Origin of the sequence: Streptomyces sp. NRRL F-5650 (genome assembly GCF_000721365.1) — a bacterium.
In the GTDB taxonomy this organism is placed as follows: Bacteria; Actinomycetota; Actinomycetes; order Streptomycetales; family Streptomycetaceae; genus Streptomyces; species Streptomyces ardesiacus.
The window spans coordinates 55,407-104,925 of the sequence record NZ_JOGV01000019.1; the positions used below are offsets into that span (position 1 = coordinate 55,407).

The 49,519-nt window shown below is 71.6% G+C and carries 42 protein-coding genes, 1 pseudogene and 1 riboswitch (1 of these 44 running past the window's edge); of the genes and pseudogenes, 28 read left to right on the plus strand and 15 right to left on the minus strand.

Annotation, left to right across the window (positions count from 1 at the left end; all coding sequences use genetic code 11):
- On the plus strand, nucleotides 1–962 hold the 3' portion of the coding sequence (gene mqnC, locus IG88_RS0119040) for a cyclic dehypoxanthinyl futalosine synthase (protein ID WP_031042332.1). Its footprint begins 238 nt before the window's first position; the window shows 962 of its 1,200 coding nt (coding positions 239–1,200); its start codon lies beyond the left edge, outside the window; its stop codon occupies nucleotides 960–962.
- Between the two features lie 7 nt (nucleotides 963–969).
- Nucleotides 970–1,569 (plus strand): hypothetical protein, encoded by a 600-nt coding sequence (locus tag IG88_RS0119045; RefSeq protein WP_031042333.1) that lies wholly within the window; start codon nucleotides 970–972, stop codon nucleotides 1,567–1,569.
- Between the two features lie 40 nt (nucleotides 1,570–1,609).
- Here the strand turns inward: IG88_RS0119045 and IG88_RS0119050 are convergent, their stop codons facing one another.
- Nucleotides 1,610–2,623: a chitinase gene (locus tag IG88_RS0119050; protein WP_031042334.1), complete on the minus strand. Its 1,014-nt coding sequence runs from the start codon at nucleotides 2,621–2,623 to the stop codon at nucleotides 1,610–1,612.
- Nucleotides 2,624–2,806: 183 nt separating this feature from the next.
- On the opposite strand from IG88_RS0119050, the gene IG88_RS0119055 reads away from it, so the two are divergent.
- The 4 genes from IG88_RS0119055 to IG88_RS0119070 are packed head-to-tail and all read left to right on the plus strand — an operon-like array spanning nucleotide 2,807 to nucleotide 7,338.
- Nucleotides 2,807–3,247, plus strand: a complete 441-nt coding sequence (locus IG88_RS0119055; RefSeq protein ID WP_031042335.1) for a hypothetical protein — start codon at nucleotides 2,807–2,809, stop codon at nucleotides 3,245–3,247.
- The gene (locus IG88_RS0119060; protein ID WP_031042336.1) at nucleotides 3,244–5,505 is read left to right on the plus strand and encodes a bifunctional polysaccharide deacetylase/glycosyltransferase family 2 protein; all 2,262 of its coding nucleotides are present in this window, start codon (nucleotides 3,244–3,246) and stop codon (nucleotides 5,503–5,505) included. Before IG88_RS0119055 ends, IG88_RS0119060 begins: the two co-directional genes overlap by 4 nt.
- Nucleotides 5,505–6,599: an acyltransferase family protein gene (locus IG88_RS0119065; RefSeq protein WP_031042337.1), complete on the plus strand. Its 1,095-nt coding sequence runs from the start codon at nucleotides 5,505–5,507 to the stop codon at nucleotides 6,597–6,599. The genes IG88_RS0119060 and IG88_RS0119065 overlap by 1 nt, the downstream gene beginning before the upstream one ends.
- Before the next feature lie 43 nt (nucleotides 6,600–6,642).
- Nucleotides 6,643–7,338 (plus strand): demethylmenaquinone methyltransferase, encoded by a 696-nt coding sequence (locus IG88_RS0119070; RefSeq protein WP_031042338.1) that lies wholly within the window; start codon nucleotides 6,643–6,645, stop codon nucleotides 7,336–7,338.
- A 25-nt stretch (nucleotides 7,339–7,363) separates the two neighbouring features.
- Here the strand turns inward: IG88_RS0119070 and IG88_RS0119075 are convergent, their stop codons facing one another.
- Nucleotides 7,364–7,876 (minus strand): GNAT family N-acetyltransferase, encoded by a 513-nt coding sequence (locus tag IG88_RS0119075; RefSeq protein WP_031042339.1) that lies wholly within the window; start codon nucleotides 7,874–7,876, stop codon nucleotides 7,364–7,366.
- Between the two features lie 96 nt (nucleotides 7,877–7,972).
- Between IG88_RS0119075 and IG88_RS0119080 the strand changes: the two genes are divergently transcribed.
- On the plus strand, nucleotides 7,973–9,265 hold the full coding sequence (locus IG88_RS0119080; protein ID WP_031042340.1) for a geranylgeranyl reductase family protein: 1,293 nt from the start codon (nucleotides 7,973–7,975) through the stop codon (nucleotides 9,263–9,265).
- A gap of 77 nt (nucleotides 9,266–9,342) precedes the next feature.
- Here the strand turns inward: IG88_RS0119080 and def are convergent, their stop codons facing one another.
- Complete coding sequence (gene def / locus IG88_RS0119085; RefSeq protein WP_031042341.1) at nucleotides 9,343–9,975, minus strand: peptide deformylase; 633 nt, start codon at nucleotides 9,973–9,975, stop codon at nucleotides 9,343–9,345.
- A gap of 130 nt (nucleotides 9,976–10,105) precedes the next feature.
- Nucleotides 10,106–10,948, minus strand: coding sequence for a C40 family peptidase (locus tag IG88_RS0119090; protein ID WP_031042343.1), 843 nt, complete (start codon nucleotides 10,946–10,948; stop codon nucleotides 10,106–10,108).
- A gap of 788 nt (nucleotides 10,949–11,736) precedes the next feature.
- On the opposite strand from IG88_RS0119090, the gene IG88_RS0119095 reads away from it, so the two are divergent.
- The 14 genes from IG88_RS0119095 (at nucleotide 11,737) to nuoN (ending at nucleotide 27,899) form a co-directional block, all read left to right on the plus strand.
- Nucleotides 11,737–12,096 (plus strand): NADH-quinone oxidoreductase subunit A, encoded by a 360-nt coding sequence (locus tag IG88_RS0119095; protein ID WP_003974383.1) that lies wholly within the window; start codon nucleotides 11,737–11,739, stop codon nucleotides 12,094–12,096.
- A 12-nt stretch (nucleotides 12,097–12,108) separates the two neighbouring features.
- On the plus strand, nucleotides 12,109–12,663 hold the full coding sequence (locus IG88_RS0119100) for a NuoB/complex I 20 kDa subunit family protein (protein WP_007387566.1): 555 nt from the start codon (nucleotides 12,109–12,111) through the stop codon (nucleotides 12,661–12,663).
- On the plus strand, nucleotides 12,660–13,415 hold the full coding sequence (locus tag IG88_RS0119105; protein WP_031042346.1) for an NADH-quinone oxidoreductase subunit C: 756 nt from the start codon (nucleotides 12,660–12,662) through the stop codon (nucleotides 13,413–13,415). Before IG88_RS0119100 ends, IG88_RS0119105 begins: the two co-directional genes overlap by 4 nt.
- The gene (locus IG88_RS0119110) at nucleotides 13,412–14,734 is read left to right on the plus strand and encodes an NADH-quinone oxidoreductase subunit D (RefSeq protein WP_031042349.1); all 1,323 of its coding nucleotides are present in this window, start codon (nucleotides 13,412–13,414) and stop codon (nucleotides 14,732–14,734) included. The genes IG88_RS0119105 and IG88_RS0119110 overlap by 4 nt, the downstream gene beginning before the upstream one ends.
- On the plus strand, nucleotides 14,731–15,597 hold the full coding sequence (nuoE, locus tag IG88_RS0119115) for an NADH-quinone oxidoreductase subunit NuoE (protein ID WP_031042352.1): 867 nt from the start codon (nucleotides 14,731–14,733) through the stop codon (nucleotides 15,595–15,597). Before IG88_RS0119110 ends, nuoE begins: the two co-directional genes overlap by 4 nt.
- Complete coding sequence (gene nuoF / locus IG88_RS0119120; protein WP_199807470.1) at nucleotides 15,594–16,943, plus strand: NADH-quinone oxidoreductase subunit NuoF; 1,350 nt, start codon at nucleotides 15,594–15,596, stop codon at nucleotides 16,941–16,943. The genes nuoE and nuoF overlap by 4 nt, the downstream gene beginning before the upstream one ends.
- Entirely contained in the window at nucleotides 16,940–19,444 is a 2,505-nt protein-coding gene (locus IG88_RS0119125; protein WP_031042358.1) for an NADH-quinone oxidoreductase subunit G, read from the plus strand. Before nuoF ends, IG88_RS0119125 begins: the two co-directional genes overlap by 4 nt.
- Nucleotides 19,441–20,820 carry an NADH-quinone oxidoreductase subunit NuoH gene (gene nuoH, locus IG88_RS0119130; protein ID WP_031042360.1) on the plus strand — a complete coding sequence of 460 codons (1,380 nt, stop codon included), beginning with the start codon at nucleotides 19,441–19,443 and terminating at the stop codon, nucleotides 20,818–20,820. The genes IG88_RS0119125 and nuoH overlap by 4 nt, the downstream gene beginning before the upstream one ends.
- A 91-nt stretch (nucleotides 20,821–20,911) precedes the next feature.
- The gene (gene nuoI, locus IG88_RS0119135; protein WP_051851957.1) at nucleotides 20,912–21,517 is read left to right on the plus strand and encodes an NADH-quinone oxidoreductase subunit NuoI; all 606 of its coding nucleotides are present in this window, start codon (nucleotides 20,912–20,914) and stop codon (nucleotides 21,515–21,517) included.
- On the plus strand, nucleotides 21,514–22,395 hold the full coding sequence (locus IG88_RS0119140) for an NADH-quinone oxidoreductase subunit J (protein WP_031042368.1): 882 nt from the start codon (nucleotides 21,514–21,516) through the stop codon (nucleotides 22,393–22,395). Before nuoI ends, IG88_RS0119140 begins: the two co-directional genes overlap by 4 nt.
- On the plus strand, nucleotides 22,392–22,691 hold the full coding sequence (nuoK, locus tag IG88_RS0119145) for an NADH-quinone oxidoreductase subunit NuoK (protein WP_030401737.1): 300 nt from the start codon (nucleotides 22,392–22,394) through the stop codon (nucleotides 22,689–22,691). Before IG88_RS0119140 ends, nuoK begins: the two co-directional genes overlap by 4 nt.
- 11 nt (nucleotides 22,692–22,702) lie before the next feature.
- Entirely contained in the window at nucleotides 22,703–24,667 is a 1,965-nt protein-coding gene (gene nuoL, locus IG88_RS0119150; RefSeq protein WP_031042371.1) for an NADH-quinone oxidoreductase subunit L, read from the plus strand.
- Nucleotides 24,668–24,672: 5 nt separating this feature from the next.
- The gene (locus IG88_RS0119155) at nucleotides 24,673–26,244 is read left to right on the plus strand and encodes an NADH-quinone oxidoreductase subunit M (RefSeq protein ID WP_031042374.1); all 1,572 of its coding nucleotides are present in this window, start codon (nucleotides 24,673–24,675) and stop codon (nucleotides 26,242–26,244) included.
- Entirely contained in the window at nucleotides 26,241–27,899 is a 1,659-nt protein-coding gene (nuoN, locus tag IG88_RS0119160; protein ID WP_031042376.1) for an NADH-quinone oxidoreductase subunit NuoN, read from the plus strand. The genes IG88_RS0119155 and nuoN overlap by 4 nt, the downstream gene beginning before the upstream one ends.
- A gap of 89 nt (nucleotides 27,900–27,988) precedes the next feature.
- On the opposite strand, the gene IG88_RS0119165 is transcribed toward nuoN, so the two are convergent.
- Complete coding sequence (locus IG88_RS0119165; protein ID WP_031042379.1) at nucleotides 27,989–28,588, minus strand: Uma2 family endonuclease; 600 nt, start codon at nucleotides 28,586–28,588, stop codon at nucleotides 27,989–27,991.
- 232 nt (nucleotides 28,589–28,820) lie between these two features.
- Here IG88_RS0119165 and recQ point away from each other — a divergent pair, with 232 nt between their 5' ends.
- Nucleotides 28,821–30,863 carry a DNA helicase RecQ gene (gene recQ, locus IG88_RS0119170; protein ID WP_031042381.1) on the plus strand — a complete coding sequence of 681 codons (2,043 nt, stop codon included), beginning with the start codon at nucleotides 28,821–28,823 and terminating at the stop codon, nucleotides 30,861–30,863.
- Nucleotides 30,864–30,902: 39 nt separating this feature from the next.
- On the opposite strand, the gene IG88_RS0119175 is transcribed toward recQ, so the two are convergent.
- The 8 genes from IG88_RS0119175 to fahA all read right to left on the minus strand — a co-directional run bounded on the left by IG88_RS0119175 (nucleotide 30,903) and on the right by fahA (nucleotide 40,750).
- Complete coding sequence (locus tag IG88_RS0119175) at nucleotides 30,903–33,653, minus strand: fumarate reductase/succinate dehydrogenase flavoprotein subunit (RefSeq protein WP_107452220.1); 2,751 nt, start codon at nucleotides 33,651–33,653, stop codon at nucleotides 30,903–30,905.
- A gap of 11 nt (nucleotides 33,654–33,664) precedes the next feature.
- The gene (locus tag IG88_RS0119180; protein WP_199807471.1) at nucleotides 33,665–34,573 is read right to left on the minus strand and encodes an ABC transporter ATP-binding protein; all 909 of its coding nucleotides are present in this window, start codon (nucleotides 34,571–34,573) and stop codon (nucleotides 33,665–33,667) included.
- On the minus strand, nucleotides 34,551–35,447 hold the full coding sequence (locus IG88_RS0119185) for an ABC transporter permease (RefSeq protein ID WP_031042386.1): 897 nt from the start codon (nucleotides 35,445–35,447) through the stop codon (nucleotides 34,551–34,553). The genes IG88_RS0119180 and IG88_RS0119185 overlap by 23 nt, the downstream gene beginning before the upstream one ends.
- Entirely contained in the window at nucleotides 35,444–36,811 is a 1,368-nt protein-coding gene (locus IG88_RS0119190; RefSeq protein ID WP_031042388.1) for an ABC transporter substrate-binding protein, read from the minus strand. The genes IG88_RS0119185 and IG88_RS0119190 overlap by 4 nt, the downstream gene beginning before the upstream one ends.
- A 14-nt stretch (nucleotides 36,812–36,825) precedes the next feature.
- Nucleotides 36,826–37,053 (minus strand): 4Fe-4S dicluster domain-containing protein, encoded by a 228-nt coding sequence (locus tag IG88_RS0119195; protein WP_030145386.1) that lies wholly within the window; start codon nucleotides 37,051–37,053, stop codon nucleotides 36,826–36,828.
- A gap of 64 nt (nucleotides 37,054–37,117) precedes the next feature.
- Entirely contained in the window at nucleotides 37,118–37,906 is a 789-nt protein-coding gene (locus IG88_RS0119200) for a GntR family transcriptional regulator (RefSeq protein WP_031042392.1), read from the minus strand.
- 265 nt (nucleotides 37,907–38,171) lie between these two features.
- A complete protein-coding gene (locus IG88_RS0119205; RefSeq protein ID WP_031042393.1) occupies nucleotides 38,172–39,110 on the minus strand; it encodes a M56 family metallopeptidase in 939 nt (312 codons plus the stop codon).
- Between the two features lie 410 nt (nucleotides 39,111–39,520).
- The gene (fahA, locus tag IG88_RS0119210) at nucleotides 39,521–40,750 is read right to left on the minus strand and encodes a fumarylacetoacetase (RefSeq protein WP_031042396.1); all 1,230 of its coding nucleotides are present in this window, start codon (nucleotides 40,748–40,750) and stop codon (nucleotides 39,521–39,523) included.
- A gap of 343 nt (nucleotides 40,751–41,093) precedes the next feature.
- Here fahA and IG88_RS0119215 point away from each other — a divergent pair, with 343 nt between their 5' ends.
- Nucleotides 41,094–41,903, plus strand: coding sequence for an HAD family hydrolase (locus tag IG88_RS0119215; protein WP_031042397.1), 810 nt, complete (start codon nucleotides 41,094–41,096; stop codon nucleotides 41,901–41,903).
- Between the two features lie 47 nt (nucleotides 41,904–41,950).
- On the opposite strand, the gene IG88_RS0119220 is transcribed toward IG88_RS0119215, so the two are convergent.
- Complete coding sequence (locus IG88_RS0119220; protein ID WP_031042406.1) at nucleotides 41,951–42,439, minus strand: transglycosylase SLT domain-containing protein; 489 nt, start codon at nucleotides 42,437–42,439, stop codon at nucleotides 41,951–41,953.
- 4 nt (nucleotides 42,440–42,443) lie between these two features.
- Nucleotides 42,444–42,600: riboswitch (cyclic di-AMP (ydaO/yuaA leader) on the minus strand.
- A gap of 775 nt (nucleotides 42,601–43,375) precedes the next feature.
- Between IG88_RS0119220 and IG88_RS0119225 the strand changes: the two genes are divergently transcribed.
- The 4 genes from IG88_RS0119225 (at nucleotide 43,376) to IG88_RS0119240 (ending at nucleotide 47,963) form a co-directional block, all read left to right on the plus strand.
- Nucleotides 43,376–44,386 (plus strand): polyprenyl synthetase family protein, encoded by a 1,011-nt coding sequence (locus IG88_RS0119225; RefSeq protein ID WP_031042407.1) that lies wholly within the window; start codon nucleotides 43,376–43,378, stop codon nucleotides 44,384–44,386.
- 298 nt (nucleotides 44,387–44,684) lie between these two features.
- Nucleotides 44,685–45,950, plus strand: a complete 1,266-nt coding sequence (locus IG88_RS0119230; protein ID WP_031042408.1) for a LolA family protein — start codon at nucleotides 44,685–44,687, stop codon at nucleotides 45,948–45,950.
- Between the two features lie 80 nt (nucleotides 45,951–46,030).
- On the plus strand, nucleotides 46,031–47,062 hold the full coding sequence (locus IG88_RS0119235; RefSeq protein WP_031042421.1) for an ABC transporter ATP-binding protein: 1,032 nt from the start codon (nucleotides 46,031–46,033) through the stop codon (nucleotides 47,060–47,062).
- Nucleotides 47,049–47,963: an ABC transporter permease gene (locus IG88_RS0119240; RefSeq protein ID WP_031042424.1), complete on the plus strand. Its 915-nt coding sequence runs from the start codon at nucleotides 47,049–47,051 to the stop codon at nucleotides 47,961–47,963. The genes IG88_RS0119235 and IG88_RS0119240 overlap by 14 nt, the downstream gene beginning before the upstream one ends.
- On the opposite strand, the gene IG88_RS0119245 is transcribed toward IG88_RS0119240, so the two are convergent.
- A complete protein-coding gene (locus IG88_RS0119245; RefSeq protein WP_031042427.1) occupies nucleotides 47,953–48,555 on the minus strand; it encodes a flavodoxin family protein in 603 nt (200 codons plus the stop codon). The genes IG88_RS0119240 and IG88_RS0119245 overlap by 11 nt on opposite strands.
- A gap of 250 nt (nucleotides 48,556–48,805) precedes the next feature.
- Here IG88_RS0119245 and IG88_RS0119250 point away from each other — a divergent pair.
- Nucleotides 48,806–49,519 (plus strand): annotated as a pseudogene (locus IG88_RS0119250) (tetratricopeptide repeat protein); the annotation flags it as partial.

The window sequence follows — 49,519 nt, forward strand, 5'->3', positions numbered from 1 at the left end:
ACGCAGCGCCCAAGGACACCAAGAAGGGCTGGACCCGCGACCTCGACGACATCCTGCGCCGCTGCGCGGAGACGATCGAGCTGGGCGGCACCCAGATCATGTTCCAGGGCGGCCACCATCCGGACTACGGCGTCGAGTACTACGAGAAGCACTTCGCCGCCATCAAGAAGGAGTTCCCCGAGCTGGTCATCCACAGCCTGGGGGCGAGCGAGGTCGAGCACATGGCGCGGATCTCGAAGGTGTCGGTCGAGGAGGCCATCACCCGCATCCACGCCGCGGGGCTCGACTCCTTCGCCGGTGCCGGTGCGGAGCTGCTGCCCGAGCGCCCGCGCAAGGCCATCGCGCCGCTGAAGGAGTCCGGCGAGCGCTGGCTGGAGATCATGGAGATCGCGCACAACCTGGGCGTCGAGTCCACCTCCACCATGCTCATGGGCACCGGCGAGACCAACGCCGAGCGCATCGAGCACCTGCGCATGATCCGGGACGTGCAGGACCGCACCGGCGGCTTCCGCGCCTTCATCCCGTACACCTACCAGCCCGAGAACAACCACCTGAAGGGCCGCACCCAGGCCACGCTCTTCGAGTACCTGCGGATGATCGCCATCGCCCGCGTGTTCCTGGACAACGTCGCCCACATCCAGGGCTCCTGGCTGACCACCGGCAAGGAGGTCGGCCAGCTCTCCCTGCACTACGGCGCCGACGACCTCGGCTCGATCATGCTGGAGGAGAACGTCGTCTCCTCCGCCGGAGCCAAGCACCGCTCCAACCGGATGGAGATCATCGACCTGATCCGGAAGGCGGGACGCGTGCCCGCCCAGCGGGCCACCACCTACGAGCACCTCGTCGTGCACGACGACCCGGCCAACGACCCGGTCGACGAGCGTGTCGTCTCGCACATCTCCTCCACGGCGATCGAGGGCGGCACGGCGCATCCCGAGCTGAAGCTGCTCGCCTCCAACTGACGCCGCCGTGCTGACGATCCACGTTGCCGACGCCTCGCCCGAGGCGGCCGTCGTGGTCGACGGCGCGCAGCTCGCCGCCGTCGGCCCGTACGAGGCGCTGGCCGCCGGCCACCCGCGGGCGCGGGTGCGCCGGTGGCCCGGCATCCTGACGCCCGGACTGCTCAACCCGTACGGCCCGGAACTGCTGGAGCAGGCGTACCACCCCGACCCGCGCGAAGCGGACCGGCTGGGCACCGAGCCGATCTTCGGGGAGCGCGGGCTCGCCCTCCTCGGCGCGAACCCGTCCGCGCGGGGCGCCAGCGCACGCCGAGGGGTGCAGCGCATGCTGGCACACGGCACGGTCGCCGTCGCCGGAGAGCTGCGGGGCCGCGCGGCCCTGGACGCGGTGCGCGGAGCGGGCCTCGCCCTGGCGGGGCGTCCGTCCGGTCTGCCCGGGCCCGCGTCCTTCTCGCCGGTGCCGCTGGTGCTGCTTCCCGCGCTCGCTGCCGGGAAGCCCGCCCGGTTCGCGGTGTTCGACGTACCCGACCGGGCCGCGCTCGTGCGGGACGGCGCGTCCACCTGCGTCGCCACCGTCGTGGGCGGCCGTCTGGTGTACCGGGGGCGCTGACCGCGCGGCTCCGGCGGCTCGTCCTACGGGCCGGGCCGGCCTACGCGCCGAACGCCGTCCCGAACGCCCCGTCCTCCTGCGCCACGCCGCTGCACGCGGTGAGCGCGTCGGTGGCCGACGCGTCCGCGGCGCACTGCCTGTCCCGGAAGGCCGCCCACGCCGACACCCAGGCGATGCCCTTCTCCTCGGCGAACGCCCGGACCTCGGCCGCGTCGCCGAGCGTGAACGTCTCCCCGGCGACGTCGTTGACGCCGAGCATCGAGGTGAGGGCCATGCCCCGCCAGGCGTCCGCGCCGGAGGTGCCGAAGACGTCCATGAGCTGGGCGTGCGCGGCCTTCGCCGAGGCGAGGGCGTAGCCGCCCATGTCGTCGGTGTACGACTCGCCGTAGTTCATGGTCATGAGGTTGACCGTGGCGACCCGCACACCGTGGTCGTTGGCGGACGCCAGCAGCGCCAGGGCGTCGGAGTCCAGGCCGGCGGGCATGACCGGGAGGGTGAAGGAGACCTCCAGGTCCGCCCGTTGCTCCTGGAGCAGCGCGATCGCCTCCGAGCGCAGGGCACGCGAGTCGGCGTCGGCCAGCTCGTCGCCCTCGACGTCGAAGTCGGCCCGGGTCGAACCGGCCGCGTCCAGGGCGGCTCCGTACGCCTTCGCCAGTGCCGGGGCGCTGTCGCAGGCCGCCGCCAGCTCGGTGCCGGACGCGCCGCCGAAGGAGACGCGGACGGCGGCGCCGGACGAGGTGAGCTTCTGCACGCGGGAGGCGACGGAGGCGTCGTCGACGTCCTGGACGCCGTTCCAGCGAGGAGTGCAGCCGTCGTCCGCGCCGGACGCGATGACGAACGCCAGGTTGTACGTCGCCGGGGAGCCCGCCGTGTCGGTGGCGGACGCGGTGGTGGCGCTGACGTAGGGGGCGTAGGCGGTGGTGGTGGCCGGTGCGGACGACTCGGACGGCGCGGCGGGGGCCGCGTCGGTGCCGGTGTCGTGTCCCGCGCAGCCCGCGGTCGCCAGGGCCAGCAACAGGGCGCACCCGGCTGCCGCGTTCCGGTGAACCCTCATGAGCGCACCCTCCCGTTCTCGTCGTCGGACCAGCGAAGGTGCCACGCCTTTCTGGGACTTCGCTGAGGAAAGGGCGCCGTCCGGTTCCGTCTGCCGGGAAGCGCACAGGAACGGCCGCTTCTCACCGGGATCTCTCAAGGAACTGCCAGTTCGCGACAGGAAAGGCTGCCTAACGTCCGGGGAATGCGATCCGAGCCTGTCACCGCCTCCCGAGCCGCCACGCGCGCTCGCCGCCGCAAACGCGGCAAAGTGTCTGCCGAGGGGCCCGTGTTCGTCGACAGCACCGGCCGCCGGGCCCGGTTCCTGCGCCGGCTCGGGCTCCTGCTGGGCGCCGTGTGCGTCGGCTACACGGCCGTCCTCGGCCTGGCCTTCATGGGCGTCGGCATCTCGGTCAACCCGTCCTCGCTGCTGCCCTTCGGCGCCGGCGCAGGCGGGGGCGGACCGGAGGGCGGTCCGGGACCGGGCGGCGGTACGCGTCCCCAGGGCGGCGTCGCTCCCACGGGCGCCCCGCCGAGTCCCGCGCCCTCCACTTCGCCTTCCCCCTCCACTTCCCCCGGCACGGTCCCCGGCTCCGCCGCTCCCGCCACCGTTTCCCCCGACCGACCGGACGTCCGCACGTCATGACCGCGCCCACCACACCCCCCACCACCCGGACCGCGCGGGGCCGCCGCCGCGCCCCTTCCCGCATGGAGCGCGCGGCCGGCCGGGCCGCCGCACTGCAACGCCCGCGCGTCCTCCTCGCCCTGCTGCTCCTGCTCGCGCTGACCTGCGTGATGCTCCTCGACGGCTACCTGCGCGCGGAGGTCGGCGGCGACGAGCGCGTCCGCACCGGTGCCTCGTCCAGTGACGTCCCCGACGACGTGCTCGACGGCGGGCCCATCCTCACCTTCCCCGGCGGGCGGGCCACCACCGTCTCCGTCCCCGACAAGACGATCGTGCTGACCTTCGACGACGGCCCGGACCCCACCTGGACCCCGCAGGTGCTGGAGATCCTCGACGAGTACGACGTGCCCGGCACGTTCTTCCTGGTCGGCTCGATGGTCTCGCGCCACCCGGACATCGTGCGGAAGATGGTCGAGCAGGGCGACGAGGTGGGCGTCCACACCTTCACCCACGTCGACCTCTCCTACCAGAGCCGGGCCCGCGTCACCCGCGAGATCGAGCAGACCCAGCTCGCGCTGGCGGGCGCGGCCGGCATCACCACCACGCTGTTCCGGGCGCCGTACTCCTCCGAGACGGACGCCATCGACAACTACAGCTGGCCCGTCTACGAGAGCCTCGGCGCGGACGGCTACACCAGCGTGTTCATCGACACCGACAGCGACGACTGGAAGCGGCCCGGCGTCTCGAAGATCGTCGAGTGGGCCACGCCGGAGGACGGCGAGGGCGCCTCCGTCCTCTTCCACGACGCCGGGGGCGAGCGGTCGCAGACGATCGAGGCGCTGCCCAAGTACATCGAGAAGATGAAGGCGAAGGGGTACACCTTCACCACCGTCAGCGGCGCCATGGCCGAGCAGCAGTCCCAACAGCCGCAGGAGGCACAGCAGTCCGAGCAGTCTCAGCAGTCCCAGCAGCCCGGCGGTGGTCTCCAGGCCGCCCACCACAAGGCGACCGGCGCCACCCTCTACGAGGGCAAGGCGCTGATCGCGGCCGTCGCCGTCGCCGAGTGGACGGTACCCGCGCTGTCGGCCGGGCTGGTGGTCGTGGGCGTGGCCGTCATGGGCCGGTTCGCGATGATGCTGGTCCTCGCCCGCCGCCACCACCGGCAGCGCAACAGACGCCGCTTCGGCTGGGGCCCGCCCGTCACCGGGCCGGTCAGCGTGATCGTCCCGGCGTACAACGAGAAGGAGTGCATCGAGGCGACCCTGAGATCGCTGGCCCGCAGTACGCATCCCGTCGAGATCGTCGTCGTGGACGACGGCTCGACGGACGGCACGGCGGAGATCGCCGAGTCCCTGGGGCTGCCCGGTGTCCGTGTGGTGCGGCAGGCCAACGCGGGCAAGCCCGCCGCCCTCAACAACGGCGTCCGGCACGCCCGGTACGACATCGTCGTGATGATGGACGGCGACACCGTCTTCGAGCCCGACACCGTACGGCACCTGGTGCAGCCCTTCGCCGACCCCTCCGTCGGCGCGGTCGCGGGCAACGCCAAGGTCGGCAACCGGCGCACCCTCGTCGGCGCCTGGCAGCACATCGAGTACGTGATGGGCTTCAACCTCGACCGGCGCATGTACGACCTGCTGCGCTGCATGCCGACCATCCCCGGCGCGATCGGCGCCTTCCGGCGCGAGGCGGTGCTCCAGGCGGGCGGCATGAGCGACGACACGCTCGCCGAGGACACCGACATCACCATCGCCCTGCACCGCGCGGGATGGCGGGTGGTCTACGAGGAGCACGCCCGAGCCTGGACGGAGGCGCCCGCATCGCTCGGCCAGCTCTGGTCCCAGCGCCACCGCTGGTCCTACGGCACGATGCAGGCACTGTGGAAGCACCGCCGGTCCCTGACGGACAAGGGCCCCTCGGGGCGCTTCGGGCGGGTCGGCATGCCCCTGGTGGTGCTCTTCCAGGTCGTCACGCCGGTCTTCGCCCCGCTCATCGACGTGTTCACCGTCTACTCGATGCTCTTCGTCGACTTCCGCGCGGCGCTCCTGGCGTGGCTGGCGGTGCTGGGCGTGCAGCTCGTGTGCGCGGCGTACGCCTTCCGGCTCGACCGGGAGAAGTACCGGTACCTGCTGATGATGCCGCTCCAGCAGATGGCGTACCGGCAGATGATGTACCTCGTCCTCATCCACTCCTGCGTGACCGCGCTGACCGGCGGGCGGCTGCGCTGGCAGAAGCTGAAACGGACCGGCGAGGTGGGGACTCCGGCGGGGAGCGGCTGATGGGCGCCCACAGCAAGGTTGCCGTGCGCGCCGTCAGTACCGTGCGCGCCGAGGGCAGCGCCCCGGGGCGGGACCGGTACTTCGACACCCTGCGCGCCCTCGCCCTCGTCCGGGTCGTCGCGTACCACGCCTTCGGCTGGCCCTGGGCCGGGCTGGTCTTCCCCTCCATGGGGATCATGTTCGCCCTTGCGGGCACCCTGATGGCCCGCTCGCTGCGGCGGCCCGCGGGGGCGGTGGTCCGCGGCCGGCTGCGCCGCCTGCTGCCGCCGTTCTGGTGCTGGGGCCTGTTCGTGGTGGGCGCGATGCTGGTGCGCGGCTGGATGCCGGGGTGGCAGATCGTCTACTGGGTGGTGCCGCTCGGCGACCCGCCGGGCAGCGCCTGGGGCGAGCAGGCCTGGGAGATCCTCTGGTACCTGCGGACCTACCTCTGGTTCGTCCTGCTCTCCCCGCTGCTGCTGCGGGTCTTCCGGCGCGCGCCCGTGCCGGTGCTGCTGCTGTCCCTCGCGCCGATCGCCGTCCTGCAGTTCCTCCGGCAGCCGCCGGACAACCGCTTCGGCACGGGGCTGCTCGACCTGGCGACGTACCTCTTCTGCTGGGTCCTCGGCTTCGCCCACCGCGACGGCGTGCTGGGGCGTCTCAAGCCGGCCGCGGTCGTCGCCCTGTCGCTCGCGGCGCTCGCCTGCGGCGCCTGGTACGCATTCGCGCACCGGTCCGAGTACGGCACCTACGACCTCGACGACATCCCCTTCGCGCAGGCCCTCTGGTCGGCCGGGTTCGTGACGCCGCTGATGTACTCCAAGGCGCGGCTCGGCATCGACTTCTCGGGGCTGGTCCGGCTGCGGCGGCTGGACCGGCTGGTGACGGTGTTCAACGCCCGCGCGGTGACGGTCTACCTCTGGCACGAGCTGGCCCTGGTCCTGGCCGTGCCGGTGATCGACCGGTTGTGGGACGTGCCCGCCTTCGAGGCGCACCTGCCGCTGGAGAGCCAGTGGTTCCTGCTGGGCGTGGGGTGGGTCCTGATCGCGGTGTTCGTACTGCTGTTCGGCTGGGTGGAGGACGTCGCCGCGCGGAAGCGGCTCCGGCTGCTGCCGTGAGCCCGTCCGCTCCGGCGGCGGGGGGTGCTGCAACAATGGGCCCGTGACCCGCGCTTCCCTGAACAAGCAGCCGCACGAAGTCGCCTCGATGTTCGACCACGTCGCGGAACGGTACGACCTGACGAACGCCGTGCTCTCGCTCGGCCAGGACCGGGCGTGGCGCAAGGCGGTCGCCCAGGCCGTCGACGCCCGCCCGGCGCAGAAGGTCCTCGACCTGGCGGCCGGCACGGCGACCTCGTCGCTGCCCTTCGCCCGCACCGGCGCGTACGTCGTCCCCTGCGACTTCTCCCAGGGCATGCTCCAGGTCGGCAAGGAACGGCACTCCTGGCTGCCGTTCACCGCGGGCGACGCGACCCGGCTGCCGTTCAGGGACGACGTCTTCGACGCCGTCACCATCTCCTTCGGGCTGCGCAACGTCCAGGACACGGACGCGGCGCTGCGCGAGATGTACCGGGTGACGCGGCCCGGCGGCCGGGTCGTCATCTGCGAGTTCTCGCACCCGACCTGGGCGCCGTTCCGCACCGTCTACACCGAGTACCTGATGCGCGCCCTGCCGCCGGTCGCCCGGGCGGTGTCGTCCAACCCCGACGCGTACGTCTACCTCGCCGAGTCCATCCGCGCCTGGCCCGACCAGGCGGCGCTCGCCCGGCGGCTGGGCGGGGCCGGCTGGTCCAGGGTGGCGTGGCGCAACCTGACGGGCGGCGTGGTGACACTGCACCGGGGGTTCAAGGGCGACTGACGGCGCGCGGTGTGCTGGTGGCCCGCTACGCGTGCAGGGAGAGGCGGTAGCAGCGCCCCCGCCGCTCGGAGGACGGGATCGTGAAGACCTCGCCCAGCCGCATGCCCAGGCGCTGGGTGACGGCGATGGACCGGGTGTTGCGCGCGTCGACCATCGCGACCACCTCCGGCACCCCGGCCGCCCGCAGCCGCCGGACGGTCTCCCGGGCCGCGGCCGTGACGTAGCCGTTCCCCCAGTACCGGCGCCCGAGCCGCCAGCCGATCTCGATCTCCCCCTCGGGCCCCCAGTCCCCCGGCCACGGCTGGGCACCGGTGAACCCTATGACCTGCCCGGCGTCGTCCACCATGGTCCACAGGCAGAAGCCGTGCTCGGCGTCGTGCCGGCGCTGGCGGGCGGTCAGTTCCTCGTAGACGGACAGCTCCGCGGCGCGCCCGCCGTGGAACTCCATGACGTCCGGGTCGTCGAAGATCCGGTGCCAGGCGACGGCGTCCTCGTCGGTGGGGACGCGCAACCGTACGGCGGGGAGAGGTCGCTTCACTGGGCAGCCCTTCAGCCGGGTGGTGGTGACGCTGAATAGACTGCCCATGACCAGTGCCGGTCGGCACGCAGATTCCGAACTTGGGGAGATCCCGCCGTGACCGTCGAGACTGAGCCGCTCTCCGAGAACACCGCCGACGTCATCGTCGTGGGCGCGGGGCCGGCCGGCTCCACCACCGCGTACCACCTGGCCAGGTCGGGACTCGACGTCCTGCTCCTCGAGAAGACCGCGTTCCCCAGGGAGAAGGTCTGCGGCGACGGCCTCACCCCGCGCGCGGTCAAACAGCTCGTCGCCATGGGCATCGACATCTCCGAGGAGGCGGGCTGGCTGCGCAACAAGGGCCTGCGCATCATCGGCGGCGGCTCCCGGCTCCAGCTCGACTGGCCGGACCTGGCCTCCTTCCCCGACTACGGGCTCGTCCGCAAGCGCGACGACTTCGACGAGCAGCTCGCCCGGCAGGCCCAGAAGGCCGGTGCCCGGCTGCACGAGCGCTGCAACGTCGGCGCCCCGATCGTCGACGACCGCACCGGCCGCATCACCGGCGTCCACGCCAAGCTGGGCGAGGACAAGCGGGAGGTCACCTTCCACGCGCCGCTGGTCGTGGCCGCCGATGGCAACTCCACGCGGCTGTCCCTGGCGATGGGCCTGCACCGCCGCGAGGACCGGCCCATGGGCGTCGCGGTGCGCACGTACTTCACCTCGCCCCGCCACGACGACGACTACCTGGAGTCCTGGCTGGAACTGTGGGACCGGCGCGGCCCGCAGGACCGCCTGCTGCCCGGCTACGGCTGGATCTTCGGCATGGGCGACGGCACCTCGAACGTCGGCCTCGGCGTCCTCAACACCTCCGCCGCCTTCAAGGAACTGGACTGGCGCGAGATCCTCAAGGCCTGGTGCGCGTCCATGCCCGAGGACTGGGGCTACACCCCGGACAACATGACCGGCCCGATCCGCGGCGCCGCCCTGCCCATGGCCTTCAACCGCCAGCCCCACTACACCAAGGGCCTGCTTCTCGTCGGCGACGCCGGCGGCCTGGTGAACCCCTTCAACGGCGAGGGCATCGCCTACGCCATGGAGTCCGGCCAGATCGCCGCCGACGTCGTCGTCCAGGCCCACGCGCGGGCCACGCCGGCCCAGCGCGAGGTCGCCCTGCAGCGCTACCCGCGCGTCCTCAAGGACACCTACGGCGGCTACTACTCGCTGGGCCGGGCCTTCGTGAAGCTCATCGGCAACCCGAAGGTCATGCAGATCGCGACCCAGCGCGGCCTCACCCACCCGATCCTGATGAAGTTCACCCTGAAGATGCTGGCCAACCTGACCGACCCGACGGGCGGCGACGCGATGGACCGCATCATCAACGGACTGAGCAAGGTCGCGCCGAAGGCGTGAACCGGCGGTCAGCGCCCTCGGCCCGAGCCCAGGGACCGAGCCCACGGCCCGACCGGATGCCGGGCCGTGGGGATTGCTCAGGCCGAGGCGGTGAAGGCCGCCGCGTTGGCGGAGCGCCGCGCGAAGACCTCCTCGCGCCGCTCCGCCGACTGCCGCAGCGCCGCCTTCCGCTCCCGGCCGGAGAGCCGGTCCAGGTAGACCTGTCCGTTCACGTGGTCGGTCTCGTGGGCGAGGCAGCGCGCGAAGTAGCCGGTGCCCTCGACGACGAGGGGAGCGCCGTCCTTGTCCAGGCCCCGCACGACGGCCCGGTCGGGCCGCGGTACGGCCATGACGGCGCCCGGCACCGACAGGCACCCCTCGCCCTCGTCCAGCAGCCGCCGCGCGGCCGGGTCGAGGGGCTCCAGGACCGGGTTGACGACGTGTCCGACATGCCGGACGCCGTCGTCGTCCGGGCAGTCGTAGACGAACAGGCGCAGGTCGACCCCGACCTGATTGGCCGCCAGCCCGGCACCCTCCGCGACGTACATCGTGCGGAACATGTCGTCGATGAGCGCGGCGAGGTCCGGCCCGAACTCCGTGACGTCACGGCACGGCCGGTGCAGCACCTCCTCGCCGACCTCGGTGACGCGCCGCACCGATCCGCGCCGGGCCTCGGGCGCGAACGGGGGGTAGGAGGCGGTGGGACGCCCCTGTACGAACACACTCGGCATGACGTTCTCTCCCAGGCTCTCGTGGACGGGCCGGAGGGGACCGGCCCGCGCCCGAGCATGCCAGGAGCCGGCGAAGGGCCGCAGCCCCCGAGCGGCTGCGGCCCTTTTCGCGGGTACGGGTGGGCGCGGATTACAGCACGCGCACCGCGCCGCTCGGCGGGTCGTAGGAGAGCGGCTTCTGGACGACACCGGTGGAGGAGTTCTGCGCGCCGACGAACATGCCGCCGCCGACGTAGACACCGACGTGGTAGGCGCTGCCCGCGCCGCCCCAGTACAGGATGTCGCCCGGCTGGAGGTTGTCCAGGCCGACCTGGGTGCCGGCCGTCGACTGGGCCTGGGAGACGCGCGGGAGGCTGATGCCGACCTGCTTGAAGGCGGCCTGCACGAGACCCGAGCAGTCGTAGGCGGAGGGGCCGGTGGCGCCGGAGACGTACGCCTTGCCGACCTGGGCCTGCACGAAGGAGACCACGGCGGCGGCCGAACCGGTGGCCGTGGAGGTGCTGGTGCTGGTGCCGGCGCCGGTGCCGCTGCCGGTGGAGGAGGACCCGGTGTCCGCGGAGGCGCTCAGGGTGGCGCGCTCGGCGGTGCGCGAGGCGCGCTCGGCGGCCTCCTTGCGCGCGGCCTCCTCGGCCTTCTTCTTGGCTTCCGCGGCCTTCTTCTTGGCCTCGGCGAGGTCGGCCTTGGCCTGCTTGGCGGCCTTCGCGGCCGCCGCGTCACGCTCGGCCTGCAGCTCGTAGCTCGCGGCCGCCTGCTGCGTGACGTCCGCGGACTGGGCGACCTGAGCGGCCAGATCGGCCGTCAGGGTGGGCAGTTCGAGGGTCTGCGTCACCGGTTCGGCCGCGTGGGCCGCCCCCGACGCACCGGCCACTGCCAGGGTGCTGAGGACGCCACCGGCAACTCCGGTCCGCATCGCGATCGTCGACGCGCTGCGGCGGGGCTTCCGGTGGCTGCGTATGTGAGCGGTGTGGGACATAGGGACAACCGGTATCAGTAGCTCCTCCATACCTTCAAGAAACGTGTCCTGCGCCACAGTTGTTCAACCGACCCGTTGAATCCCGGGCGTGTCGCTCTTTATTGACGCCGTAACGGACATTGCGGACGGGCCGTAACCGGCCTGTGATCACGGCCTTTGATCGTTACGCCCGAATTGCCCCGCGCTTACCACTTGTTGAGACACTTGGCCAAGCCCGGTTCTCAGACGCCTCTCATGAATGTGGCACAGGTCACGGAACGGTTACTCCGGCGCCTGCGTCCGTCGCGTGCGGGGCGGCCCGGCATCGCTCACCCGTCACCCACTCGTCGCCCGTCCGTCGCTCGTGAACGCGTGCACGTGTCCACATCGCCCCCGGGCCCTCCCTCCGATGTGTGAACGCGCCCTCTATCAAGGTCGTGCGTCCAGCGCCAATTTGCATGCAAGAGAAGAATCTTGATATTGAGACGCCCTTCGTCGGGCCCCTCTGGCCAGGGGTGACGAGCGAGATTGTCACCTCTGGTGATCAGGTGAACGCTTCTTGTGTGAAGATCACTGCTCATCCGACTTCATGATCGTTCGTCAGGTGGTGGAGATCACAAAGCTTGTGCGATACCCCGTGTCGCAGATCACAGAGCGTCGGGCATAGGATGCGAGGCAGTTGGGCTTGTGACCTGCTTCACATGTTCGCGATCTTCGTCGGGACGGGCGGGGCTCGTGGGGCAGTTGGGGCGGCTGTGAGCCCAGTGCAACCGCCAGCAGTCAGTGCCGACTGAGAGGAGCGAGGAGCGGTGAACGCGTATGCGCCCATCCTCGTACTGGGAGCCCTCGGGGCAGGCTTTGCGATCTTCTCCGTGGTGATGGCCACGCTGATCGGTCCGAAGCGGTACAACCGGGCGAAGCTCGAGGCCTACGAGTGCGGCATCGAGCCGACCCCCACGCCGGCCGGCGGCGGGCGCTTCCCCATCAAGTACTACCTGACGGCGATGCTCTTCATCATCTTCGATATCGAGATCGTCTTCCTCTACCCCTGGGCCGTCACCTTCGACGCCCTGGGGATTTTCGGGCTCGTGGAGATGCTGCTCTTCGTGCTCACCGTCTTCGTCGCGTACGCGTACGTATGGCGGCGCGGCGGCCTGGAATGGGACTGAGGGGCCTTTGACATGGGACTCGAAGAAAAACTGCCGAGCGGCTTCCTGCTGACCACCGTCGAGCAGGCCGCGGGCTGGGTGCGCAAGTCGTCCGTCTTCCCGGCCACGTTCGGTCTCGCCTGCTGCGCCATCGAGATGATGACCACCGGCGCAGGCCGCTACGACATGGCGCGCTTCGGCATGGAGGTCTTCCGCGGCTCGCCGCGGCAGGCGGACCTGATGATCGTCGCCGGCCGGGTCAGCCAGAAGATGGCGCCGGTGCTGCGGCAGGTCTACGACCAGATGCCGAACCCGAAGTGGGTCATCTCCATGGGGGTCTGCGCCTCCTCGGGCGGCATGTTCAACAACTACGCCATCGTCCAGGGCGTCGACCACGTCGTCCCGGTCGACATCTACCTCCCCGGCTGCCCGCCGCGGCCCGAGATGCTGCTGGACGCCATCCTCAAGCTCCACCAGAAGATCCAGAGCTCCAAGCTCGGGGTGAACGCCGAGGAGGCGGCCCGCGAGGCGGAGGAGGCGGCGCTCAAGGCCCTGCCCACCATCGAGATGAAGGGGCTGCTGCGGTGAGTGACGCCCACAACACCCCGGGTGACGCGAACGAGGTCAACCCCGAGAAGGACCTGTCCGCGGAGAACCTCCCCGGCCAGCGGGGCCAGGGCGGCGAGGAGATCCGCGTCCAGCGCGGCATGTTCGGCGCCAACAACGGCGGCGACACCTCCGGTTACGGCGGCCTGGTCCGCTCCGTCCGGCTTCCCGGACCGGCGAGCAGGCCCTACGGCGGCTGGTTCGACGAGGTCGCCGACGAGCTGGAGGGCGCACTGGAGGAACAGGGACTGCTGCCCGACAACGCCATCGGGAAGACGGTCGTCGACCGCGGCGAGCTGACCTTCCACATCGAGCGCGAGCACCTGGTCCGCGTCGCCCGCACCCTGCGCGACGACCCGGCGCTGCGCTTCGAACTGTGCACCGGCGTCAGCGGCGTCCACTACCCGCACGACAAGGGCCGCGAGCTGCACGCCGTCTACCACCTGCGCTCGATCACCCACAACCGGATGATCCGCCTCGAAGTCAGCGCGCCCGACGCCGACCCGCACATCCCGTCGCTGTTCTCGGTCTATCCGACGAACGACTGGCACGAGCGCGAGACGTACGACTTCTTCGGCATCGTCTTCGACGGCCACCCGGCCCTGACGCGGATCATGATGCCGGACGACTGGCAGGGCTTCCCGCAGCGCAAGGACTACCCCCTCGGCGGCATCCCCGTCGAGTACAAGGGCGCCCAGATCCCGGCTCCGGACCAGCGGAGGTCGTACTCGTGAGCACTTCGCACGCATCCCCTCGCGAGACCACCGAGGGCACCGTCTACACGGTCACCGGCGGCGACTGGGACGAGGTCGTCCAGTCCGCCGCCCGCGCCGACGACGAGCGCATCGTCGTCAACATGGGCCCGCAGCACCCCTCCACGCACGGCGTGCTCCGCCTCATCCTGGAGATCGACGGCGAGACGGTCACCGAGGCCCGCTGCGGCATCGGCTACCTGCACACCGGAATCGAGAAGAATCTCGAGTACCGGAACTGGACGCAGGGCACCACGTTCGTGACGCGCATGGACTACCTGACGCCGTTCTTCAACGAGACGGCGTACTGCCTGGGCGTCGAGAAACTCCTCGGCATCGAGGACCAGATCCCCGACCGGGCCACGGTCGTCCGGGTCCTGCTGATGGAACTGAACCGGCTCTCCTCGCACCTGGTGGCCATCGCCACCGGCGGCATGGAGCTGGGCGCCACCACGGTCATGATCTACGGCTTCCGCGACCGCGAACTGGTCCTCGACGTCTTCGAGCTGATCACCGGCCTGCGGATGAACCACGCGTTCGTCCGCCCGGGCGGGCTCGCCCAGGACCTGCCGCCCGGCGCGGTGGACCAGATGCGCGAGCTGGTGAAGAAGATGAAGAAGAACCTCCCGGAGTACGACAAGCTCTTCACCGGGAACCCCATCTTCAAGGGCCGCATGCAGGACGTCGGCTACCTCGATCTGGCCGGCTGCATGGCCCTCGGCGCCACCGGCCCGATCCTCAGGTCCACCGGCCTGCCGCACGACCTGCGCAAGTCCCAGCCGTACTGCGGCTACGAGACCTACGACTTCGACGTCCCGACCGCCGACACCTGCGACTCCTACGGCCGCTTCCTGATCCGGCTGGAGGAGATGCGCCAGTCGCTGCGCATCATCGAGCAGTGCCTGGACCGGCTGGAGCCCGGCCCGGTCATGGTCGCCGACAAGAAGATCGCCTGGCCCGCCCAGCTCGCCCTGGGACCGGACGGCCTGGGCAACTCCCTCGACCACATCAAGAAGATCATGGGCACCTCCATGGAGGCCCTGATCCACCACTTCAAGCTGGTCACCGAGGGCTTCCGGGTGCCGCCGGGACAGGCGTACACGGCGGTCGAGTCGCCCAAGGGCGAACTCGGGGTGCACGTCGTCTCCGACGGCGGCACCCGCCCCTTCCGGGTCCACTTCCGCGACCCGTCCTTCACCAACCTTCAGGCCATGGCGGCGATGTGCGAGGGCGGCCAGGTCGCCGACGTCATCGTGGCCGTGGCGTCCATCGACCCCGTGATGGGAGGCGTCGACCGGTGACCACCTCTTCTTCGGAGCGGGGCGTCAGCCTGGGCATGCCGGAACTGCCCGCGCCCGCCTACCCGGACGACGTCCGGGCCCGGCTGGAGACCGACGCGCGCGAGATCGTCGCCCGCTACCCGGACTCCCGGTCCGCCCTCCTGCCGCTGCTGCACCTCGTGCAGTCGGAGGAGGGACACGTCACGCGCACCGGAATGCAGTTCTGCGCGGACGTGCTGGACCTCACCACCGCCGAGGTCACCGCGGTCGCCACCTTCTACACCATGTACCGGCGGGGGCCGAGCGGCGACTACCAGGTCGGCGTGTGCACCAACACGCTGTGCGCCGTCATGGGCGGCGACGCCATCTTCGAGTCCCTCCAGGAGCACCTGGGCGTCGGCAACGGCGGGACGACCGAGGACGGCAAGGTCACCCTGGAGCACATCGAGTGCAACGCGGCCTGCGACTTCGCACCGGTCGTGATGGTCAACTGGGAGTTCTTCGACAACCAGACCCCGGCGAGCGCCAAGGCACTCGTCGACGACCTGCGCGCGGGACGGCCGGTGACGCCCACGCGCGGTGCGCCGCTGTGCACCTTCAAGGAGACCGCCCGGATCCTGGCGGGCTTCCCCGACGAGCGGGACGGCGCCGTCGCGGCCGGCGGCAGCGCGGGTCCCGCCTCCCTGGCCGGGCTCAAGCTCGCCAAGGGCGAGGCGCCCGCCGCGCGTGTGGTGCACCCGCGGGACGGCGGGCCGCACGACGCGCCCCGGGACGTGCACGACCCGTCGCCCACGGAACACCTCAGCTCGCACGACGCGCCGCAGGACACGTCGGCATCCGACCCGGCCCACCCGGCAGGGCCCACCGCCGAGGAGGGGGAGTGATGACCGTGGCAGCCGAGATCAGGGGCAGCAGCCCGGAGAAGCTGCTCGCACCCGTGCTGTCGGCCTTCTGGGACGAGGACGAGTCGTGGACTCTCGACGTCTACCGGAGGCACGAGGGGTACGAGGGGCTCCGCAAGGCGCTGGCCATGGCGCCGGACGACCTGATCGCGTACGTCAAGGAGTCCGGTCTGCGCGGACGCGGCGGTGCCGGGTTCCCGACGGGGATGAAGTGGCAGTTCATTCCCCAGGGGGACGGCAAGCCTCACTATCTAGTTGTCAACGCCGACGAGTCGGAGCCGGGGACCTGCAAGGACATCCCGCTCCTCTTCGCGAACCCGCACAGCCTCATCGAGGGCATCGTCATCGCGTGCTACGCCATCAGGTCTTCGCATGCCTTCATCTACCTGCGTGGTGAAGTCGTCCCAGTGCTGCGGCGGTTGCACGAGGCCGTGCGCGAGGCCCACGAGGCCGGCTTCCTCGGCGAGAACATCCTGGGCAGTGGACTCGACCTCGAACTCACCGTGCACGCGGGCGCGGGCGCGTACATCTGCGGTGAGGAGACCGCACTGCTCGACTCGCTCGAAGGCCGCCGGGGTCAACCGCGGCTCCGTCCCCCCTTTCCTGCTGTGGCCGGCCTCTATGCCTGCCCGACTGTGGTGAACAACGTCGAATCGATCGCTTCGGTTCCCGCGATCCTGAACAAGGGCAAGGACTGGTTCAGGTCGATGGGCAGCGAGAAGTCCCCGGGCTTCACGCTCTACTCGCTCAGCGGCCACGTCGCCGGACCCGGCCAGTACGAGGCCCCGCTCGGCATCACGCTGCGCCAGCTCCTCGACATGAGCGGCGGCATGCGCCCCGGCCACCGCCTCAAGTTCTGGACGCCCGGCGGCTCCTCCACACCGATGTTCACCGACGAGCACCTCGACGTCCCCCTCGACTACGAAGGGGTGGGTGCCGCCGGTTCCATGCTCGGCACCAAGGCGCTCCAGTGCTTCGACGAGACGACCTGCGTCGTACGGGCCGTCACCCGCTGGACCGAGTTCTACGCCCACGAGTCCTGCGGCAAGTGCACACCCTGCCGCGAAGGCACGTACTGGCTCGTGCAGTTGCTGCGCGACATCGAGGACGGCAAGGGCCGGATGTCCGACCTCGACAAGCTGAACGACATCGCCGACAACATCAACGGCAAGTCCTTCTGCGCCCTCGGCGACGGTGCCGCCTCGCCGATCTTCTCCTCGCTCAAGTACTTCCGCGAGGAGTACGAGGAGCACATCACGGGCCGCGGCTGCCCCTTCGACCCGGCCAAGTCGACGGCCTGGGCCGACCGCACGGAGGTGAAGGCATGACTGTGACCACCAATGCTCCCTCGGGAGGGGGAGAGGCGGCGGTCCCGCCGGAGGACCTCGTATCGCTGACGATCGACGGCGCCGAGATCAGCGTGCCCAAGGGCACCCTGGTCATCCGGGCCGCCGAGCAGCTCGGCATCGAGATCCCCCGGTTCTGCGACCACCCCCTCCTCGACCCGGCCGGCGCGTGCCGCCAGTGCATCGTCGAGGTCGAGGGCCAGCGCAAGCCCATGGCGTCCTGCACCATCACCTGCACCGACGGGATGGTGGTGAAGACCCAGCTCACCTCGCCCGTCGCCGAGAAGGCCCAGCACGGTGTGATGGAGCTGCTGCTCATCAACCACCCGCTGGACTGCCCGGTCTGCGACAAGGGCGGCGAGTGCCCGCTGCAGAACCAGGCCATGTCGCACGGCCAGGCCGACTCCCGCTTCGAGGGCAGGAAGCGGACCTACGAGAAGCCCGTACCGATCTCCACGCAGGTCCTGCTCGACCGCGAGCGCTGCGTGCTGTGCGCCCGCTGCACCCGGTTCTCCAACCAGATCGCGGGCGACCCGATGATCGAGCTGATCGAGCGGGGCGCGCTCCAGCAGGTCGGCACCGGCGAGGGCGACCCCTTCGAGTCGTACTTCTCCGGCAACACCATCCAGATCTGCCCGGTCGGCGCCCTCACGTCGGCGGCCTACCGCTTCCGCTCCCGCCCCTTCGACCTGATCTCCTCGCCGTCGGTGTGCGAGCACTGCTCCGGCGGCTGCGCGACCCGCACCGACCACCGGCGCGGCAAGGTCATGCGGCGCCTGGCGGCCGAGGACCCCGAGGTCAACGAGGAGTGGATCTGCGACAAGGGGCGCTTCGGCTTCCGCTACGCCCAGCAGCGCGACCGGCTCACCACCCCGCTGGTGCGCAACGCGGAGGGCGAACTGGAGCCCGCCTCCTGGCCGGAGGCGCTGCAGATCGCCGCGCAGGGACTGCTCGCCTCCAGGGGCCGCACCGGCGTCCTGACCGGGGGGCGGCTCACCGTCGAGGACGCCTACGCCTACAGCAAGTTCGCCCGCGTGGCGCTCGACACCAACGACATCGACTTCCGCGCGCGCGTGCACAGCGCCGAGGAGGCCGACTTCCTGGCCGCCCGGATCGCCGGGCGCGGCCGTGACCTCGACGGCACCGGCGTCACCTACACGTCGCTGGAGAAGGCGCCCGCCGTCCTACTGGTCGGCTTCGAGGCCGAGGAGGAGGCACCCGGCGTCTTCCTCAGACTGCGCAAGGCCTGGCGCAAGCACGGGCAGCGGGTCTTCTCGCTGGCCACGCACGCCACGCGGGGCCTGGAGAAGGCCGGCGGCACCCTGCTCCCCGCCGCTCCCGGCACCGAGACCGAGTGGCTGGACGCCCTCGCCAGCGGCGTGGGCCTGGAGGACGGCGGCACGCAGGCGGCCGAGGCACTGCGCGCCGAGGGCGCCGTGATCGTCGTGGGCGAGCGGCTGGCGTCCGTGGCCGGCGGCCTCACCTCCGCCGTCCGGACCGCCGCCGCCACCGGCGCCCGGCTGGTGTGGATCCCGCGCCGGGCCGGGGAACGGGGCGCGATCGAGGCGGGCGCGCTGCCGTCGCTGCTGCCCGGCGGGCGCCCGGCGACCGACCCGCGCGCGCGTGAGGAGGTCGCCGCCCTGTGGGGCCTGGCCGACCTCCCGCACCGCTACGGCCGCGACACCGGCGAGATCGTCGAGGCCGCGGCCCGGGGCGAGCTCCAGGCGCTGCTCGTGGCGGGCGTCGAGGTCGCCGACCTGCCGGACCCCACGCGCGCGCGTGCGGCACTCGACGAGGCCGGGTTCGTGGTGTCGCTGGAGCTGCGGCCCACCGAGGTCACCGAACGCGCCGACGTGGTCCTGCCCGTCGCCGCGGTCGCCGAGAAGCCCGGCACCTTCCTCAACTGGGAGGGCAGGGTGCGCTTCTTCGAGGCCGCGCTCAAGCCCGACCAGATGACCCGTCGTACGGTGCCCGCCGACGCCCGCGTCCTGCAGATGCTGGCCGACGCCATGGACGTACACCTCGGTCTGCCCGATCTGCGCACCACGCGCGCGGAGATCGACCGGCTCGGAGCCTGGGACGGGCCGCGGGCCGGTGAGCCGCTGCAGACCGCGAGCGCGCTGCCCCGGCCGGCCGCCGGAGAGGCCGTACTGGCCGGGCACCGGCTGCTGCTCGACCAGGGGCTGCTGCAGCAGGGCGACGAGGCGCTGGCCGGCACCCGGCACGCCGCACGCGCGCGCGTGTCGGCCGCCACGGCCGCCGAGGCGGGTGTCAAGGACGGCGACGTCCTCGCCGTGACCGGTCCCGCCGGAGTCGTCTCCTTCCCGCTGCAGGTCACCGAGATGCCCGACCGGGTGGTCTGGCTGCCGCTGAACTCGGCCGGCACCGGCGTCGCCTCCGACGCCGGGGTGCTGCCCGGAACCCTCGTCCGCATCGGTCCGGCGACGCCCGAGGGCGCCGCCCCCAAGGAGGTGGAGGCATGAGCCCGTACCTCGCCGCTGAAGACCTGTCGATGTTCGGCACCGACCCCTGGTGGCTGGTGGTCGTCAAGGCGGTGTTCTGCTTCGCCTTCCTGATGGTGACCGTGCTGTTCTCCATCGTGTGGGAGCGCAAGGTCGTTGCCTGGATGCAGTTGCGCATCGGCCCGAACCGGCACGGTCCCTGGGGCATGCTCCAGTCGCTCGCCGACGGCATCAAACTGATGCTCAAGGAAGACGTCGTCGTCAAGCGCGCCGACAAGGCGGTGTACATCCTGGCGCCGGTCGTGGCGGCGGTCCCCGCCTTCATGGCGATCGCGGTGATCCCCTTCGGGCCGGCCGGCAACGAGGTCTCGATCTTCGGCCACCGCACCGCCATGCAGCTCACCGACCTGCCGATCGCCATGCTGTTCATCCTGGCGGTCGCCTCGGTCGGCATCTACGGCATCGTGCTCGCCGGCTGGAGCTCCGGATCGACGTACCCGCTGCTCGGCGGACTGCGCTCCTGCGCGCAGATGATCTCCTACGAGATCGCGATGGGCGCCGCGTTCGCCTCGGTGTTCCTCTACTCCGGTTCCATGTCCACCTCGGAGATCGTCGCCCAGCAGACCGACCGCTGGTACATCGTGCTGCTGCCGGTCTCCTTCATCCTCTACATCGTCACGATGGTCGGCGAGACCAACCGCGCCCCCTTCGACATGCCCGAGTCCGAGGGCGACCTGGTGGGCGGCTTCAACACCGAGTACTCGTCGATCAAGTTCGCGATGTTCATGCTCGCCGAGTACGTGAACATGGTGACGGTCTCGGCGGTCGCCACCACGCTGTTCCTCGGCGGCTGGCGGGCCCCCTGGCCGATCAGCACCTTCTGGGAGGGCGCCAACCACGGCTGGTGGCCGCTGCTCTGGTTCGTGGTCAAGGTCCAGCTACTGCTGTTCTTCTTCATCTGGCTGCGCGGCACCCTTCCCCGGGTGCGCTACGACCAGTTGATGAAACTCGGCTGGAAGGTCCTCATCCCGGTCTCCCTGGTCTGGCTGATGCTGGTCGCGACCGTGCGGGCGCTCAGGAACGAGAACTACGGCTTCAGCGACATCGCCCTCTACATCGGCGGCGGCGTCCTGGTGCTGCTGCTGTTGTCCGTCCTCGCCGACCTGTACCGCGACAGGGGCGCGAAGGCCGCCGGACGGCCGGAGGAGACCGACGGCGCGTTCGACCCGATGGCCGGCGGGTTCCCCGTGCCGCCGATGCCCGGACAGCAGGTGCCACCGGTGCCCCGGCGCCGTCCCCGCCGGGAGCGGGAGCTGATTGTCAGTGGTGGGCCCGATACTCACAGTGACGGACCCGTGGGCGGATCTACGGATGGAAAGGAGGCGTCCGATGGCTGAGGAACACCAGGAACACCAGGAACACCAGGAACACAAGGAGCACAGGGAAGACACGGAACACGTGGAACCCAAGGGGACCGAACCCGGTTTCATGAACCCGGTGGCCGGCTTCGGCGTGACCTTCAAGGCCATGTTCAAGAAGCGGCTGACCGAGCAGTACCCGGAGCAGAAGAAGACCACCGCTCCGCGCTTCCACGGACGGCACCAGCTCAACCGCCATCCGGACGGCCTGGAGAAGTGCGTCGGCTGCGAGCTGTGCGCCTGGGCCTGTCCCGCCGACGCCATCTACGTGGAGGGCGCGGACAACACCGACGAGGAGCGCTACTCGCCGGGCGAGCGGTACGGCCGCGTGTACCAGATCAACTACGCCCGCTGCATCCTGTGCGGCCTGTGCATCGAGGCGTGCCCCACGCGCGCGCTGACGATGACCAACGAGTTCGAGCTGGCCGACTCCAGCCGCGCCAACCTCATCTTCACCAAGGACCAGTTGCTCGCCGGTCTCGAGGAGGGCATGGTCGACTCGCCCCACGCCATCTACCCGGGCATGGACGAGCAGGACTACTACCGGGGTTTGGTGACCGAGGCGGCGCCCGGCACGGTCCAGCAGGTCGCCCACTCCAAGGGAGAGGTCGTCCAGGAGGGCGACTCGACCTTCGGCGGGACCGAGCCGGCCTCCGAGGAGGTGATCCGCCGATGAGCGCGCAGCTCGCCGCCTACTCGACCTCCACCGGAGAGGCCGTCCAGTTCTGGATCCTCGGCACGGTGGCGGTGATCGGCGCCCTGTGCACCGTCTTCATGAAGAAGGCCGTGCACAGCGCGCTGTGCCTCGCCGGCACCATGATCGTCCTGGCGGTCTTCTACCTCGCCAACGGCGCCTACTTCCTGGGCATCGTGCAGATCGTCGTCTACACCGGCGCCATCATGATGCTGTTCCTGTTCGTGGTGATGCTCGTCGGCGTCACCGCGGCGGACTCGCTGAAGGAGACCATCAAGGGGCAGCGCTGGCTGGCCCTGCTCTGCGGGCTCGGCTTCGGCATCCTGCTGCTCGCGGGCATCGGCAACGCCTCCCTCACCCAGTTCACCGGCCTCGGCCAGGCCAACGCCAACGGCAACGTGGAGGGCATCGCGTCCCTCATCTTCACCAGGTACGTCTTCGCCTTCGAGATCACCGGCGCGCTGCTGATCACGGCGGCCGTCGGCGCCATGGTGCTCACCCACCGCGAACGCACCGAGCGCGCCCGGACCCAGCGCGAGCTGTCCGAGCAGCGCGTACGCGACGGCGAGTACCTGCCGCCGCTGCCGGCGCCCGGCGTGTACGCCCGGCACAACGCGGTCGACATCGCCGGCCTGCTGCCCGACGGCACCCCGTCCGAGCTGACCGTCAGCAAGACCCTGCGCGACCGCGGCCAGATCCGCGACGTGTCGATGGAGGCGCTGAACGACCTGAAGGCGCTCGAGCAGCGGGCCGAGGAGCGGCTGGAGCGCAAGGCGGTCGGTCCCGCGGGCTCCGGCCGGGGCGAGCGGCGGCCCGAGCAGCCGTCCGACTCGAAGAGGTCCGAGGAGGCGTCGAAGTGAATCCCGTCAACTACCTCTACCTCGCGGCCCTGTTGTTCACGATCGGTGCCACCGGCGTGCTGGTCCGGCGCAACGCGATCGTGGTGTTCATGTGCGTCGAGCTGATGCTCAACGCCTGCAACCTCGCGTTCGTCGCCTTCTCCCGGATGCACGGCAACCTGGACGGCCAGATCATCGCGTTCTTCACGATGGTCGTCGCCGCCGCGGAGGTCGTGGTGGGGCTCGCGATCATCGTGTCCCTGTTCCGTTCCCGCCACTCGGCCTCGGTCGACGACGCCAGCCTGATGAAGCTGTAAGGGGCTGAAACGTGGAGAACCTGATTGCGCTGCTGGTGGCGGCGCCCCTGCTGGGAGCTGTCGTCCTGCTGTGCGGCGGACGCCGGCTGGACGCGGTCGGCCACTGGATCGGCACCCTGCTGGCCGCCGTGTCCTTCGTGATCGGCGTCGTCCTCTTCGCCGACCTGCTCGGCAGCGCCGCCGACGACCGCACCCTGACGCAGCACCTGTTCAGATGGATCCCGGTGGAGGGATTCCAGGCCGACGTCGCCTTCCGGCTCGACCAGTTGTCGATGACGTTCGTCCTGCTGATCACGGGCGTCGGCTCGCTCATCCACCTGTACTCGGTCGCGTACATGGAGCACGACGAGCGGCGCCGCCGCTTCTTCGGCTACCTGAACCTGTTCCTCGCGGCGATGCTGATCCTCGTCCTCGCCGACAACTACCTTCTGCTGTACGTCGGCTGGGAGGGCGTCGGTCTCGCCTCCTACCTGCTCATCGGCTTCTGGCAGCACAAGCCCAGCGCCGCCACCGCGGCGAAGAAGGCCTTCCTGGTCAACCGCGTCGGCGACATGGGCCTGTCCATCGGCATCATGCTGATGTTCCTGTGGTTCGGCACCTTCGCCTTCGGGCCGGTGCTCGGCGGCCACGGGGAGGCCGGGCTGGCGGCCGGGGCGGACGAGGGCAAGCTCACCGCGATCGCCCTGATGCTGCTGCTCGCCGCCTGCGGCAAGTCCGCCCAGGTGCCGCTGCAGTCCTGGCTCGGGGACGCGATGGAGGGCCCGACCCCGGTCTCGGCCCTCATCCACGCCGCGACCATGGTGACGGCGGGCGTGTACCTGATCGTCCGTTCCGGCGCGATCTTCAACGGCGCGCCCGACGCGCAACTCGTGGTCACCATCGTGGGCGCGGTCACGCTGCTCTTCGGTGCGATCGTCGGTTGTGCCAAGGACGACATCAAGAAGGCGCTGGCCGGCTCGACCATGTCGCAGATCGGCTACATGGTGCTGGCCGCCGGCCTCGGCCCGATCGGCTACGTCTTCGCGATCATGCACCTGGTGACGCACGGCTTCTTCAAGGCCGGGCTGTTCCTCGGCGCCGGCTCCGTCATGCACGGCATGAACGACGAGGTCGACATGCGCCGTTACGGCGGACTGCGCAAGTACATGCCGGTCACCTTCGTCACCTTCGGCCTCGGCTACCTCGCCATCATCGGCTTCCCGGGCCTGTCCGGCTTCTTCTCCAAGGACAAGATCATCGAGGCGGCGTTCGCCAAGGGCGGCACCGAGGGCTGGATCCTCGGCGCGTGCGCCCTGCTGGGCGCGGCCATCACCGCGTACTACATGACGCGCGTGATGCTGATGACGTTCTTCGGCGAGGAGCGCTGGCGCAACGCCCCGACGCCGTCGCCGGCCAAGCCCGACGTGGAGCCCGCCGCCGAGACGCGCGGCGCGTACGAGCCGCCGCACCCGCACGAGTCGCCGGGGCTGATGACGGTCCCGATGATCGTGCTGGCCGTCGGATCGGTCGGGGCCGGTGCCTTCTTCGGCATCGGCGACCGCTTCCTGCACTGGCTGGAGCCCATCACCGGGCACAGCCACGGCGACTCGCCGATCAGCGCCGGTGCGGTCACCGGGGCGACGGTGGCCTGCATGGTCGTCGGCGTCGCCCTCGCCTGGGCGCAGTACGGGCGCCGTCCGGTCCCGGCCGTCGCCCCGCGCGGTTCGCTGCTCACCCGGGCCGCCCGACGCGACCTGCTCCAGGACGACTTCAACCACGTCGTGCTGGTCCGCGGCGGCGAGCACCTCACGCGCTCCCTGGTCTACGTCGACCACACCCTGGTCGACGGAGTCGTCAACGGCACGGCGGCCTCGTTCGGCGGCCTGTCCGGGCGGATGCGCAAGCTGCAGAACGGCTTCGCGCGCTCGTACGCGGTCTCGATGTTCGGCGGTGCGGCGGTCCTGGTCGCCGCGACCCTGCTGATGAGGGCGGTCTGATACCGATGTCCTTTCCCCTGCTGACAGTCACGGCGGCCCTCCCGGCCGTCGGGGCGATCGCCACCGCGGCCGTGCCTGCCGCGCGACGCACCGTGGCCAAGTGGCTGGCGCTGCTGGTCTCGCTGGCCACGCTCGCGCTGGCGATCACGGTGCTGGTCCGCTTCGACCCCGGCGGCGACCGTTACCAGCTCACCGAGTCCCACTCCTGGATCGCGGACTTCGGCGTCCGCTACGAACTGGGCGTGGACGGCATCGCGGTGGCGCTGATCGCGCTGACCGCCCTGCTGATCCCGTTCATCATCCTGGCGGGCTGGCACGACGCCGACCCGCTGGAGACCGGCAGCAGCCGGTGGCGGCCGACGCAGGGCTTCTTCGCCCTGATCCTGGCCGTCGAGGCGATGGTGATCATCTCGTTCGAGGCCACCGACGTCTTCCTCTTCTACATCTTCTTCGAAGCCATGCTGATCCCGCTGTACTTCCTGATCGGCGGTTTCGGGGACCGGGCCCACGAGCACGGCGAGAAGACGGCGGCGACGCAGCGGTCGTACGCGGCGGTGAAGTTCCTCCTCTACAACCTGGCCGGCGGTCTGATCATGCTGGCCGCGGTGATCGGCCTCTACGTGGTCGCCGGGAACTTCTCGCTCACGGAGATCGCCGAGGCGCGGGCCAACGGCTCGCTGGACATGGCGACCAGCACCGAGCGCTGGCTCTTCCTCGGCTTCTTCTTCGCCTTCGCGGTGAAGGCGCCGCTGTTCCCGCTGCACACCTGGCTGCCCAACGCCATGGGGGAGTCGACCGCGCCGGTCGCCGTGCTCATCACGGCGGTCGTCGACAAGGTCGGCACCTTCGCGATGCTCCGCTTCTGCCTCCAGCTCTTCCCGGAGGCCAGCAAGTGGGCGACGCCGGTCATCCTGGTCCTGGCGGTGATCAGCATCATCTACGGCGCGCTGCTCGCGGTCGGCCAGCGCGACATCAAGCGGCTGATCGCCTACGCGTCGATCTCGCACTTCGGCTTCATCGTCATGGGCATCTTCGCGATGACCAGCCAGGGCCAGTCCGGCGCCACCCTGTACATGGTCAACCACGGCATCTCGACCGCGGTGCTCATGCTGATCGCCGGGTTCCTGATCTCGCGGCGCGGTTCGCGGCTCATCGCGGACTTCGGCGGTGTGCAGAAGGTGGCCCCGATCCTGGCCGGCACCTTCCTGATCGGCGGCCTGGCGACCCTGTCGCTGCCGGGTCTCGCGCCCTTCGTCAGCGAGTTCCTCGTCCTGGTCGGCACGTTCACCCGGTATCCGGTGATCGGCATCATCGCGACCTTCGGCATCGTGCTCGCCGCGCTCTACACCCTCGTCCTGTACCAGCGGACGATGACGGGCCCGGTGAAGGCCGAGGTGACCGGGATGCCGGACCTGAGGGTGCGCGAGCTGGTGGTCGTGGCGCCGCTGGTGGCGTTGCTGATCTTCCTGGGCGTCTTCCCGAAGCCCGTGACGGACATCGTCGACCCGGCGGTGAAGCAGACCATGTCCGACGTACACAAGACGGACCCCCAGCCTGAGGTGGAGGCGGCCAAGTGAGCGCAACAGCCGTCCACAGCCTGTGGACAACGGCGGCGACGGCGGCCGACCCGATCGCCAAGATCGACGCGCCGAAGATCGAGTACGGGCAGTTGTCGCCCGTCCTCATCGTCATCGGCGCGGCGATCATCGGAATCCTGGTCGAGGCCTTCGTGCCGCGCAGGTCCCGGTACCACGCCCAGATGTTCGTGTCCGCCGTCGCCCTGATCGCGGCGTTCGCGGCGGTCGTCGCGCTCGCGGCACGCGGGTACGGCACGACCAAGGCCGGCATCACGGCGATGGGCGCCGTCGCCGTCGACGGACCGGCCCTCTTCCTGCAGGGCACCATCCTGCTGACCAGCCTGGTCGGACTGTTCACCTTCGCCGAGCGGCGCCTCGACCCGGAGCTGCACGGCAACCGCGTCGACTCCTTCGCCGCGCAGGCGGCGGCCGTGCCGGGCAGCGAGAGCGAGCAGAAGGCGGTCAAGGCGGGCTTCACCACCACGGAGGTGTTCCCGCTCCTGCTCTTCGCCGTCGTCGGCATGCTGGTCTTCCCGGCGGCCAACGACCTGCTGACGCTCTTCGTGGCCCTGGAGGTCTTCTCCCTCCCGCTGTACCTGCTGTGCGCGCTGGCCCGCCGCAAGCGGCTCATGTCGCAGGAGGCGGCGGTCAAGTACTTCCTGCTCGGCGCCTTCGCCTCCGCCTTCACCCTGTTCGGCATCGCCCTGCTCTACGGCTACGCGGGCTTGATGTCGTACGGCACGATCGCCCGGGTCGTCGACGGCACCGTGCAGAACGTCACCCCGGCGCTCGCGAACACCATGGGCAACGACGCGCTGCTGCTCGTCGGCTCCGCGCTGGTCGTCATGGGCCTGCTGTTCAAGGTGGGCGCGGTGCCGTTCCACATGTGGACGCCGGACGTGTACCAGGGGGCGCCGACGCCGGTGACCGGCTTCATGGCGGCGGCGACCAAGGTGGCCGCCTTCGGCGCCCTGCTGCGCATCCTCTACGTCGTCCTGCCCGGCCTGCGCTGGGACTGGCGGCCGGTGATGTGGGGCGTGGCGATCGTCACGATGCTGGCCGGCGCGATCGTCGCGATCACGCAGACCGACATCAAGCGGCTGCTGGCCTACTCGTCGATCGCGCACGCGGGCTTCATCCTCGCCGGTGTGATCGCCACCACGCCGTCGGGCATCTCGTCCGTCCTCTTCTACCTGGCCGCGTACTCCTTCGTCACGATCGGCGCCTTCGCGGTCGTCACGCTGGTGCGCGACGCGGGCGGCGAGGCGACGCACCTGTCGAAGTGGGCCGGGCTCGGGCGCAGGTCCCCGCTGGTGGCGGCCGTCTTCGCGGTGTTCCTGCTGGCCTTCGCCGGCATCCCGCTGACCTCCGGCTTCGCGGGCAAGTTCGCCGTGTTCAAGGCGGCGGCGGAGGGCGGCGCGGCCCCGCTGGTCGTGGTCGGTGTGATCTCGTCGGCGATCGCGGCGTTCTTCTACATCCGGGTGATCGTGCTGATGTTCTTCAGCGAGCCCCGCCCCGAGGGCCCGACGGTCGCGGTGCCGTCACCGCTGACGATGACGGCGATCGGCGTGGGCGTGGCGGTCACCGTGGTGCTCGGCGTGGCGCCGCAGTACTTCCTGGACCTCGCGGGTCAGGCGGGGGTGTTCGTGCGCTGACGCCGCGCTCGCGGCTTTGTGGCTGCGCGGCTGTGGTCCGGCCCCTCTTCGGTGAGGTGCCGGACCACAGCCGTTCGAGGAGGGGGGGGCTACGCTCCGCCGCGGCGCGGTTTGATGGCGGTCAGGTCCAGGTCCATCGGGAAGGGCGCGCTCACCTTCATGCGCTCGCGGAAGATGCCGACGCTCGTGTAGGCGCGGGTGGTGGGCTCCAGCTCGAAGGCGTGGACGACGGCGAGGCCCTTCTCGTTCTCCACCCGCCAGTAGTGGGAGATGCCCGCCCGGGCGTACTTCAGGGGCTTGGTCTCGCGGTCGCGGGAGACGGACTCCGCGGAGACGACCTCGATGGCCAGGGTGACGGCCTCGGCGGGGTAGCGGGTCTGCTCCGGGTCGTCCACCACGTCGCCCCGCACGACGATCACGTCCGGCTCCGGCCGGTTCTGCCGGTCGATGTCGATGGTGAACTCTCGGACGACCTCGAACTCCGCCGGGGCGAGGGATTGAAGCTGCCAGTTGAAGAAGTCGACAGCGCGTGAGTGGAAAAGAGTCTGCGGACTCACGAAGACGAGGCTCCCGTCGATCAGCTCCGTGTGCGGTGGCAGGTTCGGAAGCCGGTCAAGGTCGTCTGCGGTCCAGCCGCCCTCCGGCGGGACCGGCCAGTCGGGTGCGGACGCCTTCGGTGCGACGCTCATCAGTGCTCCCATGGGACGGAGTCTCGCGGGTGCAATCAGACTATCCGCCGCAAACGGACGGGTCTCCCGCGAACGTGTGAACGATCGTCGTGTCCTTGACGTGGGCCGCGTCGGACAGCCTGTGGATAACTCCGGGGCTGTCGGCGCGGCCCCCTATCGTGGAGGCAGTGGTCGGGGCAGGACGGACCAGACAGACCGGATGGGCGAGGCAGTACGTACGGGGGACGAGACGATGGGCGGGACGGGCGTGATCGGCGAGATGACTGAGGCGGCGCAGGTGAGGGACGGGGACAGCGAGGCGCTGGCCACCCTGCACCGGGTCTTCGGGTACGAGGCCTTCCGCGGCGAGCAGGAGGCGATCGTCGAGCACGTGATCGCCGGTGGCGACGCCGTCGTGCTCATGCCGACCGGTGGCGGAAAGTCCCTGTGCTATCAGATCCCGGCCCTGGTCAGGCCGGGCACGGGCATCGTGGTGTCCCCCCTGATCGCGCTGATGCAGGACCAGGTGGACGCGCTGCGGGCCCTCGGTGTGCGGGCCGGGTTCATGAACTCCACGCAGGACTTCGACGAGCGGCGCGTGGTGGAGGCCGAGTTCCTGGCCGGCGAGCTGGACCTGCTGTACCTGGCACCCGAGCGGCTGCGCCTGGACAGCACCCTCGACCTGCTCTCCCGCGGCAAGATCTCCCTCTTCGCCATCGACGAGGCGCACTGCGTCTCCCAGTGGGGCCACGACTTCCGGCCCGACTACCTCGCCCTGTCGCTGCTCGGCGAGCGCTGGCCGGACGTGCCGCGCCTGGCGCTCACGGCGACGGCCACCGACGCCACCCACCGCGAGATCACCGAGCGGCTGAACATGCCGGCGGCGCGGCACTTCGTGGCCAGCTTCGACCGCCCCAACATCCAGTACCGGATCGTGCCGAAGTCCGACCCCAAGAAGCAGCTCCTCGGCTTCCTGCGCGAGGAGCACCCCGGGGACGCGGGCATCGTGTACTGCCTCTCGCGCAACTCGGTCGAGAAGACCGCCGAGTTCCTCTCGCGCAACGGAGTCGAGGCGGTGCCGTACCACGCGGGCCTGGACGCGGGCACCCGCGCGGCGCACCAGTCGAGGTTCCTGCGCGAGGAGGGCCTGGTGGTCGTCGCGACCATCGCCTTCGGCATGGGCATCGACAAGCCGGACGTGCGGTTCGTCGCCCACCTGGACCTGCCCAAGTCGGTCGAGGGCTACTACCAGGAGACCGGCCGCGCGGGGCGTGACGGCCTGCCCTCCACGGCCTGGATGGCGTACGGGCTCAACGACGTCGTACAGCAGCGCAAGCTGATCCAGATGGGCGAGGGCGACGAGGCGTTCCGCCGCCGCGCCCAGTCCCACCTGGACGCCATGCTCGCGCTGTGCGAGACAGCCCAGTGCCGCCGCGGCCAGCTCCTGGCCTACTTCGGGCAGGACCCGGACCGGGCCGGGTGCGGCAACTGCGACACCTGTCTGGCCCCGCCCGAGACCTGGGACGGCACGGTGGCCGCGCAGAAGGTGCTCTCGACGGTGGTGCGGCTGAAGCGCGAGCGCGGGCAGAAGTTCGGCGCCGGGCAGATCATCGACATCCTGCTGGGCAAGCGCACCGCCAAGGTGATCCAGTTCGACCACGACCAGCTCTCCGTGTTCGGCATCGGCGAGGAGCTGACCGAGGGCGAGTGGCGGGGCGCGGTCCGGCAGCTACTGGCCCAGGGGTTGCTCGCGGTCGAGGGGGAGTACGGCACGCTGGTGCTGACCGACACCAGCGGCGAGGTCCTGCGGCGCGAGCGTGAGGTGCCGCTGCGCAAGGAGCCCAAGAAGCCCGCGGCGTCCAGGCCGGCGGGCGGCGGGCGCGGCGAGCGCAAGGCGAGGACGGCAGCGGCCGAGCTGCCGCCGGAGCTGGTCCCCGCCTTCGAGGCGCTGCGGGCCTGGCGTGCGGAACGGGCGCGTGAGCAGGGCGTCCCCGCGTACGTCATCTTCCACGACGCCACCCTCCGGGAGATCGTCACCGCCTGGCCCACCTCGGTCGGGCAGCTCGGCGGCATCAGCGGGGTCGGCGAGAAGAAGCTGGCGACGTACGGCGAGGGTGTGGTCGAGGTGCTGGCGGGACTGGAGGGACCGGGCTCCGCCCCGGCGCCCGCAGCCAGCCCGGCGCCCGCGCCCGCCCCCTCCCCGTCGGAAGGGCCGGGCACCGGCCCCGATGCGCACGGCGGCGGAGACGACTGGCCCGAGCACGAGCCGGAGCCCGAGCCGGAGGACTGGATATAGGGACTCGCCGGAGGGGAGCCTCCGTTCCCGTCCCCGGTGTCACAACGCCCGGGCCGCGTACGCCCTGACGTCGGCGTCCGTGTCGCCGGTGACGGTGGCGAGCGCCGTACGGGCGTCCTCGGTGGCGGCCGTGTGCCGGGTCAGGGCGAGGACGGCCGCCTTGCGGACGTCGGCGTTCCGGTCGGCGAGGGCCTTGGCGAGGACGGGGACCGCGTGCTCGGAGCCGGCCGCGGACAGTGCGGTGGCGGCGCCCGCCCGTACCTGCCAGGCGGGGTCGGACAGGGCGGTGACCGCACGGGCCGCCAGTGGGCCGGGGCAGCCGGTGTCCGCCAGGGCCGCGAGGGCGGCGCCGCGGACCAGGACGTCGGGATCCCCGGTGAGCCGGTCGAGCGCACCCCCGGTGCGGGGCGCCGCCCGCAGCGTCCCCAGCGCCTTGGCGACCGCGACCCGCACCTCGCGGGAGGGATCCTCGGCGGCCGGGGAGAGCGACTCCGCCGCGTCCAGCGAGACCAGCCCGCGCACCGCCTCGATGCGCACCGGGGCGTCGGGGTCGCGGAGGGCGGCGGCGAAGGTGCCGGTGCTGCCCAGCCGCAGGATGCGCAGCAGGTCGAGTGCGGTGGCACGGACGACGGGGTCGGCCTGGGCCAGTGCCTCGGCGAGGGACTCGCTCAGAGCGGCTTCGGGCGTCAGCGTTTCGGCCAGTTCCCGCAGGGAGGCGGCCGCGGCGGCGCGCACTTCGCCGTCCGGATCGGACAGGGCGGCGGCGAGTGCCGGGCCGGTACCCGCCGGGACGGTCTCGGTGAGCACGGTGACCGCCGTGCGCCGGACGCCCGGCTCGGGATCGGACAAGTAGGGGAGGAGGGCGGAGAGTTCGGGTTCGTTCTCGGCCAGGGCGAGCAGTTCCAGCAGCCTGGGCGAACTGGCGGCGCCGGGCTCGGCGGCGGCCGGGGCGGACCCGGTGGCTGGCGCGGACCCGGTGGCCGGGGCGGACGTGGGGAGGGCTCCGGTGGCGACCGGCGGGGCGTCGCGGTCACCGGCCGTCGCCACCTGCTCCGGGTGCACCTCGCCGAGGTGCCGGGAGGGGCCGCCGACCGGAGTGAACTCGTCTACCGGTACCAGATAGGGAGCCACGGGACGTGCCGTGAACTCCATCGCACCGGAGGGGGACTTGTGCAGATCGAGGTGGTGGAACCAGGACGCGTCGTCGCGCTCGGGGATGTCGACGCGCTCGTGGTAGAGGCCCCAGCGGGACTCCGTGCGGGCCAGGGAGGCCCGGGCGGCCATCTCCGCGCAGTCGCGGATGAAGGTGACCTCGGCGCAGCGCATCAGCTCGTGCGGAGTGCGGGCGCCCATCGCCGCGACGTCCGCGCGCATCCGCTCGAAGGACTCCAGGGCGAGCGACAGCCGGGCACCGGACTTCGGCGGGGCGACGTAGTCGTTGACGAAGCGCCGCAGCTTGTACTCGACCTGGGGCTGCGGCGGGCCGTCGGGGTTGCGCAGCGGGCGGTAGACCAGCTCGTGCGCGTCGCGCAACTGGTCCGGCGGCAGCTCACCCGTGTAGGCCGCGTACTGGGCGGCGTCCGCGCCCGCCAGGTCGCCGAAGACGAACGCGCCGATCATGTAGTTGTGCGGCACGCAGGCCAGGTCGCCGGCCGCGTAGAGGCGGGGGACGGTGGTGCGGGCGTGGTCGTCGACGCGGACGCCGGAGGCGGAGTGGCCGCCGCACAGGCCGATCTCGGAGATGTGCATCTCCACGTCGTGGGTGCGGTAGTCGTGGCCGCGGCCGGCGTGGAAGGTGCCGCGGGTCGGGCGTTCGGTGGAGTGCAGGATCGACTCCAGGGCGGAGACGGACTCCTCCGGGAGGTGACTGAGCTTCAGGTACACCGGTCCGCGGTCGCTGGCGACCTCCGCCGCGAACTCGGCCATCATCTGCCCCGACCAGTAGTCGGAGTCGACGAAGCGCTCGCCGTGCCGGTTGACCTGGTAGCCGCCGAACGGGTTGGCGACGTAGGCGCAGGCCGGGCCGTTGTAGTCCTTGATCAGCGGGTTGATCTGGAAGCACTCGATGCCGGTCAGTTCGGCGCCCGCGTGGTAGGCCATGGCGTAGCCGTCACCGGCGTTGGTGGGGTTCTCGTAGGTGCCGTACAGGTAGCCGGAGGCGGGCAGTCCGAGCCGGCCGGCGGCTCCGGTCGCGAGGATCACGGCGCCCGCGCGGACGGTCACGAAGCGTCCGGTGCGGGTGTTGAAGCCCGCCGCACCGACCGCCCGCCCCTCCGCCGTCAGGACCCGCACCGGCATGACCCGGTTCTCGATGCGGATGCGTTCGCGCATCTCGCGCCGCCGCAACTGCCGGTACAGCACTTTCTTGACGTCCTTGCCCTCCGGCATCGGCAGCACGTAGGAGCCGGACCGGTGCACCTGGCGGACGGCGTAGTCGCCGTGCTCGTCCTTCTCGAACTTCACCCCGTACGACTCCAGACGCTGCACCATGGCGAAGCCGCGGACGGCGGTCTGACGGACGGTGGACTGATCGACGATGCCGTCGTTGGCGCGGGTGATCTCGGCGACGTAGTCGTCGGGTTCGGCGCGGCCGGGCACGACGGCGTTGTTGACGCCGTCCATGCCCATGGCGAGGGCGCCGGAGTGACGGACGTGGGCCTTCTCCAGCAGCAGTACGTTCGCGCCGTGCTCGGCGGCGGTCAGCGCGGCCATCGTGCCGGCGGTACCGCCGCCGACGACGAGGACGTCGCAGGAGAGTTCTTCGGCGTCGGTGAGGGCGGGGATCTCCACCAGGGTGCCTTTCAGGTGCCGAGGGATGTCAGGACGTCGCGCCGCAGCGTCACGCGTGCGGGGTCGTCGTGCGCGGCGCGGTCCCGGGGGCGGGGCACGGCGCGTACGCCGGCCAGGTGGCCGGCGCCGAGCAGGGCGACGCGGTCGCCGAGGAACAGGGCCTCGTCCACGTCGTGGGTGACGAAGACGACGGTGGCTCCGGTGCCGTGCAGTACCTCCACCAGCAGGTCCTGCATGCCGGTCCGGGTCTGGGCGTCGAGCGCGCCGAAGGGCTCGTCCATCAGGATGGCGCGGGGGCGTCCGGCGAGCGCACGGGCCAACTGGGCGCGCTGGCGCTGTCCCCCGGAGACCCGGTGCGGCAACTGCCGCGCCTGGGCGGCGAGTCCGACCCGTTCCAGCAAGGCCGCCGCCTGCGCCCGGCGTTCGGCGCGGGGCAGGCCCTGGACGGCGAGGGGGAGTTCGACGTTGGCGCGCAGGGTGCGCCAGGGCAGGAGGGCGTCCTCCTGGAAGACCAGCGCCCGGTCCGCGCCCGGTCCCTGGATCGGCCGCCCGTCCTGTTCCGCCGTTCCGGCCAGCGGCGGCAGCAGACCGGCCAGCGTGCGCAGCAGGGTCGACTTGCCGCATCCCGAGGGGCCGACCACGGTGAGGATCTCGCCGGGGCGCACGTCGACGTGCACACCGCTCAGTGCGGGCGCGTCCGGCCGGCCCAGGGTCGCGTCGCGCAGGGTGAGCCGGGTGCCGCGGGCAGACGTCCCGGTGTCCGCACCGGTCTTGGTCACGGCCCTGGTCCCGGCCACGGCCCTGGTCCCGGTCCCGGCCCTGGTCCCGGTCCCGGCCCTGGTCCCGGTCCCGGGCCCGGTCACGGATCTGGACCCGGCCCCAGATCCTGTCCCGGTCTCAGTCTCGGACGAGGTGCTCATCGGGTGCCTCCTCGGTCTGGGCGCGGGCGTCCTCGCGTACGGCGGTCTTGGCGGGCGGGGCCGTCGCACCGGCCCGCGAGGGCTTGGGACGGGCGGCGGGGCCGGACAGCGTGCGCGGCAGCCAGCGGGTCAGGCGGCGGCCCAGCAGTTCCACGGCGGTGGAGGTCAGCCAGCCGAGCACGCCGATGGTGACCATGCCGACGAAGACGCCGGGGTAGTCGACGACCGTGTAGTCCTGCCAGGTGCGGTAGCCCACGCCGTACTGACCGGAGATCATCTCGGCGGAGATCACACAGATCCACGAGACGCCGATGCCGACGGACAGGCCGCCGAAGACACCGGGCAGCGCGCCCGGCAGGACCACCGAGCACAGGACGCGCCACCGGCCGCCGCCCATGGTGCGGACCGCCTCCTCCCACACGGGGGACAGCGCCCGGACCGCGTGCCGGGTGGAGACCAGGACGGGGAAGAAGGCGGCGGCGCAGGTGATGAAGACGATGCCCTGCTCGTTGGAGGGGAAGAGCAGGATCGCCACGGGGACCAGGGCGATGGCGGGAATGGGGCGGACCACTTCGAGGACCGGGCCGAGCAGGTCCTCGGCGAGCCGGGAGCGGGCCACCAGCACGCCCGTGGCCACGCCCAGGACGGCCGCGAGCAGGAATCCGGTGAGGATGCGGGTCAGGCTGTCGGTGAGGTCGGTCCAGTAGTCCGGCCCCGCCAGCCGGTCGGCGAAGGTGCGGGCGACGTCGGTGACGGTGGGGAACTGCGAGAAGCGCAGCCACACGTCGATGTCCTGGCTGGTCAGCACCTGCCACAGGCCCAGGGCGACGGCGAGCGAGGCGACCCGCAACGCGTAGCGCAGGGAGCGGATCACGAGGCTCGCTCCAGCGCCTCGGCGTATGTGACGACGCGTGCTCCGCCGTGCCCGGCGATGTACGCCCGCGCGGTCTCCGGTGCGACGAACGGCAGCAGTTCGGCGCCGTCGGCCACCCACACCGCCTGGTCGGCGAACCACAGGGTGCCGGTGGTGGTGTCGGGGACGTAGGCGGCGCGGACCTGGTCGCGGTGTCCAGCGACGTGCTTCAGCAAGGCGACGGGGGAGGAGAAGGAGAGCGTCTTGCGTCCGCCCTCGGGCCAGACCTCGCCGGCCGGCTTCGGGGGCGTGGCGGCGAGCCGCTCGGCGTACGCGGCCGGACCGAGCGCCTTCTTCACGTACTGGTCGTCGACGAAGGCGTCCACGTCCACGTCGCCGGTGAGTTTCGCGTCCTTGAGGACCGAGACGTCCTCCTTGAGGGCCGCGACGAGCTGGGGCTTGATCGCCGGGTCGAAGGTGGCGATGCCCTGGGCGCCGTTGTAGAGGTAGACGGCCTCGGCGGGCAGACCGGTGGCCTTCGCGACCTTCTCGGCGGCGCCCACGGGATGCGCGTCCAGATAGTCGGTCGCCTGGGCCTGGGCCCTGAGGAACGCCTCCAGCACGGCGGGGCGCTTCTTGGCGAACTCCTCGACCACGGTGACGCCGTGGAAGGTGGGCAGGTCCAGCCGCGCCCCGTCGTACAGGGCCTTCGCCTTGCCCTGGTGGGCGAGCAGGCCGGGCCAGGCGACGAACTGCGACAGGGCGTCCGTGCTTCCCGCGTCCAGGGCCGAGGCGCCCACGGCCGGCTGCTGGTTGAGCTTGTCGATGTCCTTCGCGGGATCGAGCCCGGCGCGTCGCAGGGCGCGTACGAGGGTGCCGTCGGCGGCGGAACCGACGCTCGTCGACACCTTCTTGCCCTTGAGGTCCGTCAGGGAGGTCAGAGAGGAGCCGGGGGCGACGACGACGGTGTTGAGGCCGCCGCGGAGGTTGTAGCCGGTGACCGAGACCATGCGGGTCGGCTTGCCGAGCTGCTTGCCGCGGGCCGCGTTGATGAGCAGGGGGAAGTCGCCCATCGAGCCGATGTCGATCTTCCCGGCGGTCATCTGGGCGGTGATGGGCGCGCCGGTCGCGTAGTCCTGCCAGTCGACCTTGTAGGTGACGCCGTCGCGGAGGGAGTTGAGCTGCTTCTCGAAGTAGCCGAGGGAGCGCAGGAGGGTGCCGGCGGTGACCGTGTTGATCGTCCTGGACTGGTAGCCGACGGTCACGGTGACCGTGGAGCCGTTCCCGTCGGCGGACGCGTTCCCGCCGCAGGCGGTGAGGGGGAGGAGCAGGGCCAGGGAGGCGGCGACGGCGGGCAGGGGGAGCGTGGTGCGTTCGGGTTTCATGGGGAGTCGGCCTCTCACCGGAGCAGGTAGGGCATGTTGACCGTGACCGCTCCGGTGGGGCAGCGGGCGGCGCAGGGGCCGCAGTACCAGCACTCGTCGACATGCATGTACGCCTTGCCGTTGCGCTCGTCGATGGCGAGGGAGTCCAGCGGGCACATGTCCACGCAGAGCGTGCAGCCTTCGATGCACTTCGACTCGTCGATGGTCACGGGCACGTCGGCCCGCTGGGGCGCCAAGGGCATGGCTGTCTCCAGGGAGGGGGCACGAAAGGGGTGTTCTCAGGGAGGAGATGAGGAGAGGCAGGGGTCACACGGAGCGGTGCAGCAGGCCGCTCATCGTGATGCGGTCGCCGCGGAAGCGGACGAACTCCAGGTCGACCGGGCGGCCGTCGGCGAGGTGGGTGAGCCGTTCCAGCATGAGGACCGCCGTGCCGCGCGGGGCCTCCAGTACGGCGGCGGAGTGCGCGTCGGCGGTGACGGCCTCCAGGGTGATCTCGGCGTGGCCGAGTGGCCGGCCGGTGACGGATTCCAGGAGCCGGAAGACGTCGGTGTTCTCCAGGTCGGCGCCGAGCAGGGCGGTGCCGATGTCGAGGGGGAGGTAGGTGAGGTCGAGGGAGAGGGGGACGCCGTTCAGGCGGCGCAGGCGCTCGATGTAGAGGACGTCCGCGCCGGGCGGGACGCGGAGGCGTTCGGCGACGGGGGCGGGGGCCGGGACGGGAACGGTGGTGCGCACCTCGTTGGTGACGCGGCCGTGTTCGTGCAGGGTCTCCGCGAGGCCCATCAGACGGTCGAGCCCGTGGGCGTACTTGCGGGCCACGACCACGGTGCCGAGCCCCGGCTGACGGGCCACGAGACCTTCGGCGCGCAGCAGGTCGAGCGCCTGGCGGACGGTGTTGCGGGTGGTGCCGTAGTCGGCGGCGAGGGTGTCCTCGTGAGGGAGGGCGCCGTCGGGGAAGGCGTCGCCGAGGAGCTGGCAGCGGAGCAGGTCGGCCAGTTGACGGGCCCGGTCCGCGCGCAGCCGACGCCGCGTGCGGTGGGCGGTGACGGTGGTCGCGCCCTGCCCGGCGTGGTCTCGGATGCGGTCGGTGGGCGGCATGGCTGGAACCATACATATGCGGCTCTGTCAGTGGTGTTGCTGGAATGTTGCGCCACCTGGGGCTCCGCCGGGTACCGCGATGAGCTGCGGTTTTCCGGGAATTGGGCCAGATCTGCCACCGGTGGGGCAGGGGTCCGGCGAGGGTCGCGCCCGGCGTCCGCGGAGCACCGCCGTCCCCACCCGCCGCCGCCCCAGCGGCGGCACGACTGCCCGCAACCGCAGCCGCAGCCGTATCCGCTGGGGGAGCCGCAGCCGCGCACCCGGGTCAGGCCAGTGCGGTCAGCCCCGGGGCGAAGGTGATCAGGAGGGGGAGCAGGGGGACCAGGGCCGCTGTCGCCGTGGTCAGGGCTCTGTGGCGGCGGGGCAGGCGCGGCCGGGGCTCCAGGAGGCGGTCGACCCGTTCGCCCAGGAGACGGTGGCTGGAGGCGCAGGACAGGACCCCGCGGTGCTGGTTCAGCTCGATCAGGGCCAGCGCGGTGGTCAGGTGGCCGCAGCGCCGGGACGCGGTGTCGTCGGCCGACAGTTCGACCAGGCGGTGGGTCTGGTCGCAGAAGTGGGCGAAGAGCGGGACGCTCGGGAAGCCGGTGGCCAGCGCGGTGGACAGGTGCAGCAGCCAGTCGTGGCGGGCCCGGGCGTGACCGCGCTCATGGGTGAGGACGGCGTCGAGCTGGTGGTCGGTGAGCCGGTGCAGGGCGCCGGTGGTGACGATGAGCTGGGGCGGGCTGCCGGGCATCCACCAGGCGTCCGGGTACTCGTCCTCCAGGACCAGCAGGGGGCCGCGGGCGGCGGGGAGCCCGGCGGGCAGGTCGGGGGCGCGTTCGCGCAGGTGGGCGCGGGAGCGGGCACGCCGACGACGGGCCTCGACGAGTTCGCGGGCGAGCATCGCGGTCGTCCAGGCGGCACCACCCGCCAGCACCAGGGTGAGGACGGCTGCCCAGACCGGTCCGGCGGAGAGGTTGTACGCCGCGGTCACCGCGGGCGGCGCCGGGGCGAAGAGCTGGGCGCGGACGGTGCCGAAGACGGCCGTGGCGCCGAGCACGAGCGCCGTCAGACAGCAGAGCAGCACGGTCGCGACCAGGCACTGCCACACCCACAGCGCGACCACGGGATCCCGCTCGGGCCACGCCGAACGGGTCAGCGCGCGGGGCACCGGGACCGCGGCGGTCACGGCGACGACGAACAGCAGGAGCAGGCAGACGGTCATGCCACTGGCTCCGGATCCTGGTCGAAGGATGGGCGGCTCTGGCTGTACAGGGGCTGTGCGGGGGCTGTGCTGTGCGGAGTCGGACGGTGCGCCGTGCCCCGGACCGCCCCGGCCCGCGGCGCACACCGCCCGACGCCAGTATGACGGGGCCGGGCGGTGCGAGTCAGGTGCCGGAGGCCACCGGATACGAAATCCGGGCCGTGCGGCGCTGCGTCGCACGGCCCCACGCCCTATGGCCCTATGGCCCTATGGCCCTATGGCCCTACGCCCGTGCGGCGGACGCACGACCGCACGACCGCACGACCACACGGCCGCACGGCCGCCGCACGGCCTACGCGCGTCCCGTCGGACTCCCGTCGGACTCCCGCCCCCCGGTGTGAGGCTTCCGTCGGGCGTGCGACGGACGTCCGTCAGGACTCCCGGCCGCCGGTCACCCGGCCGGTGACGTCGCCCAGCCCCACCCGGACGCCGCCCGGTCCCGGTGCCCATGCCGAGAGGGTCACCACGTCGCCGTCCTCCAGGAACGCCCGCTTGCCGTCGGGGAGTTCCAGCGGCTCGCGGCCGTTCCAGGTCAGCTCCAGCAGCGACCCCCGTTCCCGCTCGGCGGGCCCGCTCACCGTGCCCGAGCCGTAGAGGTCGCCGGTGCGCAGCGAGGCGCCGTTGACCGTCATGTGGGCCAACTGCTGGGCAGCCGTCCAGTACATGGTGGAGAACGGCGGCTCGGAGACGACGTGGCCGTTGACGGCGACGGAGATCCGCAGGTCGTAGCCGCCGGGTTCGTCGTGGCCGCCGTCGGTGTCGTCCAGGTAGGGCAGCAGCGGGTGCGTGCGCTCGGGCGGGGCCACCCTCGCCTCCTCCAGGGCGTCCAGCGGGGTGATCCACGCAGACACCGACGTGGCGAAGGACTTGCCGAGGAAGGGGCCGAGGGGGACGTACTCCCAGGCCTGGATGTCGCGCGCCGACCAGTCGTTGAGCAGGCACAGCCCGAAGACGTGCTCGCGGAAGTCGCCGAGCGCCACCGGGCTGCCGAGTTCCGACGGCACGCCCACGACGAAGCCGACCTCGGCCTCGATGTCGAGCCGGACGGACGGGCCGAAGACGGGAGCGGCGTCGGACGGCGCCTTGCGCTGCCCCGACGGGCGGACGACGTCCGTGCCGGAGACGACGACCGTGCCGGAGCGTCCGTGGTAGCCGATCGGGAGGTGTTTCCAGTTCGGGGTGAGGGAGTCGGCGGCGTCGGGGCGGAAGATCTGGCCGACGTTCCTGGCGTGGTTCTCGGAGGCGTAGAAGTCGACGTAGTCGGCGACTTCGAAGGGCAGGTGCAGGGTCACCGACGACAGCGGGTGGAAGAGGGGTTCGAGGGTCTCGCGGTGGGAGGGCACCGTCAGCCACGCCGTCAGCGCCCGCCGCACGTCCGACCAGGCCGTGCGCCCGGCGGCCAGCAGGGGGTTGAGGGTGGGCCGCGCGAGCAGGGACGCGTACGGCGAGCCGAGCGCGTGGGCCGCCGCGCCCGCGTCGAGGACGTGGTCGCCGAGCCGGACGCCCACCGTCCGCTCCCGTGAGCCGGGGATCGAGAACACGCCGTACGGAAGGTTGTGCGGGCCGAAGGGGTCGCCCTCGGGGACATCGAAGGGGGGCATCGGGTGCTGCCTCGCTTTCGTGCTCGCCATGTGCGCCGTGCGCGCTGTGTGTCGTGCGGGCCACGTTACGGGTGAGGCACCGGTCTTGGGCAGTGCGACCGGAGGGGGCGCCCCGGCGTGGCCGCAGGCGGCGCGCGGCGTGGCCGGTGAGCGGCGCCCGGGCCCCCGCGGCGCCGCTCACCGGCGCGGAAGCCCGGAGTGGCTCAGCCGATGATGTGTCAGGTTGTGTGCACGATCGGGCGTCCGCGTGCATCCGCGGCCGGGTTCGAAGGCACTCGCTACGTCCTCGTTCGGAAGCGGTCGCGGGTGAGTCCGAAGGGTGCGGTGTCCGTATTCTCTGATCATGGACCGCACCACGTATTCCCTAGTCGCCACCGACCTGGACGGCACGCTGCTCCGCGGCGACGACACCGTCTCCGACCGGTCGCTGGCCGCGCTGGCGCGGGTCGCCGGGGCGGGTGCGCGGCACCTGGTGGTGACGGGCCGGCCGGCCCCCCGGGTGCGTTCCCTGCTCGACCGCCTCGGCTGCACGGGGCTCGCGGTCTGCGGGCAGGGCGCGCAGGTGTACGACGCCGGCGCCCACCGCATGCTGTGGTCCGTCACCCTGGACCGGGAACTGGCCGAGACCGCGCTCGGCAAGATCGAGGCGGAGGTGGGCCAGGTGTCCGCCGCCGTCGACCAGGACGGCGTCGGGGGGCTGACCCTCATCGAGCCGGGCTACCTGATGCCCCACCCCACTCTGCCCGCGGTGCGCGTCGAGCGGCGCGAGGAGCTGTGGTCCACGCCGATCAGCAAGGTGCTGCTGCGCCACCCCGAGCTGACCGACGACGAGTTGGCGGCGACGGCGCGCGCGGTGGTCGGTTCCCTCGCGACGGTCACCATGTCGGGGCCCGGCACGGTCGAACTCCAGTCGTGCGGCATCACCAAGGCGACCGGTCTGGCGCTGGCCGCCGAGCACCTCGGCCTGGAGCGGCGGCGGACGATCGCCTTCGGAGACATGCCCAACGACATTCCCATGTTCCAGTGGGCGGCCCACGGCGTCGCCATGGCCGACGCCCACCCGGAACTCAAGGCGGTGGCCGACGAGGTCACCACGACGAACGAGGACGACGGCGTGGCCGTCGTCCTCGAGCGGATCTTCGGTGTCTCCTAGCCGCGCTGCCGCGGCGTCTCCCGGCCGCGATGCCGCGGCGGCGCGGCTCAGTACGCGCTGAAGACGTTGTCCATCGAGCCGTAGCGGTCGGCCGCGTAGTTGCAGGCGGCGGTGATGTTGGCGACCGGGTCGTACGGGTCCCAGGAGGTGCCGGGCACGTGGTACGCCTGGAAGGTCGGGTCGATCACCTGGAGCAGGCCCTTGGACGGGGTGCCGTTGACGGCGTTGATGTCCCAGTTGTTGATGGCGTACGGGTTGCCGGAGGACTCCCGCATGATGTTGCGGTGGATGCCGTCGTAGGTCCCGGGGATGCCGTGCTGCGCCATGATGGCGAGCGACTCGCGGATCCAGCCGTCGAGGTTGTTCGGGTACGTCGTCGTCGCCGTGGCGGCGGTGGTGGCGGCCGCCGGGGCGGCGGAGGCGGTGGTGGCGCCGATGAGCGGCAGCGCGAGCACCGCGGCACCGGTGCCGGCCACGGCGAGCTTGCGGGCGAGGCGGCCCGTGCGGGCGTGACGGTTCAGACCGTTGGCAGACATGCTGTGTCCCTCTCCTTACGCCTGCGAGGTGAGCTGTCGGGTTCGGGCGGGGAGGTGCCCGGCCGCGCCCTGACGGGTACGGCTTCACCCCGAGCCGCCCCGGTGGTGACCGGTGCGGCGACTTACCTTGGGTCCCCCGCTCCTGCCGGCGAGTGTGTTGGGTGGATGACGGTGCGACGGGCGGTGGCAGGATTCGGCGTCCGCCCGACAGGCCGGGAACGTATGCGAGAGCACATGTCCGGAACAAGTGCAGGAATCACCCAACGTGCTAGTTGACCTTGGTCTGGGCCGTTTGAGGCTCTTGATCGTTTGCGGTTGCCAAGCCTCAACTGGCTTGTGGGGCAAAGGGAGGGCACAGGTTGCGGCGAGGTTGTCCGCAGGCGGGCCGGAGTGAGCCAACTCACTGGACTCAACAAGCGCGGCAAAACGGGCATTAAGCGCAATCATTCCCCAATCGGCCGCGGGTCGGGAGGGCTTCGGGTGTCGGGCGCGGGAGAGGGGGAAGTGGGGTGTGGAGTGCGACCGCGGGTGGGCCCGTGGGTGCCGGTCGGCGGCAGTGGTGCGGGGTGTGGGCGCGCATGTCGATCGGGTGACGTTCCGGGGGTGCGTGCCGTTGTGGGAAGTGGTGGGATCTTGGACGGCGGCTTCCGGCCCGCTCGTCCTGTCCGGCCCGCTCGTCCCCTCCGGGGGTGCCGCCCGTCCGGGGTCCCGTCCGTCCGGTCCGGGGTCCGGCTCGTCCGTCTGGCGATATCGATCAAAATCTGCTCATATCACCTGATCAAAAACATACCGTTCATGATCTGATTCCGACCGGCCTGTAACGGTGGGCGCTAGCGGTGATCGAAACGTGACCGGATACGCTGACTTGAGTGGTGGCAGCGACCTATCGACAAACCAGGTAATCGCCAGTAGACACCAGCAGACAGGAGACCCCTCGTGACCGTCGTCGGGCCGTTCGGGCTGAGCGTGCGGGACCAGGCTCTGGAAGCCGATGTCCAGGCCGGATTGGTTGCTGTCGAGGAAGGGTTGCTTGAGGCAACCAAAAGCGAGGTGCCGTTCATCACGGAGGCCGCCCAGCACCTGGTGCGGGCCGGCGGCAAACGGTTCCGGCCGCTGCTGGTGATGCTCTCGGCCCAGTTCGGCGACCCCTACGCCCCGGGGATCGTGCCCTCGGCCGTGGTCGTGGAGCTGACCCACCTCGCCACGCTGTATCACGACGACGTGATGGACGAGGCCGCCGTGCGGCGCGGGGTGCCCAGCGCGAACACCCGCTGGGGCAACTCGGTCGCGGTCCTCACCGGCGACTTCCTCTTCGCCCGCGCCTCGCAGATCCTCGCCGACCTCGGACCCGAGGCCGTCCGTGTCCAGGCCCTCGCGTTCGAGCGGCTGGTCACCGGCCAGATCCTGGAGACGGCGGGACCGCAGGACGGCCGCGACCCGGTCGACCACTACCTGGACGTCCTGGGCGGCAAGACCGGCTCGCTGGTGGCGGTCTCCTGCCGTTTCGGCGCGATGATGTCCGGCGCCGACGAGACGGTGGTCGACGTGCTCACCCAGTACGGCGAGCGGCTCGGTGTCGCCTTCCAGCTCGCCGACGACGTCCTGGACATCGCCTCCGACTCCGACGAGTCCGGCAAGACGCCCGGCACGGACCTGCGCGAGGGCATCCCCACCCTGCCCGTACTGCGGCTGCGCGAGCGGGCGGCCCGGCTGGGGCTCGCCGAGGACGTCGCCCTGTGCGAGCTGCTCGACTCCGACCTGAGCGACGACGCCCGGCACGCCGAGGCGCTGCGCCTGCTGCGCGCCCACCCCGCACTGGAGCAGGCGCGCAAGGACACCGTCCGGTACGCCAAGGAGGCCCGCGCCGCGCTGGCCCCGCTGCGGGAGTGCGACGCGAAGGCCGCGCTGGTGGAGCTGTGCGACGCGGTGGTGCACCGCGCCGGGTGACCGCCGCCCCCGCCCGCATCGTGTCGCCCGCCCCGCCCCGCGTCGCACGCCCCCTCCGTGCCGTCCGCCGAGTGCCGTATCCCGCCCCCTACGGGCCGGAGGAGCCGTCGCCCGTCCGTGTCATCCCGCAGGAGTAGGCGGAGTTGAGCCCGCGGTCTGACGCCTGCGCGGCGGTGATTTGGTCAGATGGACACCACGGAACACACCAATCCTCACCGATTCGGGTGAGAATGGCGGCTCACGGGAACGAGTGCGAGGTCGCGAGACAGCCGCCGCCGACGACGGAGGTAGGGCACACATGGCACCGATCGATTCCGACGACAACACGACCGCGGGGGAGGGCGAGGAGCTGCGCGCCGGACGGCGCAAGGCCGCGCGGTACGTCGTCCCGGTCGCGGTGATGGGGGTGGCGGCCGCGACGATCGGCCTCGTACCGGCGCTCGCCGACTCCGGGGACCCCGATCTGCCGAAGGTCACGGCGGAGCAGCTCATCGAGAAGATCGCCAAGTCGGACGTCGAGCAGATGTCCGGCACGGTGCGCATCAACACCGACCTGGGCCTGCCGGACCTCGGCGGACTGGAGAGCGGCCTGCTGTCCGGCATGTCCGCGGGCCCCGGCTCCGGCGGGGACGGCAAGGGTTCCGCCGCCGACCCCTCGGCCAGGCTCACCGAGCTGGTGTCCGGCAGCCACACGCTGCGCGTCGCGGCCGACGGCCCCGACCGGCAGAAGCTGTCCCTGCTGGAGAACGCCGCCGAGTACAGCCTCGTCCACAACGGCGACGACGTCTGGGGCTACGACAGCCGGTCCAACGAGGTCTACCACTCCACCGCGCCCGCGGGCGAGGGACGGCCGGGCAAGGGCACGCCGGACAAGGACGTGCCGGCCACGCCGAAGGACTTCGCCGAGCAGGCGCTCAAGGCGGTCGACGACACCACGTCCGTGACCGTCCACGGCACCGCCCAGGTGGCCGGCCGGGACGCCTACCGCCTCGTCGTGGAGCCCAAGCAGGACGGTTCCACGGTCGGTGCGATCACCGTGGCCGTGGACGCCGAGACCGGCATGCCGCTGAAGTTCACGCTGACCCCGGCGAGCGGCGGCGCCGCCGTGGTCGACGTGGGCTTCACCAAGGTCAGCTTCGCGAAGCCGGACGCGTCGACGTTCGACTTCACGCCGCCCAAGGGGGCGAAGGTCACCGAGGGCGACACGGGCGCCAAGGCTCCCGAGCACGGGCGCCCGGCCGAGGGCGACCTCGCCGCGGGGCTGGACGGCGCGGGCGGCCTGGACGGCCTCAAGGTGATCGGCGAGGGCTGGAACTCGATCGCCACCTTCGACACCGGCGCCCGGGGCGGCCTGCCCACGGGCTCTCCGGGCGGCGACCTCGGTGGCCTCGGCGACCTCGGCGGATTCCTCGGCTCCTTCGGCGACCAGGTCAAGGGCGACTTCGGCTCGGGCACGGTCTTCAAGACCCGCCTCGTCAACGCCCTGATCACCGACGACGGCAAGGTCTACGCCGGTGCGGTCACCAAGGACGCCCTGGTCAAGGCGGCCGACGCCGCGCAGTAGGACGTACGCGGCACGCCCCCTCGCCCGGCGTGAAAGGCGGTGCGAGGGAGACGGAGGGGACAAGAGAAGCGAGGGAGCCGATGGCCGAACCGTCCGCCACGGAGCCGGGTCGCCCGGACCGCGCGCCGGACCGAGTGCCGGACCGCGCGTCGGAGCGGGGCCCGGCGCGGGAGGGTGGCGACGAGGCCGTCATCGCCACCCGCGGGCTCACCAAGCGCTACCGCGGCGGACAGCTCGCCGTCGACGGTCTGGACCTGACCGTCCCGGCGGGCAGCGTCTTCGGCTTCCTCGGCCCCAACGGCTCCGGCAAGACCACCACCATCCGCATGCTGATGGGACTGATCGAGCCCACGTCGGGCAGCGCCCGGGTGCTCGGACTGCCCATGCCGCGAGCCTCCCGCGCAGTACTGCCCCGGGTCGGCGCCCTCATCGAGGGCCCGGCCCTGTACGGCTTCCTCTCCGGCCGGGACAACCTGCTGCGCTACGACGCCGCCGACCCGACCGCCGATCCGCGCACCCGGCGCGAGCGTGTCGCCGCGGCGCTGGACAGGGTGGGCCTCGCGGCGGCGGGCGGCAAGAAGGCCAAGGCGTACTCGCTCGGCATGAAGCAGCGGCTGGGCCTCGCCGCGGCGCTGCTCCAGCCGCGCCGCCTGCTGGTGCTGGACGAGCCGACCAACGGGCTCGACCCCCAGGGCATGCGCGAGATCCGCACCCTCGTGCGCGAACTGGCCTCCGACGGCACCACCGTCTTCCTCTCCTCCCACCTGCTGGACGAGATCGAGCAGGTGTGCACCCACGCCGCCGTGATGGCGCAGGGGCGGCTGATCGTCCAGGGCGCGGTCGCCGACCTGGCGGCCGGAGCCCGCGGCCGGCTGGTGGTGACCACGCCGGACCCGGGCGACGCCGCCCGGGTGCTGAAGGAGCAGGGGGCCGCGGACGTGGTCGTCGAGGGCGACCGGGTGACGGCGGAGCCGCCGGAGCGGGACCTCGCCGAGGTGAACGCGGCGCTGGTCGCGGCCCGTGTCCGGGTCCGGGGCTTCACCTTGGAACGGGCCTCGTTGGAGGACGCGTTCGTGGCGCTGACCGGGGAGGGTTTCGATGTCGCGGGCTGAGGTGCGGGAGGAGACCACGGCCGCGGTGCCGGGTCCAGTGGTGGTGCGGTCCGCGAGCCCGCTGTGGTCCCTCGGGCTGCTCCGCAGCGAGCTGCTGACGACCTTCCGGCGCTGGCGCACCCTCGCCCTGCTGGCCGTGCTCGCCGCCGTGCCGGTCCTGGTCGGCGTCGCCGTACGGATCGAGACGGGTGACGGGTCCTCGCTCGGCGGCGGGGGCGGTGGCGGCGAGGGCCCGGCGTTCATCTCGCAGATCAGCAACAACGGGCTGTTCCTGGTCTTCACCGCGCTCGCCGCGACGCTCCCGTTCTTCCTGCCCATGGCCGTCGGCGTCGTCGCGGGCGACGCGATCGCGGGCGAGGCGAGCGCGGGCACGCTCCGCTACCTCCTGGTCGCCCCGGCCGGCCGCACCCGGCTGCTGCTCACCAAGTACGCGACGGTGATCGCCTTCTGCCTCGCCGCGACCCTGGTCGTCGCGGTCTCGGCGCTCGCGGTGGGCGCGCTGCTGTTCCCGGCCGGTGACCTGACCACCATCTCCGGCACCCGGATCGGCTACGCCGAGGGCCTGGGGCGGGCACTGCTGATCGCCCTGGTGGTGGCCGCCTCGCTGGTCGGCGTCGCGGCCCTCGGCCTGTTCGTCTCCACCCTGACGGGCAGCGGCATCGCGGCGATGGCGACCACGGTCGGGCTGCTGATCACCGTGCAGATCCTCGACCAGATCCCCCAGCTCGACGCCCTCCAGCCGTACTTCTTCTCGCACTACTGGCTGTCCTTCGCCGACCTGATGCGCGAACCGGTCTACTGGGACGACCTGGTCAAGAACCTGGGTCTCCAGGCCCTCTACGCGGCGGTCTTCGGCTCGGCGGCCTGGGCGAGGTTCACGACGAAGGACGTCACCGCGTAGCCGCCGGGCCGGCCTCCTCGTACGGGAAGCGCGCGAAGGGGGCCTCCTGCGCGAAGAAGGTCTTGGCGCGTGCCAGCGCCTCCGTGTCCCGCAGGACGTCGCCCGGCTTGCTGCCGTTGCCCAGCAGTACGCCGCCGAAGCGCATGCCCATGTACGCCGCCGAGTTGTTCAGGGCGCCGATCAGCGGGTCGGCCACCTCGTGCTCCTCGTGGGCGAGCACGGTGACGCCCCACAGGGTGCGGCCGGCCAGGGTCGCCTTGAAGTCCAGGCCGGGGGTGCGCAGCCAGCCGGACCAGTGGTCGAGGTAGTGCTTGACCGGTGTGGAGAGCGTGTACCAGTACAAGGGCGAGGCGATGACGATGTCCGTGGCGTCGAGGGTCGCGTCGAGCAGCAGGCGCGCGTTGCCCTCCGTGGGGCGCGTGTGGTCGCTGTCGTGCCGCAGGTCCGCGAACTCGGGCAAGGGGTGGCGGGCCAGGTCGATCCAGCGCTGCTCGACGTCGGCGGGCAACTGGTCGGCGGCGCGGCGGGCGAGCAGTTCGGTGTTGCCGTCCGGGCGGGTGCTGCCCGGCAGGAAGAGGAAGCGGCGCGTCATGAGGACCCCAGATTTGGTCGGCGACAGACGGTAACCTGCGTATGCAGTATATGCACATGCATTAAGAGGCTCCACGTATACGTGGTCATCGACGGGCGTGACCTCCTGGAACGAGCCTGTGACACCCCGGTGACGCCAGAATGGGGGGCGAGCGGCGAGACTCGACTGTAGGTGCACGACAGGCATGACAGGCTCTGGACGGCAGGGGACGTTGAACCGCCGACGGAAGCCGCCGATGAGTGGGGGAACGATGTCTCGACTCGGCCGCGACAAGCAGCGGGAGCACGAGGGCGCCGAGCGCTCGCCCGATTCCGTGGCGACGCCGATCGACGTCCACGTACCGGAGGGCGGCCCCGGCGTGCGCGGGGCCCGCGTCGACGGCTCACTGGTCGTCGCGACGCCGGGCGAGGAGATCCAGAACGCCGTCCTGAACCGCCTCCACCGCCTCGCCCTCGCCGCCGGCCACCCGGTCCTCGCCACCATCCACGACCGACGCCTCGGCTACTCCGTCCCCCTCCGCGTCGACCCGGACGGCTCCAGCCACCTCACCGGGGACCCGACACCGACGGCCCCGTCGTCGGCGGACTCGTCGTCGTCGGCTCGCGCATCGGCGGACTCGTCGTCGTCGGCCCCCGCCCCGGCGGACCCGGCGTCAGCGGCTCCCGCCCCGGCGGACCCGGCGCCGGCCGACCCCGAGGGCACACCCGTCCGGCACGACCTGGCCACGCACGTCCTGCGCCTGGTGACCCCGGCCGGGGACGGCGTGCCGACGTTCACGCTGCGCGCCCTGCCGGAGCCGACCCGGGCTACGCCGCCGGGCACGCCGGCGCCGCCGACCGGCGTCTTCGGACCGCCGCCCGTCATGGACGGTGCCGGGACGGCCGGCACCCCGGAAGACCCGGAGCCGCGGCCCACGCCCACCCCAGCCCCACACTCAGCCTCAACCCCAGCCCCAGCCCCAGCC

Excerpts from the sequence above, each read along its gene's own strand:
- IG88_RS0119180 (WP_199807471.1), bottom strand. The coding sequence starts at position 34,573 with ATGAGCACCTCGTCCGAGACTGAGACCGGGACAGGATCTGGGGCCGGG.
- IG88_RS0119220 (WP_031042406.1), bottom strand. The coding sequence starts at position 42,439 with ATGTCTGCCAACGGTCTGAACCGTCACGCCCGCACGGGCCGCCTCGCC.
- IG88_RS0119090 (WP_031042343.1), bottom strand. The coding sequence starts at position 10,948 with ATGTCCCACACCGCTCACATACGCAGCCACCGGAAGCCCCGCCGCAGC.
- IG88_RS0119230 (WP_031042408.1), top strand. The coding sequence starts at position 44,685 with ATGGCACCGATCGATTCCGACGACAACACGACCGCGGGGGAGGGCGAG.
- IG88_RS0119200 (WP_031042392.1), bottom strand. The coding sequence starts at position 37,906 with ATGCCGCCCACCGACCGCATCCGAGACCACGCCGGGCAGGGCGCGACC.
- IG88_RS0119240 (WP_031042424.1), top strand. The coding sequence starts at position 47,049 with ATGTCGCGGGCTGAGGTGCGGGAGGAGACCACGGCCGCGGTGCCGGGT.
- IG88_RS0119195 (WP_030145386.1), bottom strand. The coding sequence starts at position 37,053 with ATGCCCTTGGCGCCCCAGCGGGCCGACGTGCCCGTGACCATCGACGAG.
- IG88_RS0119060 (WP_031042336.1), top strand. The coding sequence starts at position 3,244 with ATGACCGCGCCCACCACACCCCCCACCACCCGGACCGCGCGGGGCCGC.
- IG88_RS0119190 (WP_031042388.1), bottom strand. The coding sequence starts at position 36,811 with ATGAAACCCGAACGCACCACGCTCCCCCTGCCCGCCGTCGCCGCCTCC.
- IG88_RS0119215 (WP_031042397.1), top strand. The coding sequence starts at position 41,094 with ATGGACCGCACCACGTATTCCCTAGTCGCCACCGACCTGGACGGCACG.
- IG88_RS0119100 (WP_007387566.1), top strand. The coding sequence starts at position 12,109 with ATGGGACTCGAAGAAAAACTGCCGAGCGGCTTCCTGCTGACCACCGTC.
- IG88_RS0119205 (WP_031042393.1), bottom strand. The coding sequence starts at position 39,110 with ATGACCGTCTGCCTGCTCCTGCTGTTCGTCGTCGCCGTGACCGCCGCG.
- nuoH (WP_031042360.1), top strand. The coding sequence starts at position 19,441 with ATGAGCCCGTACCTCGCCGCTGAAGACCTGTCGATGTTCGGCACCGAC.
- IG88_RS0119050 (WP_031042334.1), bottom strand. The coding sequence starts at position 2,623 with ATGAGGGTTCACCGGAACGCGGCAGCCGGGTGCGCCCTGTTGCTGGCC.
- IG88_RS0119235 (WP_031042421.1), top strand. The coding sequence starts at position 46,031 with ATGGCCGAACCGTCCGCCACGGAGCCGGGTCGCCCGGACCGCGCGCCG.
- recQ (WP_031042381.1), top strand. The coding sequence starts at position 28,821 with ATGGGCGGGACGGGCGTGATCGGCGAGATGACTGAGGCGGCGCAGGTG.
- nuoI (WP_051851957.1), top strand. The coding sequence starts at position 20,912 with ATGAACCCGGTGGCCGGCTTCGGCGTGACCTTCAAGGCCATGTTCAAG.
- fahA (WP_031042396.1), bottom strand. The coding sequence starts at position 40,750 with ATGCCCCCCTTCGATGTCCCCGAGGGCGACCCCTTCGGCCCGCACAAC.
- IG88_RS0119125 (WP_031042358.1), top strand. The coding sequence starts at position 16,940 with ATGACTGTGACCACCAATGCTCCCTCGGGAGGGGGAGAGGCGGCGGTC.
- IG88_RS0119065 (WP_031042337.1), top strand. The coding sequence starts at position 5,505 with ATGGGCGCCCACAGCAAGGTTGCCGTGCGCGCCGTCAGTACCGTGCGC.
- IG88_RS0119055 (WP_031042335.1), top strand. The coding sequence starts at position 2,807 with ATGCGATCCGAGCCTGTCACCGCCTCCCGAGCCGCCACGCGCGCTCGC.
- IG88_RS0119165 (WP_031042379.1), bottom strand. The coding sequence starts at position 28,588 with ATGAGCGTCGCACCGAAGGCGTCCGCACCCGACTGGCCGGTCCCGCCG.
- IG88_RS0119140 (WP_031042368.1), top strand. The coding sequence starts at position 21,514 with ATGAGCGCGCAGCTCGCCGCCTACTCGACCTCCACCGGAGAGGCCGTC.
- IG88_RS0119245 (WP_031042427.1), bottom strand. The coding sequence starts at position 48,555 with ATGACGCGCCGCTTCCTCTTCCTGCCGGGCAGCACCCGCCCGGACGGC.
- IG88_RS0119155 (WP_031042374.1), top strand. The coding sequence starts at position 24,673 with ATGTCCTTTCCCCTGCTGACAGTCACGGCGGCCCTCCCGGCCGTCGGG.
- def (WP_031042341.1), bottom strand. The coding sequence starts at position 9,975 with ATGCCGAGTGTGTTCGTACAGGGGCGTCCCACCGCCTCCTACCCCCCG.